Origin of the sequence: Streptomyces javensis (assembly GCF_039525925.1) — a bacterium.
Taxonomy (GTDB): domain Bacteria; phylum Actinomycetota; class Actinomycetes; order Streptomycetales; family Streptomycetaceae; genus Streptomyces; species Streptomyces asiaticus.
Genome location: NZ_BAAAIF010000002.1, coordinates 55,898 through 111,663 on the forward strand (window position 1 = coordinate 55,898; position 55,766 = coordinate 111,663).

Genomic DNA, 55,766 nt, shown 5'->3' on the forward strand with positions numbered 1-55,766 from the left:
GTTGGTGTAGCCCTCCGCCGTCACCCGCTCCGCGTGGACCTGGCACTGGACCCGCACCTGGCTGGGACCCTGAAGCGTGGTCACGTCCGGTGAGCCCTGTGCGGGGTCCCGGTGGACCCGTACGTCATCGCCCCAGGTGTTACGGAAGTCGACGTTGTCGCCGTAGCCCCGCCCGGGTTGGTGTCGCATTCGGGAACGCCCTCGAGCCAGGCGCCGCCCCGGAGGTAGATGTTGGACACCCACGCGTTGCGGTCCGGCGACGTTCACCACGGCGGCCACGGCCTCCTGATTGGCCTGGAGCAGCGGATCCTGCATCGCCTGCTTCATCAGATGGGCACCCATGGAGTACCCGAGCAGGATGAGGTTGGTGCCCTTGCCGCAATTGGTGTTGTACCAGCTCACCTCCTGGGCGAGTTTCTCCTTCCCCAGCCTCAGGGACTCGTTGCAGCCCGGCTCCCAGGGCCAGTACTGCAACGCGTTCGCGGGGTCATCGGGACGTTCGCGGCGATGAGTTGAGGGGCGCGGCGTCTCTCGGGTGTCTCCCGGCGAGTGTTTCCCGGCGGGATCATTCGGGCCGGGGCCGCGGGGCGTTCCAGAGGTGGTGCATGGCGTACGAGCGCCAGGGTCGCCAGCCCTCGGAGTCCTCCAGATGGGCCCCGGCGCCGCGGGCCCCGGCCCGTACGGCGACATCCGACTCCAGCAGCACATCGGGGTCGCTCAGCGCCCGCATCCTGATGTAACCGGCCGTCCAGGGGCCGATGCCGCGCAGCCCCAGCAGCTCCTTCTCGGTCCGGTCGCGGTCGGCGCCCGCGTCCAGCCGCACGGTGCCGTCCGCGAGCGCGGCGGCGAGCGTGCGCAGCGTGGCGCGCCGGCTCTCCACCATGCCGAGCTCGCCGAACGGCGCCTCGGCGAGATCCTCCGCGCGGGGGAAGAGATGGGTCAGCCCGCCGTCCGGCCGCTCCAGGGGTGTCCCGTACGCGGCGATCAGCGCATCGCCCAGCACCCGCCCGGCGGCCACCGAGACCTGCTGGCCGAGCACGGCGCGAAGGGCGAGCTCATGGGGGTCGGCGGTGCCCGGCGAACGCAGCCCCCGCCGCGCGGCCACCAGCGGCGCGAGGGCGGCATCGGCACCGAGGCGCTCGGCGACCGCGTACGGATCGGCGTCCAGGTCGAACAGGCGCCGGATCCGCTGGATGGCGGTGGTCAGATCGCGCAGCTCGGTCAGGCGCAGCCGGCACTCCAGCCAGCCGTCGCCGGGCCGTTCGTCGACCTCGACGATGGCGCAGGCGTGCGGCAGCCGCAGCGTGCGGCGATAGGTACGGGCGCCCGGCGCGCCCACCATCTCCTCCAGGCCCGCGAGGGCGCGCCGGGCGAGGTAGTCGAAGACCTGCGCGGTGTCGTACGGACCGCGGTAGGCGAGGCGCAGCGGCACCCCGGCCGTTCCGCCGTTCGTCCCACCGCTGGTCCCGCCGTTGGTCCCCAGCACCCCGCCGGGCGCCCCCGTGGGCCCGGACAGGGCGGACTTCCCCGGCCGGGCGGCGCGCAGCTCGGTGGGGGTGGCGGCGTAGATCTCGCGCAGGGTGTCATTGAACTGCCGGACGCTGGAGAACCCGGCCGCGAACGCGATCTCCGAGGCTCGCAGCGCGGTGGTCTGTAGCAGGATCCGCGCGGTGTGGGCGCGCTGGGCGCGGGCGAGCGCCACCGGCCCGGCACCGACCTCGGCGGTCAGCTGCCGCTGCACCTGCCGGGCGCTGTACCCGAGCCGCGAGGCGAGCCCGGACACCCCCTCCCGGTCCACCACCCCGTCCCCGATCATCCGCATGGCACGGCCGACGGCGTCCGCCCGCGCGTTCCAGTCGGCGGAACCGGGTACGGCGTCCGGCCGACAGCGGCGGCAGGCCCGGAACCCCGCGCCCTGCGCGGCGGCCGAGGTCGGGAAGAACCGGACGTTCTTGCGCCGGGGTGTGGTTGCGGGGCAGCTCGGCCGGCAGTAGATCCCCGTCGTGGCGACACCGAAGAAGAACTCGCCGTCGAACCGCGCGTCGCGGCTGCACACCGCCTCGTACCTGCTGTCGTCGCTCATCACACCTCCACTGTGCGCCCTGGGAGGGGAGGCGTGCTGGCGGAAATCGGACATGGCGCTCGCCGGGCGAAGGCGTCGGTCTCGCGAGCCTGCTCCGGCGCCCGGGGGCCGGGTGCCCCGGGGCCGGACTTCCGGACGCTGCTAGAGTCGGCGACGTGACTGCCGGGTCGGCCATGGGCCACGCACGAGTGAGGCGCCCGGCCTCGGCGTGAGCCCGAGGCGGGCCAGAGGCCCGCCGCTTCCTCCGTGTCGTTCCTCCTGGCGCCCGTCTGCGCGGCGCCTGTTCCAGCGGATTCCACGATGCGGAGACACCACCACAGATGTCACACCACGAGCGGCCCCAGCACGACTCAGAGCCCCCGGCCACCGCCGTTCAGCTGAATCACACCGCCGTCTATGCCCACGACCGGGCGCTGTCCGCCGAGTTCATCGCCGCGATTCTGGGGGTGGAGGTCGGAGCCCCGTTCGGCCCGTTCCTGCCCGTCGATCTCGGCAACGGCGTGACGCTCGACTACTACGAGAAGCGCGACGAGCCCATACAGCCGCAGCACTACGCGTTCCTCGTGCCCGATGAGCGGTTCGACGCCATGATCGCCCGCCTGGAAGCGGTCGGCGTCACCTACTACGCCGACCCCCACCACACCGACCCCGGCCGGATCAACCGTCTCTTCGGCGGCCGTGGCGCGTACTTCGACGATCCCAGTGGCCACAACATGGAGATCATCACCCGGCCCTACATCCGCCCTTAGCCACCGCCCTTAGCCACCGCCCTGGCCACCGGCTCCGGCCACCGGCCCTGGCCACGAGGGGCATCAGCCACAGGGGGCGTCCGAAAGGGCGTCCCCGCCGGGCTGTACACCCGCGCGGCGCCTGGGCCACCATGTGGCTGGGGGATGCGTAAGGGGGAGCGCATGAGGGGCGAGCCGATGGCGCGCAACGAGTTCTCGGGCACCGCGCACACGGTGATCCAGGCGCACACCATCCACGGCGGCATCCACTTCAACGACGGCCACCGTCCGTTCACCGGCCCCCGGCTCACCGGTCATCTGCTGCTCGCGGGCTGCTCGATGGCGGTGGGCGCGAGTCTGCTCCTCTGGACGCGGGACGGCGGCGACGCCCCCGCGCTGCCCGGTCCGACGCTCGGGGCGGTGGGCATCGTACTGGCCACGTTCGGCGCCTGGCTGGTGGTCCACGCCATCGTGCGCCACCGCCGCTCCAGGATCCTGTGGGGCGACCGTTCCGGCCCGGAGCTCAACGCGGCGGCCGAGCGGCTCGCAAGCGCCGTACGCGAGCAGTTGGGCCGTGAGGAGCGGCTGCGTCGGCTCCAGGACCCGGCGCCGATCCCGATCCGGTGGGACACCGCACCGCAGGACCTGATCGACCACTGGGAGAACGTCACCGCCGTCACCGCCGTCACCGCCGTCACCGGCGCTACGGGCGTCAGCGGCGGCGGCCCCATCGATCTCCGCGGCCGGTTCGAGGAGATCGCCGATGTGCTCGACCGGGTGCCCTCCGGCCGGCTCGTCGTACTCGGCCCGGCAGGTACGGGCAAGTCCGTGCTCATGGTCCGGCTCGCCCTCGACCGCCTCGCACGCCGCGCCCCCGGCGAGCGGATCCCGGTGATCCTGCCCCTCGCCACCTGGCGGCCCCAGGCCGAGCCCGACTTATGGGAGTGGGCGGCCGAGCTGCTCGGCACCCGCTACGCCTCACTGGCCACCAGCACCGCCTCCGCCCGCGACATCGCACGCGAACTGCTGCGCACCGGCCGCCTGTTGCCCGTCCTCGACGGCTTCGACGAACTGCCCGCGGCGGTCCGGCCGCAGGCCCTGCGGACCCTGAACGGAACGCTCGACCGGGCCGCGCGGATCGTCCTCACCAGCCGCGAGGACGAGTACCGCGCCGCGGCGCGAGAGGCACGCGTGCTCACCGGTGCCGCCGCCGTCAGCGTACGGCCGCTCACCGTCGCCGACCTCACGGCCTACCTCTCCCGCACCGCCCCGCCACCTCACGGCGCCGACGGGCGGCCCCAACGCCGCACCTCCTGGCGGCAGGTGCTCGACCCCCGGACGCCCGACCCCCGGACGCCCGACCCCCGGACGCCCGACCCCCGGACGCCCGACGCGGACCGCGCGGCCCGCGCGGCCCGCGCCCGGGTCCTGGGCGAGGCGCTGGCCACCCCGCTGATGGCGTCGCTGGCCCGCAAGGCGTACAGCGACACCGGCCGCGACCCGGCCGAACTGCTGGACTCCCACCGCTTCCCCGATCGCGCGGCCATCGAGGCGCATCTCCTCGACCAGTTCGTGCCCGCCACCTATGACACGTCTCTCGCCGCCGCGAGCCCGGGGCGACACTGGGCCGCCGGGGACGCGCACCGCTGGCTCAGCTTCCTCGCCCGCCACGCCCGGGCCCTGGGCTCCCCGGAGGTGACCTGGTGGAGCCTGCCACGCGCGCTGCCGTGGCCCGTCCGCTGCGCACCGGTGATCGCCGCCATGGCGATGGGGCTGGTGGCGCTGGCACCCGTCGGCTACGACCGGCCCGCGGAGGGTCCGCTGGGCATAGGGTCGTTGCCCCTGTTCGTCGTGGTGGCCCTGTTCGGCGTCGTCGCCGTCGTCGATGCCGCGTTGGACAGCCCCCGGCCCTGGACACTGACGGCCCGCGGGCGGCTGCCCCTCCTCCTGTGGAGAGCGGTCACCGTCGCCCCCGTCGCGCTCTTCGTGGTCCTGGCCGCCACGCTGGACCTGCGGGCTTCGCTGTACGCGGTGGTCCCGCTCATCCTGCTCGTGGGCGGTGCGGTCTGGCAGGGCACGGCCGATCACGCCCTGGCCCGCAGTCCACGAGCGCTGCTGCGCGCGGACCGCCGGACCGTATGGACGCTGCCCGGCACGCGTGCCGTCGCCGAACCCCGCCGTGCCGCCGCCGCGGTGGTGTGCCTCCTTCCGCCGCTGGCGCTGTTCCTGGGCGAACAGGTCAAGACCTACTACCCTCCGCGGGTGACGCCGCCCTCCCACGGCGAGGGGCTGGTCACCGGCCGGGACTGGTTGTCGGTGTCGCTGGGCAGCGCGGCGGCGCTGTTCCTGTACGGGTTCGCCGTGTCGGCATGGGGGAAGTTCACCATCGCCAGACTCTGGCTGGCCGTCACCGGCCGTCTGCCCTGGCGCCTGATGGAATTCCTGGACGACGCCTGTCAGCGGGGAGCCCTGCGCCAGTCCGGCGGTGTGCTGTCCTTCCGGCACCGCGCCCTCCAGGACCGGCTGGCCCCGCCCCCGCCGGGCCCACCGGCCGCCGCCCCACCGGCTGCCGCCCCGGTGGCCGATCCATCCGTGCCACGAGATGTGATCGTCTCGGCGCTGTCCCCGCTCGTGGTCTGTCTGATGCTGCCGGGGCTCGCCATCACCCTCATCACCCCGGACGACGAGCGCTACCGCTCCCTGCCCGAAGCCTGTGAGCTGCTGGACGAGCACATGGCCGCCCGTGCCATACCCCGACCGCACGTGTCGACCCGGGAACCCTTCAGCCATGGGGAGTCCCGCTGTTACTGGACCACCGACGGCGATATGTCGCCCAGAATCGACCTGGTGGTCACCATCGGGCAGGCGGAGGCGGCGCAGAGTGCCGTCCAGGAAGCCGTGGTGGCGTTCCGCAACGCGGACACCATCAGCGGAGAGCACGCCGGAGGCCGAAGGTCCACGCTCGACCTCGGGCAGGAGGCGGCCTGGTGGCGGTGGGACGGCGGCGGCCAGGTGCTGGTGCGCCAGGCCAATGTCGTCCTCAACATGGACATGCACGGACCCGGCGCCGACAAACGGCTGCCCGCCTTCGCCGAGGAGGTGCTGCACCGAGCACTGACAAGAGCCCGGCGCGGCGGTTGACCGCTCAGCGGTCCGCCCGTACGCCGGTCGGACCCGTCTGCCGCCGGGCGGCGTCCACGGTCTGTGCCAGCAGGACGGCGATGGTCATGGGCCCCACCCCGCCCGGCACCGGGGTGATCAACCGGGCACGCTCACACGCGGAATCGAAGTCGACATCGCCGACATTGCCGGGGTTGTACCCGGCATCGATCACCACGGCGCCCGGCTTGATGTCCTCGCCACGGATGAGCCGGGGCCGGCCCACCGCCGCCACGACGACATCCGCCTCCCGGAGCGCCGCGCCCAGGTCGGCGGTCCTGGAGTGGCAGTACGTCACCGTGGCGTCCCGGGCCAGCAGAAGCATTCCCACGGGCTTGCCCAGGATCGGACTACGGCCCACCACCACGGCGCGCCGCCCCGCGAGCTCGACGCGGTACTCGTCCAGGAGGCGCATGATGCCTCCCGGAGTGCACGACGCGAACCCCGGCAACCCGAAGCTCATCGCCCCGAACGAGCTCATGGTGACGCCGTCGACATCCTTCTCGGGAGCGATGGCCTCGAACGCCGCCCGCTCATCGATATGAGCCCCGACGGGATGCTGTAGCAGGATGCCGTGCACCTCGGGATCCTGGGACAGCGAGCCGAGGGTGTCGACCAGCTCCGAAGTCGTCGTGGCGGCGGGCAGGGCCACGAATCGTGAGGCGATCCCCGCCTTGGCGCAACGGGCGCGCTTCATACGGACATATGTGGCCGAGGCCGGATCCTCGCCCACCAGCACCGTCGCCAGACAGGGGGTGACTCCCGTGCGTTGGGTGATCTCCGAAGCGTGGCCCGCCGCTTCCGCCACGATGCGCCGGGCGAGACCGGCGCCATCCATGAGCTGGGCCGTCTGTGTCGAGGACAAGGTCGCCTCCCAGGCGTTACCGACTACTCGCCCAGGCGCACGGCATCGACCCGATCGTCAGGCCGCTCCCCGGTGGTGCTCCACCTCAGCGCCAGTCACGGCCCGACACCACTGTAGGGCACCCCCGGCGCCCTGCGACGGGCGTTTTTCTCCCCCTTTCCCGCCGCCATCCACCAGGCGTTTCCCCGCGGATGAGCGAATACCACCCCTGGCCGGGCCATGATCCGGTGCCCCCTAGACTGTCTCGCAATCCTCACGTTGATCGGAGCACGACATGCGTCGCCTTGCCCTCGCCCTCCTGGCATGTTCAGCCCTCACACTCGCCGGGTGCGCGCAGGACTTTGACCGGGGCCCTGACGGGACAGTCACCGACAAGGTCAAGGACGGGAAGAAGTTCTACCTGGTCGTGGATCCGGCCAAGGGCGGCGAGGAGAAGAAGTTCCGGGTCAGCAAGTACGACTACCACGACTGCAACCGTGGCTCGAAGTACCCCAAGTGCGTTGACGACTGAGGGTCCTTGAACCTGAGCGTACTCATCGTCGGCCCCGACCGTCCGCGGTCGGGGCCGACGGTGTTTCGGTTCACCCGTCGGCCGGGGCGGCCACGTCCGCGGCCGCCTGCCGCAGCGCGTGGCGGCAGGCCGCGATCGCGGGGTGGCGGCTGCGGCCCTGGCGTACGGCGGTGAAGACGCGGCGGGTGCGTTGGCCCCGGGGGAGCTGCCGCACCGTGACGGTCGGGGGCGCTCCGTTCCATACGAGGCTGGGGAGCAGGGCGGCGGCGTGGCCCTGCTCGACGAGGCGGAGATGGATCAGGAGGTCCGTGGTCTCGAACCGCACATCGGGCTCGAAACCGGCGTTCCGGCACAGGGTCATGGCCCAGTGGCGGGCGGCCGTGCCCTCGGGTTCCATGGCCCAGGGGTGACCGGCGAGCGAGCGCAACGACCCCGTGGGGCCGCCCTTGGGGCCGGGCCCGGTGTCGTTCCGCCCACCGGCCGGTGCGGGCAGCGCGAGGTGGAGCGGGTCATCGAGCAGATCCTCCTGCTCCAGACCGGGTGGCCGGGGGTTGGGGTTGCCCGGGTACTCCTCGGCGACGACCAGGTCGAAGTCGCGGGCCTGAAGCGCGGGGATCGCCGTCTCCGGTGGCATCTGCGTGATGTGCGCCCGCAGGCCGGGGTGGCGGTCGCGCAGCAGGCTCAGCATGCCGGGCACCAGGGCGAGAGTGGCCGTCTGGAACGAGGCGATGCGCAGGGTGCCGGTCAGATCGGTCAGGGAAGTGGCGATGTCCGCCTCGGCGTGCTCCAGCCGCTCCAGCACCGCTTCGGTATGGGCGACGAGGATCTCCGCCTGCTCGGTGAGCCGCACCCGCCGGCCCACCGGCTCCAGCAGCCGGACACCGACCTCCGCCTCCAGCTGGGACAGCTGCTGGGAGACGGACGAGGGGCTGTAGGAGAGGGCGGCGGCGACGGCCGCGAGGGTACCGCGGTGCTTGAGCTCGCGCAGCAGATGCAGTCGGTGCAGGTCGAACACGGGGTTACCTCTCTCCTTGCCGCGCAGGAGCTCGCCATTCGTCGGTTCTGACGATGCATATAGATGGAAAACATTCGCTGGACCGATGGGAGGTGCGGGCCGCACGCTGGCTGCGTGCCCGCATACGTCTCCTCCACCACCGAGCCGCCGTGGTTCGCCCGTCCCGCCGCCCGGGCCTGGACCTGCCCGCCCGCCCCCGCCGGGGTACGGGATTTCCACGCCTCCCTCTCCGGTTACGCCCCCACCCCACTGACCGAACTCCCGTCGCTGGCAGCCGAATTGGGGGTCGGGCGGGTCTTCGTCAAGGATGAGTCGTGCCGGCTGGGCCTGCCCGCCTTCAAGGCCCTGGGCGCGTCCTGGGCCGTGCACCGGGCCCTCGCCGCGCGGGCCGCACGCGGCGATGCCACAGGGCCCGTCACCCTGGTGAGCGCCACCGACGGCAACCATGGCCGCGCCGTGGCCCGGACGGCGCGCCTGCTCGGCCACCGTGCCCGGATCTTCGTGCCACGCGGTGTCCATCCGGAGGCCGTGGCGGCCATCGCCGCGGAGGGGGCGGAGGTCTGCCGGGTCACGGGCGCGTACGACGAGGCCGTGGGCCGGGCGGCCGCGGCGGCCGCCGAACCGGGCGCGTTCCTGGTCCAGGACACCGCCTGGCCCGGCTATGAACGGATACCGGGCTGGATCGTCGAGGGCTACTCCACCCTCTGCGCCGAAATCGACGAGCAACTCGCGGCCGCCGGAGCGGGGACGCCCGGCCTCATCGCCATCCCGATGGGCGTGGGTTCGCTGGCCCACGCCGTCGTCACCCACTACCGCAGCCGCCCGGCCCGGCCGCCCACCGCGCTGCTGTCGGTGGAACCCACGGCCGCCCCCTGCGTCATCGAGAGCCTCATATGTGGCGAACCGGTCAGCGTCACCACCGGCGAGACCATCATGGCCGGACTGAACTGCGGCACCCCCTCCAGCATCGCCTGGCCCCATCTGCGCGACGGTCTCGACGCGGCCATCGCCATCCCCGACGCCGCGCGCGCCCGCGCGGCGGGCGACCTCGCCCGGCTCGGCATCTCCAGCGGCCCCTGCGGCGCCGCCTCACTCGCCGGGCTGCGCGCCGCGCTCACCGGCGACGGCGCCGACGAGCGCCGCGCCGCGCTGGACCTCGGCCCCGCCTCCACCGTCGTGCTGCTGAGCACGGAGGGCGCCGCGGCCAACCCCGCCACCACCACCGCGGACATCTGACCCCATCCGCATCCGAATCCGCATCCGAACCACCCATGGGAGAACGAACATGACCGGCCCCATCCCCGACCCGATCACCGTCAACGGCCCCCGACTGTGGCAGTCGCTGATGGACCTCGCCGAGATCGGCGCGTACGACGACGAGCGCACCGGTCTGCGCGGGGTGAACCGTCTGGCCCTCACCGACGCCGACGCCGCCGGGCGGCGTCAGGTCATCGCGTGGATGGAGCAGGCCGGGCTGACGGTCCGGATCGACCGGATGGGCAACATCTACGGCCGCCGCGAAGGCACCGACCCCACGGCTGCCCCCGTGCTGACCGGGTCGCACATCGACAGCGTGGCCACCGCCGGTGCCTTCGACGGCTGTCTCGGAGTCCTAAGCGGCATCGAAGTCGTGCGGACGCTCGACGAGCGGGGCATCGGCACCCGCCGCCCCATCGAGATCGGTGTCTTCACGGAGGAAGAAGGTGTCCGCTTCGGCACCGACATGCTCGGCAGCGCGGTCGCCGCCGGGCGCCTCTCCCTGGAGTACGCCCACGCCCTGACCGATCGCGACGGCCGCACCCTCGGCGGCGAGCTGACCCGCACCGGCTTCCACGGCCCCGCCAATGTGCGTCTCGAACCGCCCTACGCCTACGTCGAGTGCCACATCGAACAGGGCCCCGTGCTCGCCGAGAACGATGTCCAGGTCGGCGTCGTCACCGGCGTTCAGGGCATCTCCTGGCAGGAGATCACCATCCACGGCCGCGCCGCCCACGCCGGTACCACCCCGACCCATCTGCGCGCCGACGCCGGCCTCGCCGCCGCCCGGATCGGCGTCCATCTGCGGTCCATGGTCGACTCCGGCGCCTACGGCGAGCTGCGCGCCACCGTCGGCCACCTGGCCGTCCAGCCGGACCTGATCAATATCGTCCCGGCGCGCGCCGAGCTCACCGTCGACCTGCGCAACCCCGACGACGCCCGGATGGCCCGCGCCGAGGAGGACCTCGCGGCCTTCCTGCGCACCCTGGAGGACGGCACGCCGGGGCTCACACTGACCACCCGGCGCATGGCCAGGACCGCGTACGTCCCCTTCGACGAGCGCGTTCAGAAGGTCATCGCCCAGGCCGCCGACGACCACGGCCTGGCCCACATCTCCCTGCTCTCCGGCGCCGGACACGACGCCCAGGAGATCGCCGCGCTCTGCCCCACGGCGATGGTCTTCGTGCGCGGTGAGTACGACGGGATCAGCCACAACCCCCGTGAGTACTCCACCCCGGAGGCGTGCGCCCACGGTGTCGACGTCCTCGCCACCACCCTCCTCCGGCTGGCCACGCAGGACCCGTCCTGATGGACGCGCCGGTCAGCTGAGCATCGCGGCGAAGCGCCGCGCGAAGAGATAGGCGTCGCCGGGCCAGCGGGCGGAGAGGTAGTTGCCGTCCCTTACGACGAAGGCCGGGGTGTCGTCCGTGGCAGTGCCACGGCGCCGCAGCTCGATGGGCCCGCGTTCGAACTGGGCGGGGTCGTCCAGGGCGGCGACCACCTCGTCCTGGACGTAGGCCGGGTAGGTGCGGTAGTAGCGGCCACGGCGCCAGGCCGTGAGGTAGTACGCGGTCCGCTCCATGTAGCCGGGCAGACAGGTGGTGCGCCGGTCGGCGAGGAGGCCGCGGCCGGTGTCCGGGTCGCGGGTGCGGGCCAGGACGAGGACGCCGTGGCAGATGGCGCCGACCGGGCGGTCCAGCCGCCAGAACTCCGCGATCTTCTCGCGCAGGACACCGGAGCCCAGGTACTGGCGCATCCCGGGTGCGTGGCCGCCGGGCAGGATCAGCCCGTCGTACGCCTCGGGCCGGAGGTCCGCCCACGCCACGGGGTGGCGGAAGGCGGCCTCGCCGGTCAGCCGCTCGTAGAACTCCTTGGGCTCGGGCTCCGCGCCGAGTTGCCCGAAGAGCACTCCGGTGAGCAGCAGCGGATCGGCCGCGGGCGGACCGTCGCCGTGTTCGGTGGCGAACACCACCTCATGGCCGAGGTCGGTCAGCAGCTTCCAGGGCACGGCCACCTCGGTGACGTCGAAGTCCCGGTCGGGCAGCGGCAGAAGGATACGCACGAGGACTGCCTACCACAGGAGCCACGGCCGTCCGCCGCCGGGTGGCGGCGGCGGACGGCCATCGGGACCGGTCGCGCGGATTACTTCCAGATGGAGTCGACCCACTCCGGGTGGTCGATGAACGGGTTGCGGTTGTGCTGGAAGCTGTCGTAGATGACCTCGTTGCGGTTCTTCTCGAAGTCGTCGGGCGGGTCCCCGGCGCTCCACTCCTTCAGTACGGAGAGACGGCCGATGTTGGGCGCGGAGCCGTTGTCGACCTTGTCGTTGGGCTCGAGGTCGGCGAAGCCGTCGTCTCCGTCGTAGCGGACGGCCATGTAGAGGATCATCCGGGCGATATCGCCCTTGACCTGGTCACGCGGTTCGAAGGAGTCGTCGTCGGTGCGGTTGCCCGGGGCGTCGGGCACCTCCTCGCCCCCGTTGTCGAAGTCCTTGTTGCCCCGGGCGCTGTTCACCTGCACATTGGCCGGGCGCAGATGGTGCAGATCGGTGCCGGGCCCGGTGGCCGTGCCGAAGTCGCCGTGCGACTTCGCCCAGACGTGCTCGCGGTTCCAGTCGTCGGGGTCACCGCCGTTGGCGTCCTTGGCCTGGGAGCGGCCGGAGTAGAGGAGGATGACGTTCGACGGGTTGTCCGGGTCCTCGTCCGTGGACTTCAGCGCGTCCCACACCTCGTCGTAGGACAGCTTGGTCTGCTCGCTGATGATCGTGTGCAGCGCCGCCTTCAGCTCCGGGCCGCTCTTGCCCGTCGCGTCCTGGTAGTAGTCGTCGGGCGCCTGCACGGCCGTGGGCCGGGTGGTGTCCGCCGTGGCCGGTGTGTCGGCGACGGCGACCGAAGGGGCGGCCACACCGGCCGCGGCCACGACGGCCAGCAGAGGAAGGCGCCGTGACCGGCGCGCGCGATGAGTGGACATGATGTGGGGGGTGTCCTCTCCGAGACGAGTACCCGGACCGCCAACTGGCGCCGCGAGTACGGATGTTCAAGGCACAAGCTCTCGGAGACTCGCATGCGTGACGCCCGAACGCGTGTACGCGATGTGCCCGTTCCGCGTGAATCCGGTGAACGCCATGAGCCGTGGAAAGGGCCGACCGACGGGTCTGCCGTCGGGTCTGCCGTCGGGCCGGATCGGCGGAGCTGGCAGTATCGGCGTATGGCTGAACAGATCATCGCCGCGTGTGACGGGGCATCGAAGGGAAACCCCGGGCCCGCGGCCTGGGCATGGGTCATCGCGGGCACGGACGGTGAGGTGGAGCGCTGGGAGGCCGGGCCGCTGGGCACCGCGACCAACAATGTCGCCGAGCTGACCGCGCTGCGAGAGCTGCTGGAGTCCACCGACGCGGGCGTGCCGCTGGAGGTGCGCATGGACTCCCAGTACGCGATGAAGGCGGTCACCACATGGCTGCCCGGGTGGCGGAGGAAGGGGTGGAAGACCGCCTCGGGGTCGCCGGTGGCCAACCGCGAGCTGGTGATGCGCATCGACGAACTGCTGGACGGCCGCACGGTGGCATTCGTCTACGTTCCGGCGCACCAGATCGACGGCGACCCGTTCAACGCGGCCGCCGACCGGGCGGCCAGCCACACGGCCCGCACCCAGCAGCCCGTGGGCACCTCGCTGGGCTCCGCCCTGCCCCCGCCCGAGGACCGGACGGCGGCACGCTCGGCCGGTCGTGGTGGCGCGGCCCGCCCGCGTACGGCGACGGGACAGGGGCGGGGGACCGCCGCGAAGAAGAGCACCGGCTCAAAGGGGTCCATCAAGGCGAAGTTCCCCGGCCGCTGCCGCTGCGGTACGCCCTACGCCAAGGGCGAGAGCATCAGCAAGAACCCCGACGGCTGGGGCCACCCGTCCTGCGCCACCTGAGCCACGCGGCGGATCAGGGCGGGGAGAAGAGCGCGGGGAAGCGGGGGGCGAGCCAGGGCTTGCGGCCCCAGGTGAGGACGCGGCCCCTGGCGACGGCGCCCCACGGTCCGAGGCGGCCCAGCGCCATGAGGAGGAAGGCCGCGGGCTCGGTGAGGATGGTGCAGTCCGGGCGGCTCGGCGGGCTGGGTGCGACGGTCATCGCGCCGTCGGTGAAGGCGGCGCCGAAGCAGGCGCCACCCCTCAGGCGGATGGCGTAGCGGGCGGTGAGCCCCGCGGCGGCCGTGGTGTCGAGCACCCGTGGCATGGCCGTGATCAGGAAGGGCAGGGTCAGCTCCACCCGGGCCCGGTTGAGCATGTGCGGGCGGCCCAGCGCGCGGGCGAGGTCATAGCCGTGGCCGAGCATATGGGTCAGCAGATACGACCCCAGTACGTCGAGGCTCATCGGGCCCATCGGCGTGACGAGTTCGCCGTGTGAGGCGTGCGCGGTGTCTGAAGGGTGTGAGGCGTGTGAGGCGTGTGACGTAGGTGACGCGTTTGACGCGGGCCGGCGGGCCGCCGACTCGAGGAAGGCTTCGGCCTGCTCCACGATCATGGCGGCCAGCGGCTCGGCCCGGCGCTCGGCGAACGCGGCGAGCGCGCGCTGGTTGGCCTCCGCGAGCCCCTGCGGGGTGCCGTCCCCGTAGCCGCGTTCCTCCCCGTCCGCGAGGTGTGCCATCAGCTCATTGGCCTGCGCCAGATGCGCCGCCGCCTCCCCGACCGTCCACCGCGATCCGGGCACCGGAGCCCCGGTGTCGGAGGCGCCGCGCAGCGTGGCGGCGATGTCGGCCGCGGTGGTGCGTATCGCCTCGTCCAGTCCCGTGGGCCACGTGCCGCCGTCGTCCTGCCCGTTCACCGATGCCACGCACTCTCCCTACACCTGGCCGGGAAGCTCCCTCGGGGTTACGGTGCCATGTGTCCCACGGTCGCCGGTATCGCATCGCGGGTCACGGTGTCAGTACGATCCTGCCGAACACCTCGCCGGTGTCCATCTTCCGGTGTGCTAGCACGGCCCGCTCCAACGGCAGCAGCTCATGCACCACCGTACGCAGTTCGCCGCGGCTCGCGGCGTCGAACTGCTCGGTCCGCACGGCACGTCGATCGGGCTCGGCCACGGTGGCGGCGCTGAAGGCGGCGAACGACATCGACTTCTGGAACGCCGCCATCATGGCCATACCGAAGTCCGCCGGTGGCATGCCTCCGACCGCGCCGACGGCCACCATGCGACCGTTCGGATTGAGCTTGTCGAAGAAGGACGGCATATCCGCACCGGCGATGATGTCGATGATGACGTCGTAGCCGGAGGGAGCGTCGTCGCCGCCCTCGCCCGAGCGGTCCAGCACATGGGTGGCGCCGAGCTCGCGCAGCCGATCGCCACGCTCGGCCGACGACGTGGTGACCGCCACGGCCCCCGCACCGCCACGCGCCGCGAGCTGGACCGTCATGATACCGAGGCTGCCGGCCGCGCCCCGCACCAGCACCGACTCGCCGGGAGCGAAGTGGCCATGGGACAGGCCGAAGTGGGCCACGATTCCGGAGCTCCCCAGCGTCACCGCGTCGACGGCGGAGAGGCCGGCGGGGAGGGGGAGGGTCTCCTCGACCGCGGCGATCGCCTGTTCGACATAGCCGCCGTTCACGCCGGTGAACGCCCACACGCGCCGACCGACCCATGACGTATCGACGCCGTCGCCGACCGCGGTCACGGTGCCCGCGACCTCGCTGCCGGGGATATGGCCTTCCTTGAAGCCGTAACCGGCGAGGGTTCCACGGCGGATCACGGCGTCGGAGCCACCGACACCGATCGCCTCATTGGCGATCAGCACCTGTCCGGCGGCGGGAGCCGGGACGGGGAGGTCGATCACTGTCAGACCTTCGGGAGGTCCGAACGCCTGGATCGCGACTGCCTTCAAGGTCGTCTCCTCGCACGGGATTGATCGGAACCGGCCCGAGGGACGCTAACGGACGCCCCCGTCCACTTCGGCTAAAGTGAGAGCGGTGACCGACCGTTTGCCTCACACCCTGCGCTCCGACGCCTCGGACAACCGGGAGCGCATCCTGGACGCGGCCCGCGCGCTCTTCGCCACCGAAGGGCTGAAGGTGCCGATGCGGGAGATCGCCCGGCACGCCGGGGTCGGCCCCGCCACGCTGTACCGCCGTTTCCCGACCAAGCAGACGCTGGCCACGGAGGCCTTCACGGACGAGATGCGCGCATGCCGCGCCATCGTCGACAAGGGGCGTGCCGAGCCGGATCCGTGGCGCGGCTTCTGCCTCGTGATCGAGAGGACCTGTGAGCTGCACGCCCGCAGCCGGGGCTTCACCGAAGCCTTCATGTCGACCTTCCCCGACGCGATGGACTTCGTCGCGGAGCGCGAATACGCGCTGCGGTCGATCGCCGAACTGGCTCGCCGCGCCAAGGACGCGGGCCATCTGCGCCCTGACTTCGTCCTGGACGACCTGGTCCTGATGCTGATGGCGAACAGGGGCATCCACACCTCGTCGGAGCCCACCCGGGTCGCGGCATCCCGGCGCTTCGCCGCGCTGGTGATCCAGGCGTTCCAAGCCTCGCCGCAGCACTCACCGCTGCCGCCGGTGGCACGCCTGGCACCCGCGGCGCCAGGCAGGATCACATGAAGACGCGGCTCAGGGCCGACCGGCCCGCGTAGTGTGCCGGCGGTCGGCCGCCGGAAGACCGAGGAATCTGGAGAGTCGGGCATGGGCCTGTGGGACAGGGCGCTGGATGGAGCGGGGATCGGCGATCCCGGGCTGCGGGAGGACTATACGCGGCAGCGGAGACTCGTCGCGGGCTACCGGCGCAGTTCCTACCTCGCCGCGCGCCTGCTGCTGCCCCCGCCGTTGCTGCCACATGTGATCGCCGCCACCGCCTTCATGCACCACACCGACACCCTCCTCGACAGCGGTCCCGTCGCGGAGCGCGCCGGGGCCTGCGCGGAGTGGGTGAAGGAGGTGCACGAGGGCCTGGCCGGTGGCGAAAGCGAGGATCCCGCCGTACGGCCGCTGCTGCACACCGTCTCCGCGCACCCCGGGATGCACGGCCGGGTGGCGGACTTCCTCGACGCGGCCGCCATGGAACTGGAGTTCACCGGATTCGCCACCGAAGCGGAGCGCGCCGGGGCCTGCGCGGAGTGGGTGAAGGAGGTGCACGAGGGCCTGGCCGGTGGCGAAAGCGAGGATCCCGCCGTACGGCCGCTGCTGCACACCGTCTCCGCGCACCCCGGGATGCACGGCCGGGTGGCGGACTTCCTCGACGCGGCCGCCATGGAACTGGAGTTCACCGGATTCGCCACCGAAGCGGACTACCAGCGCTACGTCGACGCCTATGCGCTCCCGGCGTTCATGCTGATCGCGGGCCTGATCGCCGGGGAGGATCCGGCAACGGACTACCGCGAGGCGTGCCGTATGTACATCGACGGCAGCCAGCGCCTGGACTTCGTCAACGACCTGGCCGAGGACCTCGCCGACGGACGCCTGAATCTGGTGCGGGAGACGCTCGACGCTCACGGTGTCACCCGCGACGACCTGGAGAAGGCCCGGGACACCACCGCGATCCGCGGCCTTCTGGGGCACCTGCTCGGCGAGGCCCGTGGGTGCCTGTCCACCAGCCGGAGCATGGTCGGCCTCGCACCACCCGAGGGCCGACCGCTCTTCCGCGCCATGATCGAGATCGAGCTCCTCACGACCGCGGCCGCCGCCACCAAGGGCCCCGGCCTCCTCCGCGCCCCCGCCCGTCCTCCGCTACCGGCCACCGCGCGGGTGCTGCTCCGGGAACGCCGCAGCGCCCGTCACCTGCGCTGAACCCCTCGTCGTCCGCCTCAGGAGGCCCGCGCCTCGCTGGGCTCGCCCGCATCGGCGGCCGCGTCCGTGGTGGCCGCCGAATAGAAGACCGACTTCTTCTGCTTGGTGCGGTGTGCTTGCCCCTTGGCGACAAGCGATTCGAGAGTGCCGCGCACGACCGTGGGCTTGATCTCACGCTCCGGAAGAGCCTTGCTCAGCGCGGCGGTCACCTCAGCCGCCGAACGGGGCTCACCATGCTGGGCGAGGTCATTGCTCACAAGCTCCCGAAGCGTGGGCACCCCCGTTTCCCGCACCCGCTGACGACGCGGACGACTTCCGCCCGACTCCGCCCCCTTCCGCTTGCCACCGGCCGCGTTGGCCTTCTTCCTCGCCTTGCGCGTGGCGGACAGCGCCGCGACCTCTCGTCGCGCGGAGGAACCATCCCCGGAGCCACTGACGCCACCGTTCTCCGTGGCGCCACCGGTGTCGTCGTCACCCAGGGTCTGCCGCATGCTGAGCAGCAGCGCCCGGTTCTCCTCCAGCACCGTCAACTGCTCTTGCAGCGCGGCGATTTCGGAGCTGAGACGTTCGTGCTCGGCGGAGTTGCGTTCCAGGTCGGCCGCGACCTGAGCCGCGTACTGGGACTTCAAGTTGGCGCTCTCGGCAGGAGTGTCCACTACGAGCTCCCTCATCTGGGCCATTGCACGTTGGTGCTGGATGGTACATCCGTGTGAATGCCACGTGGGGCTGATCCCACCGCTGAGCAGGGTCTGGGGCCTCTCGCCGAGCCCACTCCGACGTATCGTCGGCCGGACGCAACTGGGTGCCCGACATCTTCAACTCGGTATGTGTCGCGGCGGCCTCCGGTGCCGCGAACCTCATCCTCCGCCTCGTCCTCGCGATCCGCGCCGTCCCCTTGTGCCGGTAAGGTGACGCTCATAAGGTGACGCGTGTCAGGTTATCCAAGAGGCAGTGCAGGCCCGGAGCGGGGGAGTGGCATTGAGGTGCCGCCGGGGCCCACTTCTCAACTGAGGCGGGCCTCAACCCCTCAACCGAGGAAGGCGAGATGACGACCACCACCGCATCCGGGACCGCTTCCGCCGAGGAAGCACCGTTCTTCCCCGCCCCGCGTAGCTGTCCGTTCAGCGCGCCTGAGCAGCACACCGCCTTCCGGGAGGCGGGTGGGCTGCACAAGGTCACCATCTGGGACGGCTCCACGCATTGGCTGGCCACGCGGCACGCGGACATCCGGGCCGTCCTCTCCTCCCCGTCCTTCAGCGCCGACGTACGCAACCCGGACTTCCCGCTGGTTCACTCCAACCAGCCCGAACACGAGGGAGGTCTGTTTCTGCGGCTGGACGACCCCGAGCATGCCCGGCTTCGGCAGATGCTCACCAAGGAGTTCAGCGTCAGGCGCACCCAGGCGATGCGCGAGCGGCTGCTGCGGATCACGGATGAACTGATCGACGCCATGCTCGCCAAGGGCGGTCCGGTCGACTTCATCCAGGACTTCGCGCTGCCCCTGCCCTCCCGGGCCATCTGCCTCATCCTCGGGGTCCCTTACGAGGACCACGCCCTCTTCGAGCGCCACGCCAATGCCGGGACGGACCTGGACGTCAGCCACGAGGAGCGCGCCCGTACGCAGCGGGAGGCGTTCGCGTACTACGAGGCCCTCGTGGAGCGTAAGCGTCGTGAGCCCTCGGACGACATGATCAGCCGGTTGCTGGCGCATCACACCGGGCCGGACGGGTTCGCGCCCGAAATGTTGCCCGTCCTGGTCGGGATCCTGGTCGGCGCCGGGCATGAGACCACCGCCAATATGCTGGGCCTCGGCACGGTGGCGCTCCTGGTCAACCCCGAGCAGCGGGACCGGCTGCGGGACCGCCCCGAGTTGGCGCCGAGCGCCGCGGAGGAGATGCTGCGCTACTGGAGCATCGTCTCCACCGATCCGCGGCGGGTGGCCCTCGAGGACGTCGAGGTGGGCGGGCAGCTCGTCCGCGAGGGGGAGGGAGTCATCGTCTCGCTGATCGCGGGAAACCGGGACCCCCGCGCCTTCGGCGCCAATGAGGGTGAGAGCCTCGCGGACACGCTCGACATCGGACGCAACGCCCGCCGCCACGTGGCGTTCGGATTCGGCTCCCACCAGTGCCTGGGCCAGAACCTGGCGCGGGTGGAGATGCAGGTCGCCTGGCCACGGCTCTTCGAACGGATCCCCGGGCTGCGGCTCGCCATCGCCGAGGACGAGCTGCCCTTCAAGAGGAACTCCATCGTCTATGGCCTCACGTCCCTTCCGGTCACCTGGTGAGCGGCGTGCGGAAGCGCGCTGGATCACCGGCCCTCCGGGCCCGGACATCGGCGTACCGCAGAATGTGAGGCATGAACGAGGACACCGCCACCGACACCACACGTAGGCGCAATCCCCGTGGCCAGGGGGACCGGCTCCGTACGGAGATCCTGGCCGCCGTGGCGCGGCTCCTCGACCAGAAGCTCACCGAAAACCCGCTGCCGGTGTCCCTCCGGGAGGTGGCACGCGAGGTCGGCATCGCCGCACAGAGCATGTATCTGCACTTCGCCGACAAGGACCAGCTCGCCCGTGCCGTCGCCGAGGACGGCTACCAACGTGTCGTCGCGGCCATGCGCGACGCCGACGCCGAGGCGGCCGCCCGGGGAGCCGACGCCGGTGAACGGCTGCGCGCCCAGGCGAACGCCTTCTGCACCTTCGCCCGCACCGAGCGCGGTGTCATCCGGCTGATGTTCGGTCATAACTCGTCCAGCTTCGGCGAACCCGGCCAGAGCCACCCGGCCCGGCTGCTGTGGCGGCAGTGGGTCGACGCCATCCAGAACTGCGAAGCGGAAGGGCTGCGCCGGCCGGACGGTGCCGAACAGACCGCGATGCTCCTGTGGTCCGCCCTCTTCGGCCGTTTCGCGCTGTGGACCTCCAGCTTCGGGCGGCAGGACGCGCGGGAGCTCGCCACCTTCGCCGACCGCGTCGTCGACACGCTGCTGCGCGACGCGCGTCGCTGACCCGGTAGTTGGCGCGCGGGGCGTACGGCAGACTGCGTGCGGCATCATGATCACTCGCCGTTCCCGACCCCGCGCGGTGATCGGCGCGTCGCCAACCGGCCAAGCACGTGAAAGGAACCACGGATGACCTTGGACGCACAACCGATACGCACCGGCACGGACTCAACGGCAGGCGCGGCGGCGGACGACCTCCCCGCCACGATGCGCGCCGCGCGGTTCGACACGGCAGCGGGCACGTTGAAGGTCGAGGATGTGCCCGTGCCCCGGCCAGGAGCGGGCGAGGTCGTGGTCAAGGTGGCCGCGTGCGGCATCTGCCAGTCGGACCTGAGCCAGCTCGACGGCCATATCCCGCCCCGGCTGCCGGTGGTCACCCCCGGGCACGAGGCATCGGGCGTGGTGGCGGCGGTCGGCGACGGCGTCGGGCACTGGAAGGCGGGGGACCGGGTGGTCCTGGGCGCGGGGAAGGCGTGCGGTACGTGTCCCGCCTGCCGGTTCGGCGGTGGCACGAACACCTGCGAGAACCTCCAGGTGATGGCCTTCCACTACGACGGGGCCTGGGCCGAGTACGTCCTGACCGATGCCACCACGCTCATCGCCGTGCCCGACTCCGTACCCCTGGAACACGCCGCCGTGCTCGCCGACGCCGTCTCCACCCCGTACGGCGCCATCGACACCGCCCAGCTCCGGTCGGCCGAATCCGTGGGCATCTGGGGGCTGGGCGGTCTGGGCACCCACCTCGTGCAGCTCACCCGCGTCTGCGGAGCCTCCCCGATCGTCGCCCTCGACCCCCTCCCCGCCGCGCGCGAGCGCGCCCTCGCCCTCGGCGCCGACTTCGCGCTCGACCCGACGGACGGTGACACCAAGGCCAGGCTGAAGGAGATCACGGGCGGCAAGGGCCTGGACGTCGCCTTCGACTGCGTCGGCCGTACGCCCTCCTTCACCCAGGCGGAGCGTGCCCTCGGCCACCGGGGCCGCCTGGTGCTCGTCGGGATCTCGCCCGATCCGCTGGCCGTGGGCCCGGAGCTCCACTTCGTCCGCAACCGCCATACGGTGATCGGACACACCGGGTACCGCATGGAGCATCTGGAGGACCTGGTCGAGCTCACCGCCCGGGGCCGTCTGGACATCTCCGGGTCGGTCAGCGCGGTCCTGCCCCTGGAGCAGGTCGACGAGGGCATCCGCCGGCTGCGTGAGCGGGAGGGCAATCCGATCCGCATCCTGCTGCGACCCTGAGCGCGGGGCGCGGGCCCATGGCCGGGCTCCGCGGTGGCCGAAGGCCGCGGACTCCGCTCAGGCCCCGGCCGCCCGGGCGGTCTGATCGACCCGTTCGCGTACCCAGGCCAGGAAGGCCCGCACCTCCGCGGTGGGCAGCGGGAGCGCGGAGGAGCGAGGACGCTCGAAGCTGCGCACCGCGGCCTCGATGAGCGGCCGGAACTCCCCCTCGGCCAGGGCGACTTCCCGCGCCGCCACGCGCTTGGCCATCCAGCGGCCGGTACGGCAGAACACCACCGAGCGGCAGCCGTTGAGCACCCGGTTGTCCGCGAGGTGACCTTCGCCGTCGCTGTGCTCACGGACGGAAGCCCGGATCGCGGTGAGCAGATCCGGGCGGTCCGGTGCGGCGATCACCTCCCGGGCCGGGCGGCCGAAGAGCGTCAGCCCGGTCTGGTGGGCGACGGAGCGGTCGATGACGTACCAGAACGCCGGGGACCGCGCCGCGTCGAAGTCGGCCCGGTCCGGCAGCAGCGGGCCGGTGTTGAGGTCCAGGAGGTACCCGGCCGCACCGGAGGGACGGCCGACGAAATCCGTTCCGTAGACCACCAGTTCCAGCCCCGCCGCCGGGCAGGGCAGACGCGGGTGGGCGAGGGTCCCGGCCAGGTCGTGCGGGGCCGATCCGGGCAGCGACGGCTCGACGACCACCGTCACATCGACGTCGCTGCGCCCATGTCGGTAGTCCCCGAGCGCGAGGGAACCGACCGCGAGGACACTCACCAGATGGGGCCCGCACACCGTGCGGGTGCGACGGACGAGTTCTTCCAGATAGGGCCGCAGTTCGGTGGGGACGGACCGCGGATCCTCGCGCGCGTGGGCCATGTGCCCAGTATTCCTTGCCGTCCCGTGGATCATTCATCCCTTATTGTGCCTTTTGTTGTAGCCCTTCGTGAGCGGGATGGAGTCGGGACGTGGCCTTCGTGTCCGGCATGGGGTCCCTGGTGCCGCTGCTGGCCGTGTGTGCCGGGTACTTCATGGTCATCCTGGACGTCACGGTCATCAACGTGGCCGTGCCCGTGATCGGGCGGGAGCTGTCGGCCTCGCTCACCGGCATCCAGTGGATCACCGACGGATACACCCTGGTCTTCGCCGGGTTCCTGCTGAGCGGCGGTGCGCTGGGGGACAGGCTGGGAAACCGCCGGATCTTCTGCACCGGCGTGGTGGTGTTCACCGTGTCCTCGGCCGCGTGCGCCTTCGCGCCGAGTGCCCCCTTCCTCGTCGCCGCGCGGGTGGTGGAGGGCCTCGGCGCGGCGCTGATCGTGCCCGGCTCGCTGGCCCTGCTCCAGCAGGCGTATCCGGCTACGGCCGCCCGCTCGCGGGCCTTCGGGGTGTGGGGCTCCGTCGCGGGGATCGCGGCTTCGGCGGGACCGCTGCTGGGCGGGCTGCTGGTGTCCACCGTGGGCTGGCGGTGGGTGTTCCTCATCAATCTGCCCGTCGGCGTCGTCTGTCTGGTCCTGACGCTCCGTCGCGTGGCCCCCTCCGACCGGCTCACCACCCGGCCGCTCGACTGGCCGGCGCAGTGCGCGGTCATGGCGGCGGTGGCCCTGCTGACCGCCGCGCTCAACGAGGCGGGGCGGCGCGGATGGTCCGATCCGGCCGTCCTCGCCGGTGTGGGCCTGTCCGTACTGGCCGCCACGGCGTTCGTGTTACGCGAGCGACTGGCCCGCTTCCCCGCCCTGCCGACGAGCCTGCTGCGCTCCCGTGCGCTGGGCGGCGGAGCCGTCATCGGCCTGCTGTTCAATTTCGGCTTCTACGGCATGGTGTTCACCGCCAGCCTGGACTTCCAGCACCAGCGCGGCTACAGCGCCCTCGTCACCGGCCTCGCGCTCTTCCCCGCGGTCGCGATGACCATGTTCGCGTCCATCCTCTCCGGGCGGCTGGCCCGCACGACCGGCGACCGTCCGCTGGTGTGCACCGGCATGCTGCTGGCGGCCCTGGGGCTGGCGGGCTGGGTCGCGGCGGGAGCCGAGCCCGCCTATCCGCTGCTGGTGGTCCCGATGATGGCAGCGGGATTCGGCACCTCCTTCGCACTCACCGGCTCCGCCTCCACCGTCATGGGCGCCGCGCCCCCGGCGTACTCGGGAACCGCCTCCGCCCTGTTCAACACCACCCGCCAGCTCGGCAGCGCCACCGGCGTGGCGCTCGGCGGCACCCTGCTCGCCACGGCCACCGACTACGGCGAGGGGCTGCGCACCAGCATGGCCATCGGCGCCCTCGCCTATCTGACCGCCGCGGGTCTCGCGTGGTTCTGCGTACCGCCCAAGTCCCGGCGGCACGAGGCGCCTGATGCGGAGGCCCACACGGGCTGACCGAGGCGGCCACCGTAGGCCGTCACGGTAAGGTCTCTCTCCCCCCGCCTCACCGGCTCACTACTCGACTCACTACTCGGCTCCCCCGGCGAAGCCATAATGAAGCCCGCGGCCCGGGACCGGCAGCCCCGCGGGCAGCCGGAGACCGGAGAGTTCGGGCACGGCGACGGCGTTCCAGTCCACGCCACCGTCCGCGAGGTGCGGGCCGAGGTCGACCGAGCCCACCTCCGCGCCGTCCACATAGGCGGTCAGGGTGGGCTCGCCACCGATGCCACCCTCGGCCAGCGTGAACCACTTGTCGCTCGCCCAGCGGATCTCGGCGGCGTCGGACGCGACGATGGTCGCGCCGTGCCGCACGGAGCCGCTCCATGCCTCGTCCTCCATGACATAGAAGCTGTACGTGTCCTCCGCCGCGGGCTTGTCACCGATCCCGAGGAGCACGGCCAACTCGTCCAGCCCGGCGTCCGTGTGGCGGTCGGGGCCGGCCGCGCGTATCCGGGCGTACAGCTTCGCCGCCTCGATGTGCCGCCGCTCGACGGTGCTCTCGTCCTCCCCGTACCACTTCATCACGTCGGGGTTCATGTCCAGACACGCCTCCCAGTAGGAGATCTGCTGGGCAAGGCGCCCGGTCAGCAGGGTCAGAGCCGCGACATCACCGGGGTGTGCCGCCACGGCGGCGCGCAGCCAGGGCTCTTCGGGCCAGGTCGGTTCGCCGTCCCCGGGCTCGGCCGGGTCCGCTGCCGTCAGGCTCAGCAACCGCCCCAGCCGCAGCGCGGCTCGGGCATCGCCCGCGGCAGCCGTGCTCCGCAGCCGTATGAGCGTCTCGTCGGTGATCGTCACGGGACGACGCTACGCCCCCACCGCGCGGTGAACGGGCTGTGCCCAGAGAGTCAGACCATGGCCGGCAGTCCGGGCAACAGCTTCTCGATCGTGATGGGGAAGTCCCGCACCCGCACCCCCGTGGCATTGAACACCGCGTTGGCCACCGCCGCGCCGGATCCGCAGATGCCCACTTCACCGAGGCCCTTCGCACCGAGGTCATTGGCCTTGTCGTCGTACCCCTCGAGGACGACGGCGTCGATGTCGGCGGGGATGTCGCCGTGGACCGGCACCAGATACCCCGCGAAGTCCCGGTTGACGAAGGCGCCGGAGCGCGGATCGACGACGGCCTCTTCCTCGAGGGCCGCGCCGACGCCCCAGATCATGCCGCCGATCAGCTGCGAGCGGGCCGTCTTCGGGTTGAACACACGCCCCACCGAGAACACGCTGAGCATCCGCCGCAGACGGATCTCGGCGGTGTCCGCGTCGACGCCCACTTCGGCGAAATGGGCCCCGTAGGTGTTGATCGAGTAGTCGGAGTAGTTCGGATCGTCGCCCATGAAGCGGGTCTTGCCCTCCGCCTCCACACCGCCGGGATGGTGGCGCGCGACGATCTCGCGCAGCGCCTCGGACGCTCCGCCGATGGCCACGTTGCCGTCGGAGAACACGGCATCCGCCGGATCCTGGCCGTGCAGCGGGGAGCGTGTGTCGCCGCACGCCGCCTCCAGCAGCTTCGTACGCAGGGCCGCGCACGCCCGGTGCACCGCAGTGGACGAATTGGTGGCGCCCCACGAGCCGCCGGACCCCCAGCTGGAGGGATGATCCGAGCGTCCGAGGTCGATCCGCACCCGTTCCAGCGGGAGTCCGAGTCCCTCGGCCCCGACCTGGGTGAGGATGGTGTAGGTGCCCGTGCCGATGTCGGTCATGTCCGTCTGGATGACGGCGGTGCCGTCCGGCTCCAACCGCACCCGCACCGTCGTCGGCCCCTGGAAGTGTCCCCGGATGGCGGCCGACATGCCGTAGCCGATCAGCCACCGTCCCTCGCGCACACTCGCGGGCGTGGCCGGGCGGTTCTCCCAGCCGAACCGGCGCGCGCCCTCGCGCAGGCACTCCACCAGGTGCCGGTCGCTGTACGGCACGTTCCGTTCGGGATCGACGGTGGGTTCGTTGCGGATCCGCAGCTCGACCGGGTCCATCCCGAGCGCATCGGCCAGCTCGTCCATCGCCGACTCGACCGAGAGCATGCCCGGCGCCTCGCCCGGCGCGCGGACGTCCGTCCCACGCGGCAGGTCGAGCGCCGTCAGCCGGTGGCTGGTCAGCCGGTGGGGCGCGGCGTAGAGGCTGCGGACGGTGGCGGCGGTCTGCTCGGCGTACTCGACGTCGGGGTTGGTGTGCATGGTGACGTCGTGGGCGATCGCGGCCAGCTGTCCGTCGCGCCCCGCGCCCAGCCGGACCCGCTGGTTCGATGTGGGGCGCATGCCCACGAGCTGGAAGACCTGCTGCCGGGTCAGCGTGAGCTTGACCGGCCGGCCCAGCGTGCGGGCGGCGAGCGCCGCCAGGATCGTCTCGGAGTGGATGCCCAGCTTGGAACCGAAGCCGCCGCCGACGAAGGGGGTGACGATGTGCACCCGCTCCGGGTCCATCATCAGTGTGCTCGCGACCGAGTCCCGCGCCGCGTCGGTGATCTGGCAGCTGACGTAGACGACCAGGTCCTCGCCGCGCGGCGCCACCATGGAGGCGTTCGGTTCGATCGGCAGCGAGAACTCGTACGGCGTCGTGTACTGCTCGTCGACCTTGACCTCCGCACCGGCGAAACCGGCGTCGAAATCTCCGACCGCGGTGTCGGTGGGGAGACCGGCGTTGACCGTCTTCGGGATGTAGGTGTCGTCCTCGAACTCGCCGAAGTCGAACCGGCCCCGCCCGGCTCGGTATTCGACCTCGACCAGGTCGGCCGCGTCCCGGGCCTGTTCGAAGGTCTCGGCGACGACCAGTGCCACCGGCTCGCCGTAGAAGTGGACGTCCGGACCGGTCAGCACCGGCTGGGCGCGCCAGTATTCGAAGGGGATGGACTCGTCGCGGGGGCCCTGCGCCGGGGCGTTGAGGTAGGTCATCACCAGCTGGACACCGGGCGCGCCCTGCGCGTCCTCGGTGTCGATGCGGGTGATGCGGCCCTTGCCGATCGTCGCGCCGACGATGAAGCCGTAGAGCGGTTGACCGGCCTCCCAGTGTTCGTAGGCGTAGGTGGCCCGGCCGGTCGCCTTCAGCGGGCCGTCGACGCGGTCCACAGCTTGCCCGATCATCTCGCCTCCTCAGCTCGCCCCGGCCGCTTGCGCCAGCGTGCGGCAGAGCGTGCGCTTGGCCAGCTCGATCTTGAAGTCGTTGTCACCCCGCCCGACCGCGCCGCGCAGCGCCGCCTCGGCGGCGGCGCGATAGGTGTCCATCGTGGCCGGACGGTCGGTCAGCGTGTCCTCCGCCTCGACGGACCGCCACGGCTTGTGCGCCACACCACCGAACGCCACCCGGGCCTCGCGGATCGTTCCCCGGTCGACCGAGACGACGGCGGCCACCGAGACCAGCGCGAACTCGTACGACGCCCGGTCCCGCACCTTGCGGTAGACCTGCCGGCCCGGCAGGGGCGGCGGCAGCAGCACAGCCGTGATCATCTCGTCTTCACCCAGTACGTTCTCGATGTGCGGCGTATCGCCCGGCAGCCGGTAGAAGTCCGTGATGGCGACACCGCGCACCGATCCATCGGCCCGGAGCAGCTCGATCTCGGCGTCGAGCGCGGTCATCGCGACGGCCATGTCCGAGGGGTGGGTGGCGATGCAGGACTCGCTCGCACCGAGGATCGCGTGGATCCGGTTGAATCCGCCGATCGCCGCGCACCCCGATCCGGGGTCGCGCTTGTTGCAGTCCGCGGCCGTGTCGTAGAAGTAGGGACAGCGGGTGCGCTGCACCAGGTTTCCCCCGGTGGACGCCTTGTTGCGCAGCTGGCCCGAGGCGCCCGACACCAGCGCCTCGGACAGCACCGGATAGCGGGTGCGCACGTGGGGATCGGCCGCCACATCGGAGTTCCGCGCCTGGGCGCCGATACGCAGTCCACCGTCCGGCAGCTCCTCGATGTCCCGCAGCGGAAGCCGGCTGATGTCCACCAGGTGGCTGGGGTATTCGATGTCGAGCTTCATCAGGTCGAGCAGATTGGTGCCGCCGCTGATGAACTTCGCGCCCGGCCGGGCCGCCGCGGCGACGGCGGCCCGGGTGTCCGTCGCCCGCTCGTAGGTGAAGGACTTCATGTGGCGCCTCCCTCCGCGCTGTCGCGGATGGCCGCGACGATGTTCGGATAGGCGGCGCACCGGCAGATGTTGCCGCTCATCCGCTCGCGGATCTCGTCATCGGTCAACGCGACCCGGGGCGAGGACACATCGGTGGTGACATGGCTGGGCCAGCCCGCCTTCGCCTCGGCGAGCATGCCGACGGCCGAACAGATCTGGCCGGGGGTGCAGTAGCCGCACTGGAAGCCGTCGCACTCGACGAAGGCCCGTTGCACGGGGTGCAGATGGTCGGGATCGCCCAGGCCCTCGATCGTCATGATCTCGTCGTCCTCGTGCATCACGGCGAGTGTCAGGCAGGAGAGGACGCGCCGACCGTTGATCAGCACCGTACAGGCGCCGCACTGCCCGTGATCACATCCCTTCTTGGTTCCGCTCAGGCGCAGATGTTCACGCAGCGCGTCGAGCAGCGAGGTCCGCGGATCCACCTCGAGCTGCCGCTCCTGGTCGTTGATGTTCAGCTTGATCGCCGTGGGTGGGGCCGGTTCGACCTGGCCCCGCCTCATGGCGTGCGTATCCGAAGCGCTCATCACGGCCCGCCTTCCTCGCTAGGTGCAGGTGTCACCCCGGATGTCCGGATGTGCGGCGCGACTGCCGGGCACGCTCCCCGCCTACAGGCTCTCCCAAGAAGGCGGGCGCCGCACCGCGAGATTGCCGGTGACGGAGTGTTGCCCATCGATGACCGGCTGTATGTCGGTGGCGTCGGGTGCCGTGGCCAACCGCGTCCCGGCGACCGCGGCACCCGCGTCTCCGGGACCGTGGCACCCGCGTCTCCGGGACCGTGGCACCCGCGTCTCCGGGACCGCGGCACCCGCGTCCCCGCGACCGCAGGTGTAAGACGGGTGCCTCTCGGGCACCCGCGCCCGGAAAGGATCAAGCCTCTCAAGAGAGCGGGCCCGGTCCGGACACCTGGCCGGGACCGCGGAACGGAAGGCCATGAGCAGCGGTTTCATGGGTCCGGGGGACTTCGGTCCAGACCCGTTCGAGGAATTCATGGCGCGATTCCTCGGCGGCGGACCGCGCCCCGGCCTCCGCCATATCGACATCGGCCGCCTGATGAGCGACCCCGCCCGGCAACTCGTCGCCGACGCGGCCACCTACGCCGCCGAGCACGGCAGTGCCGACCTGGACACCAAGCATCTGCTGCGTGCGGCGCTGGCCACCGAGCCGACCCGGGGGCTGCTGGCGGGGGCGGGCGCCGACACCGACGCGCTGGCCGCGGAGATCGACCGGATGAGCGGCGAGGGGCCGCGGCGCACCCAGCTGTCCGTCACCCCCGCGGTCAAGCGCGCCCTGCTGGACGCACATGAACTGGCCCGTACGAACGGCGCCTCCTACATCGGCCCCGAGCATGTGCTCGGGGCGCTGGCCGCCAACCACGACTCCACGGCCGGCCGCATCCTCAACTCCCTGCCCTTCGACGCCGCCGCGGGCCGGGGCGGACCACAGAGCGCACCGGGCCAGCCGTCGGTCGGCAGGGCGGCCGGTCAGCAGCCGGGCCGACGGCAGAACACGCCCACCCTCGACAAGTTCAGCCGCGATCTGACCGACCTCGCCCACGCTGGGCGGATCGACCCGGTCATCGGCCGTGAGCAGGAGATCGAGCAGACCGTCGAGGTGCTGTCCCGCCGGGGCAAGAACAACCCCGTACTGATCGGCGACGCCGGTGTCGGCAAGACCGCCATCGTCGAAGGGCTCGCCCAGCGCGTGGCCGAGGGAGACGTCCCCGACATCCTCCTGGGCCGCCGGGTGGTCGCCCTGGACATGTCCGCGGTCGTCGCCGGTACCCGCTACCGCGGCGACTTCGAGGAGCGGCTGAGCGGCATCATCGACGAGGTCCGCGCCCACTCCGAGGAGCTGATCGTCTTCATCGACGAGTTGCACACCGTGGTCGGCGCGGGGTCGAGCGGCACCGAGGGTGGGTCCATGGACGCGGGCAACATGCTCAAGCCCGCCCTGGCCCGTGGCGAACTCCACGTCATCGGCGCCACCACACTGGAGGAGTACCGCCGCCACATCGAGAAGGACGCGGCGCTGGCCCGGCGCTTCCAGCCCGTCCTGGTCCCGGAGCCGTCCGCCGCCGACGCGGTGGAGATCCTGCGCGGCCTGCGCGACCGCTACGAGGCCCATCACCAGGTCCGCTTCACCGATGAGGCGCTGCTCGCCGCCGTGGAGCTCTCCGACCGCTACCTCACCGACCGGTTCCTGCCCGACAAGGCCATCGACCTGGTGGACCAGGCCGGCGCCCGGGTGCGGTTGCGCTCGCGTACCAAGGGCACCGACACCCGCGCCCTGGAGCGCGAGGTCGAGCAGCTGACCCGGGACAAGGACCAGGCGGTGGCCGCGGAGGAGTACGAGCGGGCCACCGAACTGCGCGACCGCATCGGCGAGTTGAACCGCCGGATCGAGGCCGACGGCGGCACCGAGCCCGACGACGGGCAGGGCCTGGAGGTCACCGCCGAGAACATCGCCGAGGTGGTCTCCCGCCAGACCGGGATCCCGGTCAGCAGCCTCACCCAGGAGGAGAAGGCCCGCCTGCTCGGCCTGGAGGAACACCTGTCCGAGCGGGTCATCGGGCAGGACGAGGCCGTGGGCGCCGTCGCCGAGGCGGTGCTGCGCTCCCGGGCCGGTCTGGCCGACCCCGGCCGTCCCATCGGCAGCTTCCTCTTCCTCGGCCCGACCGGCGTCGGCAAGACCGAACTCGCGCGGGCGCTGGCCGAGGCGCTGTTCGGCAGCGAGGACCTGATGGTCCGGCTGGACATGAGCGAGTACCAGGAGCGGCACACCGTCAGCCGGCTGGTCGGCGCCCCGCCCGGGTACGTCGGCCATGAGGAGGCCGGTCAGCTCACCGAGGCGGTGCGCCGCCGCCCCTACGCGCTGCTGCTGTTCGACGAGATCGAGAAGGCGCATCCGGACGTGTTCAACACCCTGCTCCAGGTGCTCGACGACGGCCGGCTCACCGACGCCCACGGCCGTACGGTGGACTTCCGCAACACGGTCGTCGTGATGACCAGCAACCTCGGCTCCGAGGCCATCGGCGGGCGTGGCGCCCTCGGCTTCGGGACCGCGGACGCCGAGTCGGACGAGCAGGCCCGGCGCGAGCGCGTCCTGCGACCGCTGCGCGAGCACTTCCGGCCCGAGTTCCTCAACCGCGTCGACGAGATCGTGGTCTTCCGGCAGCTCACGGACGAGCATCTGCGCCAGATCACCGAGCTGCTGCTGGAGGAGACCCGCCGTCGGCTGCACGCCCAGGACGTCACCGTGGAGTTCGCCCCGGAGGCCGTCGAGTGGATCGCGCGGCGCGGCCATGAACCGGCTTACGGCGCCCGGCCGCTGCGCCGCACCATCCAGCGGGAGGTGGACAACCGTCTGTCGCGACTGCTGCTGGACGGCGAGATCTCATCCGGCGAACGGGCCCGGGTCGAGGTCGCGGACGGACGGCTGGTGTTCCACACCGACACCGCCTCGAACGCCGGGCGACGGTGACGCTCACGGTGTGCCGCGAACGCCGGGCCGTGCCCGGTCGCTCTTCCGCCGTATGGTGGGAAGAGTCCACCGGGGACGGCGCCTCGAACGGGGTGGCGGACCGGGGGAGCCGGCGCGCCGCAGGCGGAAAGGAGCGCATCGGACATGGACCAGCAGAACCCACACCCGGACCGCACTCCCGGGCCTACCGGAAGTCCTGTGACTCCCGGAACTTCTGCGGCCCCCGGATCTCCCGGATCTCCCGGACTTCGGCCGAGCGTGGGCGTGCCCCCGGGCGAGACCCCACCGGCCGAGGGCGGCCTCTCGGAAGCGGGCCCCCGCGAGACGTACAACCCCACGAAGGGCTGGTCGAAGGGCCCCACGATCGTCATTTGGCTCTTTGTGGCGTTGTTCGTGACCTTCTGCGTCGCGTTCGCGATCGCAGTGCTGGGGTGACGTGAGGCTGGCTGGGGTGACCTGAGGCGAGCCGGGGCGAACGCCACCGGCCGCCCCCGTCACGGGCATGCCACGGCCCCCGAGGGTCAAGCCCTCGGGGGCCGTCGTAGATCTTTCCATCAGCGGATCAGCTGCCGAAGCGTGCCTTCAGGAGCTGCTTGCCCAGCTCGGCTCCCTTGCGGCTGTCCGCCTGGGCCTTGCGGAACAGCTCCGCGACCTCGGTGTCCTTGTCCCGCTCCGCGTCCTGGATGTAGGTCTCCATGCGCAGCGCGTTGCTCAGGCATGCCTCGACGTACCAGACGAGGTTGTAGTCCTTGTCCTTCGTGCCGGTGGCCTCGCCGGTCTCGGCGGTGTGGGTCATGGTGTCTCTCTCCTTTCCACTGACTGGGGGCCGAGTGCCCTAGACGGCCTGGGTGATGCATGGATCGGCCGCGCTCGCGCCGCTGATCGCGGGTGATGTTCGCTTGTCGGAGTGGCTGGGAACACGGGGGTGGACACGAAGGAGGCCACGCTGATGCACGACGACCACGAAGCGCGGAGAAACGGCGGTCCCGAGGCCCGGTCCGGCCGTGTGGAGACCCGCGAGGAGCGGGCCGACCGCAAGTGGGCCGAGCTGCTCCAAGAGGTGAGGGTGACGCAGACGGGCGTGCAGATTCTGTTCGCGTTCCTGCTCACGGTCGCCTTCACCCCGCGCTTCCACGACCTGGGCCAGGTGGACCGGGCCATCTACGTCGTGACCGTCCTTCTGGGGGCGGCGGCCACCGGCGCGTTGATCGCACCCGTCTCCTTGCACCGGATCGTGACCGGACGCCGGCTGAAGCCGGAAACGGTGGACTGGGCCGCCCGCTTCACCGTGGCCGGGTTGGTGCTGTTGCTGTGCACGGTGGCGTCGGCGCTGCTGCTGATCCTGCGTGTCGTCGTGGCCGATGTCACCGCGTTCTGGCTGGCCGCCGCGGCCCTGCTCTGGTTCGTGATCTGCTGGTTCGTACCCGCGGCGTGGCTTTTCCACCGCTCGCGCAGGGAGCGCTGAGCAACGGGTTTTCTCCGCAGGTGGAGGGGGACTCGTCCGCCATGGATCACACGCAGGCTCCGGTTCTGGAGGCCCTGGCCCGCTACCACGAACGTGAAGCCCTCCCGTTCACAAGCAGGGCAGGGGCGCCGACCCGGAGGTCGACAAGGTCCTGGGGGACGAGGTGTTCCGCGCCGACCTCCTGGCCTTCGGCGGCCTCGACGACCGGCTGGGGTCGGGCCGTGTGCTGGAGCGCGCGGAGGAGCTGATGGCGGACGCGGTGCGCGCCGAGCACACCTTCTTCTCGACCTGCGGCAGCTCGCTCTCCGTCAAGGCGGCGATGCTGGCGGTGGCCGGCCCGCACGAGACGCTGCTGGTGGGCCGGGACGCGCATAAATCGGTGGTGTCCGGCCTGATCATCTCCGGTGTCCGGCCGGTCTGGGTGGACCCCGAATGGGACGGTGCCCGCCATATAGCGCATCCGCCGTCGGCCGCGTCCTTCGAGCGGGCATTCGATGAGCACCCGGAGGCCAGGGGCGCCCTGGTGACCAGCCCCACTCCGTACGGATCCTGCGCCGACCTGGCGGGGATCGCCGAGGTCTGCCATCGCCGTGGCCGCCCGCTGATCGTCGACGAGGCGTGGGGAGCGCATCTGCCGTTCTGCTCCCAGCTGCCGAGCTGGGCCATGGACGCGGGTGCCGATGTCTGCGTGACCAGCATCCACAAGATGGGCAGCGGCCTGGAGCAGGGCTCGGTGTTCCATCTCCAGGGCGACCTGATCGAGCCGGCCGTCCTGAAGTCCCGGGCCGATCTGCTCGGCACCACGAGTCCGTCCGTACTCCTCTACGCGGGGATGGACGGGTGGCGTCGGCAGATGACGCTGCACGGCGAGAAGCTGCTCGGCGCGGCGCTGCGCCGGGCGCATGCGGTGCGCGACGAGATCGCGGCCATCGACGGACTGCATGTGGACGGGCCCGCGGACTACGTGGGCCCCGGCCTGGGCAGTGACTTCGATCCGTTTCCGGTCGTCATCGACCTCACCGGCCTCGGGGTGAGTGGCTACCGGGCGGCCGACTGGCTCCGGGACCAGCACGACGTCAACGCCCATCTGGCCGACCACCGGCGGATCAGCACCCAGCTCACCCACGCCGACGGCCCCTCGACGACCGGTGCGCTGCTGACGGCGCTGCGCGGGCTGGCCCACCACGCGGAGGATCTGCGGTCCGCCACCGAGGTGGCCGTACCGACGCCGGACGAGTTGCGGATGGAGCAGTCCTGCCTGCCGCGGGACGCCTACTTCGGCGCGGTGGAGGACGTGCCCGTGGCCCGTGCGTCCGGACGGGTGGCGGCCGAGATGATCACCCCCTACCCGCCGGGCATCCCGGCCGTGCTGCCCGGCGAGGTGCTGAAGCCGCCGGTCCTGGACTATCTGCGCTCAGGGCTGAGGGCAGGGATGAACCTCCCCGACCCGGCCGACCCCGGGCTGGACACCGTACGGGTCCTGGTCGAGGGGACCGGGGCCGACTGACGCCCGGGCGCCGACCGACGTAGCGGACCGATGTAACGGCAACCGATGTAACGGCTGTAAAGGCACGGGTCAGCTCGAGGCGGGGTCGACCAGGACGTAGTCGGAGGGGAGTGGCTGGTCCTCCAGGTGGGCGCGGAGGATCTCCTCGACACCGGCGGCGATGCGCCGCTGCGCCTCGATCGTCATGCCCGAGCAGTGGATGGTCATCGCATGCCGGGGCATGGTCCGCCACGGGTGGTCGGCCGGAGCGGGCTCGGGATACCACGTGTCGCCCGCGTACCCGGCCAGATGGCCGCTCTCGAGCGCCGCCACCAGGGCGTCGGTGTCCACGATGGCGCCTCGGGCGGTGTTCACCAGCCAGCTGCCGGGTTTCATGGCGTTCAGCCGCTCCCGGTCGAAGAGCGCCTTGCTGCCCGCCATCAGCGGCAGCGCCAGGCAGATCACATCGGACTCGGCGACGAGATCGTCCAGCCGCGCGTACTTGACGCCCAGTGTGGTCTCCTCGGCCGGGGAGCGCCGGTGGTTGGCGTAGTACAGCATCCGTACGTCGAACCCCTTGAGGCGCAGCGCGGTACGCGCGCCGATCGCGCCGAGCCCGACCAGCCCGACGGTCTTGCCCTCCAGGTCGTGTGCGTCCCGGGAGACCTCCGCCACGTCCCAGCGGCCCGCCACGGCCTGCTGGTACCCGGGGATCAGATTGCGCACCAGCGCGAGGATCTGCATCACGTTGTGCTCGGCGACGCTGACCACGTTGCTGTCGGTCACCTCGGTGACCCGGATGCCGCGCCGCCCGGCCGCCTCCATGTCGATGTGGTCGGAACCGACACCGGCGGTGATGACCAGCTTGAGCTTCCTGGCCCGCTCCATGCGCTTCTCATCGAGGTAGAGCGGCCAGAAGGGTGTGGTGATGAGCACCTCGGCGTCGGCGAGCTGGGCGTCCGCCTCCTCGCCGGTGTCGGAGGTACCGACGATCTCGTGCCCCCGTTCCGCCAGGAAGGGGCGCAGGCCCAGGACGTTCTCCGCCGTGGCGAGCACCTCCGGGTGTTCCTCCTCCGCCCGTTCTCCCGGGTACAGCACTGCGAGGATCTTCATCAGCGACGGCCTCCGCATAGTGGGCGCACGCTCACCGGACACCTTCCCCCGGGGGCCGGCGACGTCAATGGATCAGTGCGGAGTAGCGGAGTACCCGTGAAATCCCATGGCAACCGGATCCACGACCACGGAACACCCGTCGAGGCGAGGCGCGGACCGAGCGGGCGGCATGGTCCGGTGACGTCGTACACGCCGCGATTGCGGCAGGTGGTAGGGGGAACCCGGCCCCCGAAGGCGAAACCGAGGCCCACCACGACAGCGGCGGACGGAGCGGAACGAACGGTGAGCGAAACGCATCCCGCGGCGACGACCCTGCCGATGCCCCTGCCCACGGCACGGGGCGAGGTGTCCGCCGCGCTCCTCGACGCCCTCGTACGCGAGCCCGGCGGGGCGACACTGCCCGGCGACAGGTCGCTCCGGGAGGCCGATCCGTACGGCGACGATTCACAGCTCGCGCTCTATGTGTGCTACGAACTCCACTACCAGGGCTTCTCCGGTGTGGACGACGCATGGGAGTGGGACCCCGGGCTGCTCCGGATGCGGCAGGCGCTGGAGCGGCGCTTCCTGGACGCGCTGCGCTCCGACGCCACCACGCACGACGACCCGGACGCCGCCGTGTCCGCGCTGCTGGTGGAGCCCGCCGATGGGACGGGCGTGTCGCACTTTCTCCGGGACGAGGGTGAGCTGTGGCAGATGCGTGAGTACATCGCGCATCGGTCGCTCTACCAGCTCAAGGAGGCCGACCCGCATGTGTGGGTCCTGCCACGGCTGCGGGGCCGGGCCAAGGCGGCGATGGCGGCCGTGGAGTACGACGAGTTCGGGGCCGGACACGGGGACCGGGTGCACGCGGAGCTGTTCGCCGCCCTGATGGCCGACCTGGGTCTGGACCCGGCGTACAACCACTATCTGGACGCCACGTCGGCGCGGATGCTGGCGGTGGTCAACATGATGTCGCTGCTGGGCCTGCACAGAGCGCTCCGCGGCGCCCTGGTGGGCCACTTCGCCACCGTCGAGATCACCTCCTCACCCGCCTCCGACCGGCTGGCCCAGGCACTGCGCCGGCTGGGCGCGGGCGAGGCGGCGGTGTTCTTCTACACCGAGCACGTGGAGGCCGACGCCGTACACGAGCAGGTCGTACGCCATGGCGTGATCGACGACCTCCTGAAGCGCGAACCCGCGCTCGCCGCGGATGTGGCGTTCGGCGTCGATGCCACCGTGTTCCTGGAAGACCGCTTCGCCGACGAGGTTCTGGACACCTGGCGGAAGGGCCGCTCCTCACTCCGCGCCCCGTTGTGACCCCGGCTGCGCCACCTCCACGGACTCCGGCCCGGGTGATGCCACCGTCCGGGCGGTGCGCCCCGGCAGAACGAGCAGTGCCACGGCCGCGCCGATCAGGGCGGCCGCCACGCCGACGCTCATCGTGACGGACTGGGCGTCGGTGAAGGCCGAGCGGGCCGCCTCGGCCAGTGCCCCGCCGTCCCCGCCGTCCCCGCCGTCCGCTCGGTCCCGGGCGTGGTCCAGTGTGGCGCCGAGCGAGGACATCGCGTCCTCGGGCAGACCGTCCGGCAGCCCGCTCCGGTAGACGGTGGCGAGCAGGCTGCCCAGCCCGGCCACACCCAGCGCGATGCCGAGTTGCTGGTGGGTGTCGTTGAGCGCGGAGCCCATACCGGCCCGTTCCGGCGGCACCGCCCCCAGCACCGTGCTGGTCGCCGAGGGCCCCGCGATACCGGATCCGAGGCCCGCCAGCCCCAACCCGATGGACACCGCGGCGGAGCCGCCGCTCTCGGAGAGCGAGGCCAGCACCGCGAACCCGGCCGCGGTAACGGTGAATCCGGCGACGATGCAGGCCCGCGCCCCGAATCCGGCCGGAGCCCGGCCGCCCACCACCGAGCCCGCGACGACCCCCGCCGCCAGCGGCACCGCGGCGAGCCCGGTCTCGAACGCGCTGTAGCCGAGCACCAGTTGCAGATACTGGCTCAGTACGAAGAGGGTGCTGCCGGTGGCGAGCGTCATCACCGCCACCGCGAAGCCCGCCCCGGAGAACCTCCGGTCGCGGTAGAGCCGCAGATCGACCATCGGCGTCGCGGAGCGGCGCTGCCGTACGCCGAAGCCGACCAGTGCCAACACCGCCACCGCCGCTCCGGCCACCACCGCGGGCGCGGTGCACCCGTACGCCGGGGCCTCGATCAGGGCCCACACCAGACCGGTCATGCCCGCGGTGACCAGGACGGTGCCGTACGGATCCAGTCCACGGGCGTCGGCCGCCCGGGTCTCGGGCACCAGCCGTACGACCCCGAACAGGGCCACCGCCACCACGGGGACGTTGATCAGGAAGACCCCCGCCCAACTCCACGCGTCCACCAGGGCGCCGCCGAGCAGGGGCCCCGCAGCCATGCCGACGGAGGCGACCGCGCTCCACACCGCGAAGGCCCGCGGGCGCTCCCGCTCGGGGAAGACCACGACGAGCACCGCGAGCGTCGCGGGCATCACCAGCGCCGCGCCCACCCCCATGAGCGCCCGCGTCGCGATCAGCCACCACACCGACGGGGCCGCCGCTGCCAGCGCCGACGCCGCCCCGAAGACCAGCAGCCCCACGACGAGGGCGCGCCGCCTGCCGTAGCGGTCGGAGAGCACCCCCGCGGTGATGAGGAGCCCGGCGAAGACCACGACATAGGCGTCGATCACCGCCTGGAGCTGGTCCGTCGAGGCGTCGAAGGTATCGCCGATGGCCGGCACCGCGACGTGGAGGACGGTGTTGTCGATGACGATCACGAGCAGGGCGGCACACAGCGCCACCAGGATCGCCCACCGGCGTGGATGGCCTTCTCCGTCGCTCATGGCTCTCCTCGCTCTCCTACAGTGTTGGGTTCCATCCAACACTGTAGGAGTGGTGGAGCGGTGACCGCAACGAGGTAGGCTGCGGGCTCGTGAGCGCGAAGCCGGACGGGAACACGGGAACGGACGCGGACCAGGGGAAGAAGGCGCTGGACAACGCACCGGGAGCGGTGTGGTTCCGCGCCGGGAAGACCTCCCGCCCACGGCCTCAGCTGTCACATGAGCGAATCATCGCCACCGCTGTCGAGCTGCTGGACCGCGACGGTGTGCAGAAGCTGAGCATGCGCAGGCTCGCCGAGCGGCTCGGCGCCCACGCGACCAGCCTGTACTGGCACGTGGCCACCAAGGACGATGTCCTGGACCTCGCTCTCGACGCGGTCTTCGCCGAACTCGACCTCCCCGAGCGGCACAGCGCCGCATGGCAGGAGGACGTCGAGGCGTTCATGACCGGCCTGCGCTCGGTCCTGCTGCGCCACCCATGGGCCGCGCCCCTGGCCAACTCCCGCCCCCTCATGGGGCCCAACGCCCTGCGCTGCTCGGAGTTCGCCTACACCGCGCTCACCACCGGCGGCTTCGAAGGGGTCCACCTGTCGTCCGCCGCGGCCACCATCACCCACTATGTGATCGGCTCCGTTTCCTCCGAAGCGGTATGGCAACAGCGCTCCGACGAGGCGGCGACCCGCTCGGCCGTGGACGCCCACATCCGTGCCCACATCGACGAATACCCCACCCTCGCCGGCCACTTCCCGCTGCTGGAGGAGGACGACTGGGACTCCCACTTCCACCGCGGCATGCGCCTGCTGCTGGCCGGTCTGGCGTCCCCCGACGCTCGGGAGCGGTCATGACCGCCCCGGCCCCCACGCTGGTCGAGGCGGCCCGGCGCCTCGCCCATGAGGTGCTGGCGCCCGGCGCCGAGATCGCCGACCGCGAGGGTGTCTCTCCGGCCGCGATCGGCGAGGTGAAGAGGTCCGGGGTGCTCGGGGTGGGTGGCCCGGTGGCGTACGGCGGGGCGCAGGAGCCGGACGCGGTGGCCCGTGAGATCGCCGAGATCCTCGCCGGGGCGTGCTGCTCCACCTACTTCGTCCAGGCCCAGCACCACAGCCCGGTCAGGATGCTCGCCACCGCCGACTCCCCGGCGCGCGAGCGGCTGCTGCGGCCGCTGTGCGACGGCACGCTGCTGTCCGGCATCGCCTTCTCCCATCTGCGGGCCTTCCCCCGCACACCGGTGCGGGTCACCCGGGTCCCGGGTGGCAGGCGCTTCGACGGCCGGGTGCCGTGGTACACCGGCTGGGGCCTGAACGATGTGATGCTGCTCGCCGGGGTCACCGACGACGGCGAGGCGCTGTTCGCCTTCGCGGACGCCCGTGAGCAGCCCGGTCTGCGGCCCACGCCGCCGCTCGAGCTCGCGGCGCTGACCGGCACCCGTACGGTCGGCCTGGAGCTGGACGGCCTGGTGGTGCCCGAGGAGGCGGTGGTCCGGAGCCGTCCCTACGAGGAGTGGGCGGTCACGGACCGTCCGAAGAACACCAACCCCAACCCGGCCGTGTTCGGCGTGGCCGGCGCCGCCCTGGACCTGCTGGAGGCCGCCGGGGACGCGGAGGCGAAGGAGACGGCGCGGGTGCTGGGCGAGCGGTTGCGCGAGGTGCGCCGGGAGGCGTACACGCTGGTGGACGAGGTTCCCCCGGGTGAGCGCCTGGCGGACCGGCTCGCGGTGAAGACCCGGGCCTACGACGTGCTGCGCGCCGCCACCACCGCGGCGATCGTGGCGGGCGGCGGCCGGGCCTTCGGCCTGGGCAGCCCCGCCCAGCGGCTGGCCCGCGAGGGCCTGTTCCTGGTGGTGCAGGGCCAGACCGCGGACGTCCGCAGCGCACATCTGCGGGCGCTGCGCGGCTGACCCGCCCGTCTGCTCCGCGCCGTACCGCTACGTACTCGCCTCGAGGTGGCGGCGGCCGGGCCCGGGTGGCGATCCACCGGGGCCAGGCCGCCGACTCGCACGCCGCGAGCTCCTTGCGGATGCGGTTCAGCATGAAGGCGGAGGACTCCCGCGCCCGCTCCTCCCAGGCGAAGCATTCCAGGTCGGCGGTGATCGCGCGCTCGCCGAGGTACTGCTCGACCACCCCCACGTCCAGGTGCTCACCGACGAGATCTACGACGAGATCTGGTACCGGCCGGGCCACGTCCCCAGCATGGCGGGCGTCGAACCGCGCCTGACCGACCGGGTCTTCCTCACCAACGGCGTCTCCAAGACCTACGTGATGACCGCCGCCACCGCCGCGCTCACCGGCGACCAGAGCTTTGTCCGCGACTGCGTGTCCGTCTACCGCGGGCGCCGCGACGAGGTGGTCAAACGGATCAATGACACCCCCGGCCTCTCCTGCACCCCGCCCAGCGGTGGCTTCTACGCCTTCGTCAACTGCGCCGGAGTCATCGGCAGGCGCACCCCGTCCGGCGACGAGATCCGCGACGACGAGGACTTCGCCGCCCATCTGCTGGAGTCACGGCGGGTGGCGGTGATCCACGGCGCCGCGTACGGCGCACCGGGGTACTTCCGTATCTCCTTCGCGACCTCCCACGACATCCTCACCGCGGCCTGCGAAGGCATCGCCCGCGCCTGTGCGGACCTTTCCTGAACTCCTGAAGGAGCCATATGCTGCGCGTCACCACCCGGTTCGACCGGCCCGACCCGGCCCTCGTCGACCAGCTGAGCGGGTGCTCCGCCGCCACCGTCCACGAGGCCCAGGGCCGCCTCGGGGCACTGGACTCCACCATCAAGCCGATCGATCCCGCCATGTCGGCCTGCGGGCCCGCCTTCACGGTGCGCTGCGCCCCACGGGACAACACGCGTGTGTGGCCAAGGGCCTCGGCTGCCTCGTCACCGACATCGGTGTCCGCGACACACAGGAGCTCCGGAGGCTGGGCTTCCCGGATGTTCTCGTACAGCGTCCCTGCTCGAACGGATCGTGCGGGCTACAGCTTCTCGAAGGGATCGTGGTTCGCGAGCAGCTTCTCCACCCGCGCCTGGTCGACCCGGCTCACGATCTGCCCGGCCTCCTGCCGGTCCCGGATCACCTTGGCCAGGGTGAAGGCGGAGGTCACCAGGTAGAGCACGGAGATGGCGAGGAAGCCGCGCACCCAGGCGTTGGCGCTCAGCTGGAAGATGCCGATCGCGGTGGCGGCCATGGCGACGGCGAAGGAGGCGATCGCCTGACCGTAGAACGCGGCCGTGCTCTGCTGCTTGACCGGTGTCTCACTCATGCGGACAAGAATGGGCGGATGCGGTCGGCTCCGCATCCGTCCGGATACTCAGGTGCGTACTCAGAAATACCTACGGGAAATCGGCGCCGTCAGCGCGGTTGGCGCAGTCCCGCGATGAGGAGCGCGACCAGCCGGCGTGCGTCATAGCCGGGGTCGTGCTCGGCGCCGATGCAGAGGTTCCCGACGCCGCGCATGAGCTCGTACGCCTTGAGGTCGGGCCGGATCTCACCGGCGTCGGCCGCCGCGTCGAGCAGCTCGGTGCACACGGGGAGGAGGCGGTCGATGAAGTACGAGTGCAGCGTGTCGAAGCTCGTGTTGTCGGACCGCAGCACGGCGGCGAGCCCGTGCTTGGTGACCAGGAAGTCGACAAAGAGATTGATCCACTGGCCCAGCGCGGCATGCGGCGTCTCGCTGCTCGCCAGCAGGGCCGGACCGGCCTCGGCGCAGGCCTCGACCTGGTGCCGGTAGACGGCGATGATCAGGTCCGCCCGCGTCGGGAAGTGGCGGTAGATGGTGCCCACCCCGACACCGGCCTCGGCCGCGATGTCGCGCACCGGCGCCTCCACGCCCGAGGCGACGAAGACCGAGGCGGCCGCGTCGAGCAGGGTCTCCTGATTGCGCCGGGCGTCCGCCCGCCTGGACCGGGCCGAGGGCCCCGTGCCCTTGTCGCCGCCGTTCACCGCGCCGCTCCCTCCACTGCCGAGCTGGCCAAACGGAACGACGTCCCGTATATTTACCGGAGCCAGGTTCCGTTTGCTTATGATGCCAGAGCAGGGGCCGGGCAACCAAACCGCGCTCGCCGTCGCGCAATGCCGGCACGCATCCCCGCATGGGGAACACGGTCATGCGGTACCGCACCTTGGGCCGCACCGGTGTGCAGGTCAGCTCCCTCGCGCTCGGATTCGTGACCGCTCACCCCGCCGTGACCAGTGCGCTCATCGGCCCCCGCCCACTGGACCATCTGCATACGCAGCTCACCGCCGCCGACACCGTGCTCTCCGCCGATGTGCTGGACGCGATCGACTCGATCGTGGCCCCCGGCACCGACCTCGCCGCGCACGAGAAGCACGACACTCCGACCGCGCTGCTCGACCCGTCACTGCGGCGCCGCTGACGGGTCCGGCGCCGCCGCTGCCCGGGCGCGGGTGAGCGCGGCGACCGCTTCCCGGGGGTCGTCCGCGTGGAACCGGAGCGTACGGGCGACGCCTCGGCGCCCGAGGGGGCGTACGAAGGTCACCGGCTCCGTCAGCGCCACCGTCACCGTGGTCTGGCTGCCCACCGCGAGGTCGAGCACCCCGTCCGGGCCCAGCCGCACCAGCCGTGCGTCCGGATAGCGCCGGTCGACCCGGGCGGTGGCGATGGTGGCGGCCGGAACCCGCAGGTCGAACAGTGCGCCGTAGCGGATGCGCAGCGAGCCGTCGGACCCCACGACATGCGGGCGGACCACACAGGCCGCGTGCAGGGCGAGGACCAGCACCACCCCGTACACATCGATGACGAGCAGGATCGCGTGCACCACCGGCCAGGGGACCACCAGGGCCAGCCCCACCGTCTCGATGACCGACACGAAGATCATCCCGTACATCATGGCCGTCTGGGGCCCGGTGTAGGCCACGGCCAGCGCCCCCTCCGGGACCTGGTGGCGGCGGCGCAGCACCCACAGCCCGAGGCTGTGCAGGGCGCGGGCCTCGTGGCTGAGGAGGCGGCGCGCGACCGGCGGGATCAGGGTCTCCGCCACGCCTTTCGCCCACACCGCGGCCCGTGCGAACGGCCGGCTCATGACGCCCTCCTGCCCAGTCGGCCGGTCAGCTTCTCCATCACCCGGCGCACCACCTCGGCCTGGGCGGGTGAGTAGTCGTCGAGCAGCGCCTGCCCGAAGCCGGTCGCCGTCGGGCCGCCGTCCGGGATGGCCGCCAGCACCTCGTCCGGTACGGCGGCGGACAGTTGCTCGGCCAGCGGCGCGATCCGTGGGTCGTCCGCCGCGGCCCCTCCAGTTCGTCCAGCCGCTCGTACAGCGGGAGCACGGCGGGGTCCTCGGCCAGCGGCCGCAGCGCCGTGTACACCGTGTCCCCGCCGATCATCCCCTCCAGCAGCATCAGGTGCTCGCGGTCCTTGGCGGCGGTCGGCGAGGAGGTGGCGGGCGCCACCTTCAGGAGCTCGACGAGCGCGGGGGAGAGCGGCGCGTCCGGTGTGAGCGGGCCGTCCAGCAGCGCCGCCAGCACCTTGCGGCGCTGCTGGATCTCGTGTTCCTGACGGGCGAGATCGGCGTCCAGCTCGCCCAGCACCTCGGCCAGCTCACGCCCGGCGTCGTCCGCGAGGACGTCCCGCACCTCGTCCAGGGAGAGCCCGAGCTCCGTCAGCCGCCGGATCCGGGCCAGCAGAACGGCGTCCCGGAGGGTGTAGACCCGGTATCCGTTGGCGCGCCGCCGGGGCTCGGGCAGCAGACCGATGTGGTGGTAGTGCCGCACGGTCCGGGAGGTGACTCCGACGAGCGCGGCGATTTCTCCGATGCGCATATGGCCAGTAGAAACCCTGCCGTTGCGACAAGGTCAAGCGCGGCCGCCCGGCGGCCCCTCGACGGCGCCGATGTCGGGACGGCCGAGGTAGAGCGGGGCGCCACGGTAGTCACGGCCGCCGTTGTCCGGGACGACGGTGCCGTTGCCGATCAGCGGTGAGCCCGGCCGGGGAGCGAAGCCCAGTGCGGTGTCCAGCCGCGGTCCGCTGTCGGCCGTGCCGTACGGCCCGGACACCTCCGGGTTCACCAGCAGCGGGTCGCCCGTGCGCGCGGTGGGGTCGGTGGCGGGTACGGGCAGCGGGGCACCGCCGTAGAAGTTGTTGGTGTAAGCGATGGTCGGGCTGGTGGTCAGGCTCGCGTCGGCGACCGCCGAGGAGAAGGCGTTGTCGTGCAGGTCGTAGCGCGCGTTCAGGGACGAGCCGTAGCCGTAGACCACGTACCGGCTCGCCCGGTTGTGCACCGTGTTGTTGTAGACCTCGGCCGAAGCGGCCCGGTCGGAGTGCAGATACAGCGGATACCGGGAATTCCCGCTGAGGACGTTGTAGCGCACCACGACATCGCCGAAGGAGAACTGGCACAGCAGGATGCCATCGCCGTTGTTGTGCACGAAGTTGTACTGGATCCGCACCCGCGTGGTGCCCTTGTCGGCGTCGATGCCGTTGGAGTCGGCGCCCCCGGCCTTCTGCTCCGTCCGGTACACCTCATTGCGCTGGATCACCACATCGTCCGCGTAGTACGCCTCGATGCCGGACGTCCCCGCCTGGTCCACCACATTGTGGTCCACCACCGCGCCGCGCACATTGGTCAGATACATCGCGTTGCAGCCGTAGCGCGTCCCGCCCTGGGAGATGAAGTTGTCCCGGATCGTGATGTCCGTATGCGGGGTGAAGGCGGTGTCATCGGGCGAGGTCCGGGTGCCCCAGCCGGTCGGTACCGCGACGGGGGCGCCGTTCGTGTCCTTCGCGTCGCCGGTGTACTGCTTGACGACGATGCCCGCGAACGAGGTGTCGCGCACCGTGGAGTTCCGCACCTGGATGTCGTGGAGCACGGTGGCGGCGGACGGCGGTGCGGTGATGTCGGGGACGGTCGTGTCGAACACGATGCCCCCGGTGCGCTTCGAGCGGTCCCATCCGGTCTTGAAGCGCACCCCCGGGGCGTTGCCGGAGACATCGCCGCCGATCCAGTTGACCTCGCCGGTCACGTCATGGACGTCGACGCCGTCGACGAGGAAGTGGTCCAGCCGCCGCGCGTTGTCGCCCGAGACATGGATACCGCGCAGATCCCGCAGGTTCGCGCCCGGAGTCCCGGTCGCGGGCGCCTCGTTGCTGACATCTAGGTCGCGGATCTCCCAGTACTCCTGGTTGAACAGCCGTACCGCGTCATCGACGGCGCCCTCCCCGCGGATGCGCGGCTTGGGCCCCGTGCCATAGCCGCCGATGACGATCGGACGGTTCGGCTCGCCCGAGCCCTTCGGCCACAGTTGGCCCTTCCAGGAGCCACCGGCCTTCAGCAGGATCCGGTCCCCGGCCCGGAAGGTGGTCCGGCCGACGCGGTCGAGGCTGCGCCAGGCCCGGGCGGCGCTGGTGCCCGGGGCCCCGTCGTGGCCCGAGCGGGAGTCGACGTAGTAGGTGGTGCCCTTGGCCGCCGCGGCGGTCCGCATGGTGTGCGCGGTGTGTGCGGCGGCGGGGTGCGCGACCAGCGTGGCCGCGCCGAGGGCGGCGGCCATGAGAAGGCCGAGCGGCCGTCGGCCGCGTCTGACGGATCGTCGTCCGGATGTCATTCGTCGAATAGAAAGCGCTGTCACACGGGGTGTCAAGAGTCCGTCGCTCCCGTCGCGACCGTCCGGCGGCGACCCGTGTAGGGGGCAACGGGACGGTAGCGTAAGGAGGTCCACATACGGTCAGACGCGGTGAGAGCGCAGATCCGGGAACAGTGAGGGAGCCCTATGCGGCACGAGATCAGCCCCGAGCCCATTCTTGAGGTCGGGCTCGGCTTCATGGCGTCGAAGGCGCTGCTCACCGCGGTGGAACTGGATCTCTTCTCCCGGCTCGCCGAAGGTCCCCGCACCGGTGGCGACCTGGCCGAGGCGCTCGGACTGCATCCGCGCGGCGCCGCCGACTTCCTCGACGCGCTGGTGGCCCTCGGATTCCTGGAGCGCTCCGAGGGCGTGTACCGCAACAGCCCGTCCGCCGACACCTTTCTCGACCGTGGGAAGGCCACCTACGCGGGCGGCATCCTGGAGATGGCCAACAGCCGGCTGTATCCCTTCTGGGGGTCGCTCACCGAGGCGCTGCACACCGGGAAACCGCAGAACGAGCACAAGCACGGCGGCGACGTCTTCGACGCCATCTACCACGACCAGGAGGGCCTCGAGCGATTCCTGCACGGCATGACCGGGCTCAGCATGGGCAAGGCGATGGTGATAGCCGAGCGGTTCCCCTGGGCCGACTACCGGACCGTGCTGGACGTCGGCGGAGCGGTGGGCTGCGTTCCGGTGGCGGTGGCCCAGCGCCACCCCCATATGAGCGGCGGTGTCTTCGAGCTGCCCCGGGTGCGGCCCGTCTTCGAGAAGTACGTGGCGTCCTTCGGCCTGGAGGACCGGCTCACCTTCCACGGTGGCGACTTCTTCACCGATGACCTACCCCGCGCCGATGTCATCGTGCTGGGCCAGATCCTGCACGGCTGGGGCCTGGAGGAGAAGCGGCTGCTGCTGAAGAAGGCGTATGACGCGCTGCCCGACGGGGGAGCGGTCCTCGTCTACGAGGCCATCATCGACGACGACCGCAAGGAGAACACCTTCGGCCTGCTGGCCAGCCTGAACATGCTCATCGAGACCCGCTCCGGCTTCGAGTACACGGCCGCCGACGGCCGCGCCTGGCTGGCGGACACGGGCTTCAGCGGCAGCCGGATCGAGCCGCTGACGGACGGCTACTCCATGCTGGTGGGCATCAAATAGCGGTCATCCGGCAGCTCGGCCCGGCGCCGGGACCAAACCGGCGCCGGGCCGGAGCCACTAGAAGCGGTAGCGCAGGATCCGGCCCACATCCCGGAAACCGGGCAGACGCGCCATCACCCGCATGCTCATCCGGCCGGAGGCCGGCATCTTCTCCACCCCCGGCATGTCCACGCTGCGCACCGCGTCGAGGCAGGTCAGCCCCGGGTGCCAGGTCTCGACCTCATGGGGGTCGTCCAGGCCCCAGTGGAGGGTGGCGCCCGCGTTGCGCACCGCGGGGACCATCTTCTGGAGCCGGATGCCGAGCGGCCCGTAGACATCGAAGAGCAGCTGGCCACTGGGGAACCGCTCGGTGATCCGCTGGATCAGCCGCTTGCCCTCCTCCTTGCGCAGATACATCGTCAGCCCCTCGGCGACGACCACGGTGGGCCGGTCGTCCGGCACCTCGCGCAGCCATGCCTCATCGGTCACCGAGGCGCCGACCATCTCGTAGTTCCCCGACGGCTGGGGAAGCAGCCGCCGGCGCAGATCGATCACCTCGGGGTAGTCGACGTCGAGCCAGCGCACCGACGGCGGCGGGTCGAGGCGCTGCGCCCGGGTGTCGAGACCGCACGCGAGATGGAGCACGGTCGCCTTCTGGTGCTCGGCCAGGAACTCCATGGCCCAGTCGTCGAGCTGTTTCGCCCGCAGGGCGATGCCGACCGCCGTCGTGTCCGTCATCCCCGTTTTGTCGAAGTCGTAGGCCACGCGCTCCACGGCCTCCCGGGCCGCGTGGTCGTGCAGGATGGAGTCGGGTGAACGGCTGTCCACCGCCCTGCCGTACAGAGTGGCGAGCAAGGTCTCCTGAGCGCCGCTGAGAGTGATCTTTTCGCGATCCATGGTTCCTCGTCGATGTGGGGGTACCCGGACGGACCATTCCGTACGGTTGCGTACGGAACGGGCAGAACCCGTGTCCGTACGGTCCCACGTTCCCCCCGGCAAAAGCGACCGGCCCCTGGGCCATTCGAGTTCTTCCGGCCAACATCGGGCGGACGGGCGCCGGTGCGCGTCAGTCGCCCTCGCCGTCGTCCCGCGTCAGCCACAGGTCGGGTCCGAAGACCTCGTAGTGGATCGCGGAGGGGTGCACCCCGCGCTCCAGCAGCTGGGTCCGCACCGACCGCATGAAGGGCATCGGCCCGCACAGATACGCCTGCACCCCGTCCGGGATCTCGATGCCGGACAGGTCGACACGGCCGGTGCGCTCGGCCGGCCAGTCGCCCTCGGGCCGCTCGTACCACGTATGGGCGGTGCCCCGTGCCAGCTTGGTGACCAGCCGCTCCTGGTCGGCGCGCAGGGCGTGGTCGGCGGGGGAGCGGTCGGCGTGGACGGCGATGACCGGGGCCTGGTGTCCACCGGCCGTCAGCTCCTCCAGCATGGCCACCATCGGAGTGCAGCCGATCCCGGCGGAGGCGAGCAGCAGCGGTGTGTCCGTGCCGTCGAGCACGACATCGCCGTAGGGCGCGGAGACGGTGAGCTCGTCGCCCTCGTGGACGTGGTCGTGGAGATGGCCGGAGACCTCACCTGCCGGGCCCTCGCCCGCGCGCTCGCGCTTGACGGAGATGGAGCGCACCGTGGCACCGGGGGCGTTGGTCAGGCTGTACTGGCGGATCTGCCGTGCCCCGTCGGCCAGTTCCACCTGCACCGAGACATACTGGCCCGCCTTGAACGCCGGGGCGGGACGGCCGTCCGCCGGACGGATCCGGAAGGTGGCCACATCCGCGGTCTCCCGGACCCGCTCGACCACCTCCCACTGCCGCCAGGTCCCGCCGACCAGCACGCCCTGCTCGGCATACAGCCGCCGCTCGATCTCGATCAGGGCGTTGGCCATCAGCCAGTACACCTCGTCCCAGGCCGCGGTCACCTCGTCGGTGGCCGCGTCGCCGAGCACCTCCGCGATGGCCGCGGACAGATGACGGTGCACCACCGGATACTGCGCGGCGCTCACCCCGAGCGAGGCGTGCTTGTGGGCGATCCGGCTCAGCAGGGCGTCGGGGCGGGTGCCCGGCCGCTCCACCAGGGCGGTGGCGAACGCGGCGATCGCGCCCGCGAGGGCCTGCCGTTGGGTGCCCGCGGCCTGGTTGGCCCGGTTGAACATGTTGCTCAGCAGTTCGGGGTGGGCCGTGAAGAGCTTCCGGTAGAACAGCTCGGTGATGGTGCCGATGGCCTCACCGACGGCGGGAAGCGTGGCGCGGACGGTCTCGGCGGACTTCTGGGAGAGCATGGGCGGGCCTAAATGGTATCTCAGATTCGTATTCAACGGCATGGGTGAACCGGGCATGGTGACCTCCGTGTCAGCACGGCTCGGCGGAACGGGATCCGGGGTGCGTAACCCGGACGGCGGCCTCATGGGGACAGCCCGGGCGCTCGTCCGACCAGCCCCAGCAGCACCGGGCCGGTCGGGGACGCCACCAGATCGTCGACCGTGAGGGGGTCGAGCGAGGTGAGGAACGCCTCCTGCGCCCGGCGCAGCGCCATCCGCAGCCGGCAGCCCTGCCGCAGCGGACACGGCACATCCCCCTCGCAGTCGACGACATCGCCGACCCCCTCGAGCTCCCGGACCAGCTGGCCGACCGAGGCGGTCCGCCCGGTCGTGGTGAGCGTCAGCCCGCCGCCCCGTCCGCGCCGTGTCTCGATCAGCCCCAGGTGCTGTAGCCGGGCCGCCACCTTGGCCAGGTGGCTGTACGGCACCTGCATCTCCCCGGCGATCTGCCGGGCGGTGCAGGGCTCGGTTCCGGTGACCGCCAGCCGCATGATCGTGCGGAGCGCCAGGTCCGTTGACTTCGTCAGCCGCATGGCGGCAGATTACGATAATGCGAATCTTAGATGCAATTTATAGAGATGTATTCCGGTCTCCGGCGTACGGCTGCTCCGGTCGCGGCGCCGGTCAGGCCTCGCCGGGCGGCCGCCCGCGCAGCGCCCGCGTCACCGACCAGGCGACGGACACCATGGGCACGGCCACCACCGCCCCGACCACCCCCGCCACGATGCTGCCGGCGATGACCGAAATCGCCACCACCACCGGATGGAGCCGCACCGCCCAGCTCATCACCAGCGGATGCAGCACATGGCCCTCGAACTGACCGACCGCCACGATCAGCAACAGCACCACGGCCGCGATGGCCGGACCCCGCCCGGCCAGAGCAACCACCGTGGCCACCGCCAGCGCGATCGGCGAACCGATCAGCGGGACGAACGTCGCGAAGAAGACGAGCAGCGTCAGCGGCAGGGCCAGTGGCACCCGCAGCAGGAACAGGGCGATGCCGACCAGGGTCGCGTTGGAGGCCGCCACGACGATGATGCCCCGGGTGTATCCGGCGAAGGTGGTCCACGCCGCCCGTGCCGCACGGTCCCACGGGGGCCGGGCGCGCTCGGGGAGCTGGCCCCGGAACCACTGCCACATCCGGTCGCCGGAATGGATGAAGAAGATCGAACAGAACAGGGCCAGGAACACCGCCGTGCCCGCCTCCACGACTCGCCCGGCGCTGCTGAGCGCCCTGCTGATCAGCGTCGCGCGATGCCGTGACACAAAGGCGGTGATCTTGTCGTGCGCTCCCGACAGCACCCCGTGCCGCACATGGAACGGCGGCCCCTCCAGCCACCGCTCGATCCGGCCGATCCCGCCGCGCAGCTCACCCACCAGCCGGCCCGCCTCCGCGGCCGCCGCGTTCCCCACCAGCGCCAGCAGCCCCAACACCGCGAACAGCGTGCCGAACACCGCCAGCGCCACCGCCAGCGGCCTGGGACACACCCGCGCCAGCAGATCGGCCAGCGGGCGCAGCAAGGCGGTGGCCACCAGCGCGAGGAACACCGCGATCGCGACGAGCTCGAACCGCCCCAGCACCCTGAACGCCAGATAGACGGCCACCCCGATGACCACCAGACGCCATGCGTACGCGGCGGCCAGCCACAGCCCGGGATGGACCCGTCCGTCCTCGTCCCCCGCCCGGCGCACCGCCGCCGTCAGGGCCGCGGAGCCGGAGCGGCGGGCCCGCGCCACCGCCCGCGAGGCCCGCCCCGCCGGTCCGCCGGCCACACCACGCCGAGGGCTAACGCCCCGGCCTCCCGCTCGCTCGGGCGGGGGAGGAGAGTCGCTGCTCACGTCGGCGCCACCGCCTTCTGCGTCCGGTCCTGCGCGGCGGAAGAGGATGGTGAATCATCCCGCTACGTACAGATTCAATCAGGGTGGCCGTCCGGGCGCCGGACACTTCTTCCCGGCGCGGCGGCCCGTCCTCTTCCCGGCGCGGCGGCCGTCCTGTCCCCGGCGCGGCGGCCCGTCCTGCCCCGGCGCGGCCGCCGTCCTCGCCCCCTGCCGTTCCCCACCCGGGCCTGCCTAAGATCGCCCTGGTCACCCGCTCGCCAAGGCACTCTGCAAGGAGCCGTTCGTGACATACGACATCACCGCCATCCGCGCACAGTTCCCCGCGCTGAAGGCCGGGTCGGCCCACTTCGACGGCCCGGGAGGCACCCAGACCCCGCTCCCCGTCATCGAGGCCGTCTCCGAAGCGCTGGCCAACCCCCTGGCCAACCGCGGCCACCTCACCGCGGGGGAGCGCAACGCCGAGGCCCTGGTCCGGTCGGCCCGGCAGGCCATGGCCGATCTGCTCGGCGCCGACCCTGCCGGGATCGTCTTCGGGCGCAGCGCCACCGCCCTCATCTACGACTTCTCCCGCACCCTCGCCAAGACCTGGTCGCCGGGCGACGAGGTGGTGGTGTCCCGGCTGGACCACGACTCCAACATCCGCCCCTGGGTCCAGGCCGCCGAGGCCGCCGGGGCCACCGTGCGCTGGGCCGACTTCGACCCCGCCACCGGCGAGCTGACCCCCGATGACATCAGCGCCCAGCTCGGCGACCGCACCCGGCTGGTCGCGGTCACCGCAGCCTCGAACCTGATCGGCACCCGCCCGGACATCCCGGAGATCTCCCGGCGGGTGCACGCGGCCGGGGCGCTCCTCCACGTCGACGGCGTGCACTACGCCGCCCACGCCCATGTCGACATCCGGCGGCTCGGAGCGGACTTCTTCGTCTGCTCCCCCTACAAGTTCCTCGGCCCCCACCTCGGTGTGCTGGCAGCCGGTCCCGAGCTCCTGGAGACCCTGGCCCCGGACAAGCTGCTCCCGTCGACGAACGCCGTTCCCGAGCGCTTCGAATTCGGCACCCTGCCCTATGAATTCCTCGCCGGGACCCGCGCCGCCGTCGACTTCCTCGCCACCCTGGACCCCGGCGCGGAAGGCAGCCGCAGGAAGCGGCTGGCGTCGTCGTTCGCGGCCCTCGAGGAGCACGAGGCGATGCTGCGCGGGCGCATCGACGAGGGGCTGGCCGCTCTCGAGCCGCTGACCATCCACTCGCGGGCCGTGGACCGCACCCCGACCGTGTTGCTGACCATCGACGGCCACGACACCACCGACGCCTACCGCTACCTCGCCGGCCGTGGTGTCGACGCCCCCTCCGGTTCGTTCTACGCGGTGGAGGCATCCCGCAGGCTGGGCCTGGGTGACACCGGTGGGCTGCGTATCGGTCTGGCCCCCTACACCAGCAACGAGGACGTGGACCGGCTGCTGGAGGCGCTCTCGGACTTCCTGCGCGCTCCGGTCCCGCGCGGCTGACTCATCCGGCGCTCACCGGCCGGTCTCATGTCCCGGCGGCGGCGTTCCCCTCGAGGAGCCCCGCCACGAGTCCGCGGGCATGCGCGGCGTCGAGCCCGGCGGGGCGGAAGAGGATGCGGTACATCAGCGGCGCCACGATGTGGTCGACGACCGTCTCGACGCCGGGGGTGTCCTCCCCGCGCTCGGCCGCGCGGGTCAGTATCACATCGACCTGGTCGGCGGCGTAGGCCGAGCACTGGCCGGCGTTGCTGCCGTCCGGGTCGCCGAGCAGGGCGTCGCGGATGTAGGCACGGCCGGCAGGGGAGGCCATCTCGTCCAGGAACTGCTCGGCCCAGGCCGTCAGATCGGACTCCAGACCGCCGTGGTCCTGGGGCGTGGTGTCGGGCCGCAGACGCTCGACCGCCACATCCGACAGCAGTTGGCTGAGGTCTCCCCAGCGGCGGTAGATCGTGGAGGGGGTGACCCCCGCACGCTGGGCGATCAGCGGCACCGTGAGACCGTCGCGGCCCACCTCCGCCTCCAGTTCGCGCACGGCGGTGTGCACCGATGCCTGGACCCGGGCGCTGCGCCCCCCGGGGCGCACCATCTGCCTGCTCATTCATCCCACCTTAAAGCAAATCTGTTGCTTCTGGGGAAGCGGTGCGCCCCGCGCTCACCCGGTGGCCGCGTCAGGCCGCCGATGCCAGCTCGCGGGCGGGCCGGGTCCGCTCGTAGGCGTGGCCGACCCGCAGCAGCACGCTCTCCCCGAGCGGCCGCCCGAGCAGCTGCATGCCGATCGGCAGGCCGGCCGTGTCGTGGCCCACCGGGACGGAGAGCGACGGCAGCCCGGTGAGGTTGGCGGGGGCCGAGAGGCGCACATAGGCGTCGGAGACGGCTTCGACGGTGCCGTCCGGCCAGGTGATCGTCTCCTGGCCGGCCGCCACCGCGGTGGCCGGGACCGTGGGGGCGGCGATCACATCGACGCCCTCCAGTACGCGCGCCCACTCCCGCCGCATCAGGGTCCGGGAGCGCTGGGCGCGCAGATAGTCCCCGGCGGGCATCAGCTCGCCCGCCTCCAGCAGGATGCGCACGTCCGCCTGGTACAGCTCCGGCGCCGTGCGCAGGGTGCGCTCGTGGTACGCGGTGGCCTCCGGCACCATCAGGCCCCACTGCGTGGCCTGGATGTAGCGGGTCATGGGGATCTCGACCTCGACGAGGCGGGCGCCCAGGGCCTCGAGCCGGTCGACGGCCCGCCGGACCGCGGCCTCCACCTCCGCGTCGACGTGCTCGAAGTAGTAGTTGCGCGGCACGCCGACGCGCAGTCCCGTCAGGTCCTCGGCCGCGCCCGGCCGGCAGTCCCGCGCGGGCACGTCCAGGGAGGCGGGGTCGCGGGGGTCGTGCCCGGCCAGGACCGCCAGGACCAGGGCCTGGTCCTCGACGGTACGGGTGAGCGGGCCGACGTGGTCCAGCGACCACGACAGGGAGGTGACGCCGTGGCGGGGGACGAGGCCGTACGTCGGCTTGAGGCCGACGACCCCGTTGAGCGCGGCGGGGACGCGGATGGATCCGCCGGTGTCGGTGCCCAGGGCGAAGGCCGCGGTGCCCGCGGCGACGGCCACGGCGGATCCGCCGCTGGAGCCGCCCGCGACCCGGCCGGTGTCCCAGGCGTTGTGGGTCTGCGGGGTGGTGAGCCCATAGGCGAACTCATGGGTGTGGGTCTTGCCGACCAGGACCGCGCCGGACGCACTCAACCGGGCGGCGACCGTGCTGTCCGCCTGGGCGCGGTGGTCGGCGCGGACCCGGGAGCTCGCGGTGGTGGCCACGCCCGCGACGTCGATCAGGTCCTTCAGGCCCATCGGGATGCCGTGCAGCGGGCCGCGGAGGCGGCCGGCCGCGGCTTCGTCCGCGGCCTCGCGCGCGGCCCGGCGCGCCCGCTCGGCCGTCACCGTGGCGTAGGCGTTCAGCCGCGGTTCCAGTCGCTCGACGCGGTCCAGGACGGAGTCCACCAGCTCGACGGGGGACAGCCGCCGGGTCCGGATCGCCTCGGCGGCCGCGGTGAGGGACAGCTCATACGGCCGCATCGTGCTGCTCCTCTCCCGCGCGGTAGGCGGGGGCGGGCGGGGTGTCGCCGAAGTCCAGCTCGCGCAGGACGGCGACGACGGCGTGGATGTGGTTGGCGGTGGCCGCCGCGGCGGCGTGGCGCTCGGCCGGCAGCGGAAGGCCGGCGCGGGCGGCCCAGCGGGCCGCCTCCGGTGGGGTGAGTTCAGCGGCGGACAAGGTGTCTCCCTCAGTGAGGTCTCATCGAGGCAAAAGCTAACCGTTTGCGTTAGCCGACTGTAAGGCCTACGGTGACTTAAGGCAAACGGATTGCTTTTAGGGAGAGTGGGTCATGCGTACACCCCAAGCCATCGACATCCCCTTCTGGACCGTGGGCGACATCGCCGTCCACCGCGTCGACGAGGTGCTCCTGCCGCCCCAGACCGGGCCATGGCTGCTGCCCGACGCCACCACCGACGTGGTCTCGCGGCAGGACTGGCTGCGCCCCGACTTCGCCGACCAGGACGGCACCCTGCGCATCGCCAGCCACAGCTTCGCCTTCGAGGTGGGCGGGGCGCGGGTCCTGGTCGACACCGGCATCGGCAACGGCAAGACGCGGGCCAACCCGGCCTGGCACGATCTGCGGACCGACTACCTGGAGCGCCTGGCAGCCGCCGGGTTCCCCCGGGAATCCATCGACCTGGTGATCCTCACCCATCTGCACACCGACCACGTCGGCTGGAACACCCATGAGGTGGACGGCGCATGGGTGCCCACCTTTCCGCACGCGCGCTACCTCACCTCCCGCGCCGAACGGGAGTTCTGGGCGGCCTACGACATGGACGAGCCGCGCGCCCAGATGTTCCTCGACTCCGTGATTCCGGTCGAG

The 55,766-nt window shown here is 71.7% G+C and carries 51 protein-coding genes, 2 pseudogenes and 1 riboswitch (2 of these 54 running past the window's edge); of the genes and pseudogenes, 24 read left to right on the top strand and 29 right to left on the bottom strand.

All coding sequences use genetic code 11. The annotated features are described in order from the left end of the window. Together ABD329_RS02875 and ABD329_RS02880 are read right to left on the bottom strand one after the other, a co-directional pair. Positions 1–474 carry the 5' portion of a cutinase family protein gene (locus ABD329_RS02875; protein WP_198278980.1) on the bottom strand. The gene continues 120 nt to the left of window position 1, outside the view, so only the first 474 of its 594 coding nucleotides appear in the window; its start codon is at positions 472–474; its stop codon lies beyond the left edge, outside the window. A 91-nt stretch (positions 475–565) separates the two neighbouring features. Then, positions 566–2,083 (bottom strand): AlkA N-terminal domain-containing protein, encoded by a 1,518-nt coding sequence (locus ABD329_RS02880; RefSeq protein ID WP_198278981.1) that lies wholly within the window; start codon positions 2,081–2,083, stop codon positions 566–568. A gap of 320 nt (positions 2,084–2,403) precedes the next feature. On the opposite strand from ABD329_RS02880, the gene ABD329_RS02885 reads away from it, so the two are divergent. Further along, a complete protein-coding gene (locus ABD329_RS02885; RefSeq protein WP_198278982.1) occupies positions 2,404–2,832 on the top strand; it encodes a VOC family protein in 429 nt (142 codons plus the stop codon). A 162-nt stretch (positions 2,833–2,994) separates the two neighbouring features. Then, the gene (locus tag ABD329_RS02890; RefSeq protein ID WP_344315870.1) at positions 2,995–5,952 is read left to right on the top strand and encodes an NACHT domain-containing protein; all 2,958 of its coding nucleotides are present in this window, start codon (positions 2,995–2,997) and stop codon (positions 5,950–5,952) included. Positions 5,953–5,956: 4 nt separating this feature from the next. On the opposite strand, the gene ABD329_RS02895 is transcribed toward ABD329_RS02890, so the two are convergent. Continuing rightward, positions 5,957–6,835 carry a bifunctional 5,10-methylenetetrahydrofolate dehydrogenase/5,10-methenyltetrahydrofolate cyclohydrolase gene (locus ABD329_RS02895; RefSeq protein WP_344315871.1) on the bottom strand — a complete coding sequence of 293 codons (879 nt, stop codon included), beginning with the start codon at positions 6,833–6,835 and terminating at the stop codon, positions 5,957–5,959. A gap of 22 nt (positions 6,836–6,857) precedes the next feature. Then, positions 6,858–6,944, bottom strand: a riboswitch (ZMP/ZTP riboswitch). Between the two features lie 165 nt (positions 6,945–7,109). On the opposite strand from ABD329_RS02895, the gene ABD329_RS02900 reads away from it, so the two are divergent. Beyond that, positions 7,110–7,346 carry a hypothetical protein gene (locus tag ABD329_RS02900; protein WP_086885525.1) on the top strand — a complete coding sequence of 79 codons (237 nt, stop codon included), beginning with the start codon at positions 7,110–7,112 and terminating at the stop codon, positions 7,344–7,346. Positions 7,347–7,416: 70 nt separating this feature from the next. Here ABD329_RS02900 and ABD329_RS02905 read toward each other — a convergent pair whose 3' ends face one another. Next, positions 7,417–8,361 carry a LysR family transcriptional regulator gene (locus tag ABD329_RS02905; RefSeq protein WP_344315872.1) on the bottom strand — a complete coding sequence of 315 codons (945 nt, stop codon included), beginning with the start codon at positions 8,359–8,361 and terminating at the stop codon, positions 7,417–7,419. 114 nt (positions 8,362–8,475) lie between these two features. On the opposite strand from ABD329_RS02905, the gene ABD329_RS02910 reads away from it, so the two are divergent. Beyond that, positions 8,476–9,597: a diaminopropionate ammonia-lyase gene (locus ABD329_RS02910; protein ID WP_344315873.1), complete on the top strand. Its 1,122-nt coding sequence runs from the start codon at positions 8,476–8,478 to the stop codon at positions 9,595–9,597. 49 nt (positions 9,598–9,646) lie between these two features. Continuing rightward, complete coding sequence (locus ABD329_RS02915) at positions 9,647–10,927, top strand: M20 family metallo-hydrolase (protein ID WP_344315874.1); 1,281 nt, start codon at positions 9,647–9,649, stop codon at positions 10,925–10,927. 12 nt (positions 10,928–10,939) lie between these two features. Here the strand turns inward: ABD329_RS02915 and ABD329_RS02920 are convergent, their stop codons facing one another. Together ABD329_RS02920 and ABD329_RS02925 are read right to left on the bottom strand one after the other, a co-directional pair. Continuing rightward, positions 10,940–11,680: a type 1 glutamine amidotransferase domain-containing protein gene (locus ABD329_RS02920; RefSeq protein WP_344315875.1), complete on the bottom strand. Its 741-nt coding sequence runs from the start codon at positions 11,678–11,680 to the stop codon at positions 10,940–10,942. An 80-nt stretch (positions 11,681–11,760) separates the two neighbouring features. After that, positions 11,761–12,588 carry an endonuclease I family protein gene (locus tag ABD329_RS02925; RefSeq protein WP_344315876.1) on the bottom strand — a complete coding sequence of 276 codons (828 nt, stop codon included), beginning with the start codon at positions 12,586–12,588 and terminating at the stop codon, positions 11,761–11,763. 237 nt (positions 12,589–12,825) lie between these two features. Between ABD329_RS02925 and ABD329_RS02930 the strand changes: the two genes are divergently transcribed. After that, positions 12,826–13,533, top strand: a complete 708-nt coding sequence (locus tag ABD329_RS02930; RefSeq protein ID WP_344315877.1) for a ribonuclease H family protein — start codon at positions 12,826–12,828, stop codon at positions 13,531–13,533. Between the two features lie 13 nt (positions 13,534–13,546). Here the strand turns inward: ABD329_RS02930 and ABD329_RS02935 are convergent, their stop codons facing one another. Both ABD329_RS02935 and ABD329_RS02940 read right to left on the bottom strand, forming a co-directional pair. Then, complete coding sequence (locus tag ABD329_RS02935) at positions 13,547–14,434, bottom strand: maleylpyruvate isomerase family mycothiol-dependent enzyme (protein WP_344315878.1); 888 nt, start codon at positions 14,432–14,434, stop codon at positions 13,547–13,549. A gap of 82 nt (positions 14,435–14,516) precedes the next feature. Further along, the gene (locus ABD329_RS02940; protein ID WP_344315879.1) at positions 14,517–15,479 is read right to left on the bottom strand and encodes a zinc-dependent alcohol dehydrogenase family protein; all 963 of its coding nucleotides are present in this window, start codon (positions 15,477–15,479) and stop codon (positions 14,517–14,519) included. A gap of 85 nt (positions 15,480–15,564) precedes the next feature. Here ABD329_RS02940 and ABD329_RS02945 point away from each other — a divergent pair, with 85 nt between their 5' ends. Both ABD329_RS02945 and ABD329_RS02950 read left to right on the top strand, forming a co-directional pair. Then, positions 15,565–16,200: a TetR/AcrR family transcriptional regulator gene (locus ABD329_RS02945; RefSeq protein ID WP_344315880.1), complete on the top strand. Its 636-nt coding sequence runs from the start codon at positions 15,565–15,567 to the stop codon at positions 16,198–16,200. Positions 16,201–16,281: 81 nt separating this feature from the next. After that, positions 16,282–17,382, top strand: a complete 1,101-nt coding sequence (locus ABD329_RS02950; protein WP_344315881.1) for a squalene/phytoene synthase family protein — start codon at positions 16,282–16,284, stop codon at positions 17,380–17,382. A 17-nt stretch (positions 17,383–17,399) separates the two neighbouring features. Here ABD329_RS02950 and ABD329_RS02955 read toward each other — a convergent pair whose 3' ends face one another. Continuing rightward, complete coding sequence (locus ABD329_RS02955; protein ID WP_344315883.1) at positions 17,400–18,053, bottom strand: hypothetical protein; 654 nt, start codon at positions 18,051–18,053, stop codon at positions 17,400–17,402. Between the two features lie 374 nt (positions 18,054–18,427). On the opposite strand from ABD329_RS02955, the gene ABD329_RS02960 reads away from it, so the two are divergent. From ABD329_RS02960 to ABD329_RS02970, 3 genes are all read left to right on the top strand, one after another. Next, positions 18,428–19,666, top strand: a complete 1,239-nt coding sequence (locus tag ABD329_RS02960) for a cytochrome P450 (protein ID WP_344315884.1) — start codon at positions 18,428–18,430, stop codon at positions 19,664–19,666. Positions 19,667–19,737: 71 nt separating this feature from the next. Further along, the gene (locus ABD329_RS02965) at positions 19,738–20,385 is read left to right on the top strand and encodes a TetR/AcrR family transcriptional regulator (protein ID WP_344315885.1); all 648 of its coding nucleotides are present in this window, start codon (positions 19,738–19,740) and stop codon (positions 20,383–20,385) included. 123 nt (positions 20,386–20,508) lie between these two features. Next, positions 20,509–21,618 carry a zinc-binding dehydrogenase gene (locus ABD329_RS02970; protein ID WP_344315886.1) on the top strand — a complete coding sequence of 370 codons (1,110 nt, stop codon included), beginning with the start codon at positions 20,509–20,511 and terminating at the stop codon, positions 21,616–21,618. A gap of 57 nt (positions 21,619–21,675) precedes the next feature. Here ABD329_RS02970 and ABD329_RS02975 read toward each other — a convergent pair whose 3' ends face one another. Next, on the bottom strand, positions 21,676–22,476 hold the full coding sequence (locus tag ABD329_RS02975; RefSeq protein ID WP_344315887.1) for an aminoglycoside adenylyltransferase domain-containing protein: 801 nt from the start codon (positions 22,474–22,476) through the stop codon (positions 21,676–21,678). 107 nt (positions 22,477–22,583) lie between these two features. Between ABD329_RS02975 and ABD329_RS02980 the strand changes: the two genes are divergently transcribed. After that, a complete protein-coding gene (locus tag ABD329_RS02980; protein ID WP_344315956.1) occupies positions 22,584–23,963 on the top strand; it encodes an MFS transporter in 1,380 nt (459 codons plus the stop codon). Positions 23,964–24,035: 72 nt separating this feature from the next. Here the strand turns inward: ABD329_RS02980 and ABD329_RS02985 are convergent, their stop codons facing one another. The 4 genes from ABD329_RS02985 to ABD329_RS03000 are packed head-to-tail and all read right to left on the bottom strand — an operon-like array spanning position 24,036 to position 28,641. Next, on the bottom strand, positions 24,036–24,803 hold the full coding sequence (locus ABD329_RS02985) for a hypothetical protein (RefSeq protein WP_344315888.1): 768 nt from the start codon (positions 24,801–24,803) through the stop codon (positions 24,036–24,038). A gap of 50 nt (positions 24,804–24,853) precedes the next feature. Then, the gene (locus tag ABD329_RS02990) at positions 24,854–27,082 is read right to left on the bottom strand and encodes a molybdopterin cofactor-binding domain-containing protein (RefSeq protein ID WP_344315889.1); all 2,229 of its coding nucleotides are present in this window, start codon (positions 27,080–27,082) and stop codon (positions 24,854–24,856) included. A 9-nt stretch (positions 27,083–27,091) separates the two neighbouring features. Further along, positions 27,092–28,075, bottom strand: a complete 984-nt coding sequence (locus ABD329_RS02995) for an FAD binding domain-containing protein (protein WP_344315890.1) — start codon at positions 28,073–28,075, stop codon at positions 27,092–27,094. Next, complete coding sequence (locus tag ABD329_RS03000; protein ID WP_344315891.1) at positions 28,072–28,641, bottom strand: 2Fe-2S iron-sulfur cluster-binding protein; 570 nt, start codon at positions 28,639–28,641, stop codon at positions 28,072–28,074. The genes ABD329_RS02995 and ABD329_RS03000 overlap by 4 nt, the downstream gene beginning before the upstream one ends. 406 nt (positions 28,642–29,047) lie before the next feature. On the opposite strand from ABD329_RS03000, the gene ABD329_RS03005 reads away from it, so the two are divergent. Both ABD329_RS03005 and ABD329_RS48140 read left to right on the top strand, forming a co-directional pair. Beyond that, entirely contained in the window at positions 29,048–31,597 is a 2,550-nt protein-coding gene (locus tag ABD329_RS03005; RefSeq protein ID WP_344315892.1) for an ATP-dependent Clp protease ATP-binding subunit, read from the top strand. Positions 31,598–31,855: 258 nt separating this feature from the next. After that, a complete protein-coding gene (locus ABD329_RS48140) occupies positions 31,856–32,032 on the top strand; it encodes a DUF6480 family protein (RefSeq protein WP_425574275.1) in 177 nt (58 codons plus the stop codon). A gap of 127 nt (positions 32,033–32,159) precedes the next feature. Here the strand turns inward: ABD329_RS48140 and ABD329_RS03015 are convergent, their stop codons facing one another. Further along, entirely contained in the window at positions 32,160–32,393 is a 234-nt protein-coding gene (locus ABD329_RS03015; protein WP_344315895.1) for a hypothetical protein, read from the bottom strand. A 153-nt stretch (positions 32,394–32,546) separates the two neighbouring features. On the opposite strand from ABD329_RS03015, the gene ABD329_RS03020 reads away from it, so the two are divergent. Both ABD329_RS03020 and ABD329_RS03025 read left to right on the top strand, forming a co-directional pair. Continuing rightward, positions 32,547–33,062, top strand: a complete 516-nt coding sequence (locus ABD329_RS03020; RefSeq protein ID WP_344315957.1) for a DUF6328 family protein — start codon at positions 32,547–32,549, stop codon at positions 33,060–33,062. Positions 33,063–33,103: 41 nt separating this feature from the next. Further along, positions 33,104–34,569, top strand: a pseudogene (locus ABD329_RS03025) (aminotransferase class I/II-fold pyridoxal phosphate-dependent enzyme). 69 nt (positions 34,570–34,638) lie between these two features. Here ABD329_RS03025 and ABD329_RS03030 read toward each other — a convergent pair. Beyond that, the gene (locus ABD329_RS03030) at positions 34,639–35,661 is read right to left on the bottom strand and encodes an NAD-dependent formate dehydrogenase (protein ID WP_344315896.1); all 1,023 of its coding nucleotides are present in this window, start codon (positions 35,659–35,661) and stop codon (positions 34,639–34,641) included. 318 nt (positions 35,662–35,979) lie between these two features. Between ABD329_RS03030 and ABD329_RS03035 the strand changes: the two genes are divergently transcribed. Then, the gene (locus ABD329_RS03035) at positions 35,980–36,957 is read left to right on the top strand and encodes an iron-containing redox enzyme family protein (protein ID WP_344315958.1); all 978 of its coding nucleotides are present in this window, start codon (positions 35,980–35,982) and stop codon (positions 36,955–36,957) included. Here ABD329_RS03035 and ABD329_RS03040 read toward each other — a convergent pair. Further along, positions 36,937–38,499: an MFS transporter gene (locus ABD329_RS03040; protein ID WP_344315897.1), complete on the bottom strand. Its 1,563-nt coding sequence runs from the start codon at positions 38,497–38,499 to the stop codon at positions 36,937–36,939. The two genes, ABD329_RS03035 and ABD329_RS03040, sit on opposite strands and share 21 nt — an antisense overlap. Before the next feature lie 89 nt (positions 38,500–38,588). Here ABD329_RS03040 and ABD329_RS03045 point away from each other — a divergent pair, with 89 nt between their 5' ends. The 3 genes from ABD329_RS03045 to ABD329_RS03055 all read left to right on the top strand — a co-directional run bounded on the left by ABD329_RS03045 (position 38,589) and on the right by ABD329_RS03055 (position 41,126). Then, on the top strand, positions 38,589–39,341 hold the full coding sequence (locus tag ABD329_RS03045) for a TetR/AcrR family transcriptional regulator (RefSeq protein WP_344315898.1): 753 nt from the start codon (positions 38,589–38,591) through the stop codon (positions 39,339–39,341). Further along, positions 39,338–40,390 (top strand): acyl-CoA dehydrogenase family protein, encoded by a 1,053-nt coding sequence (locus ABD329_RS03050; RefSeq protein WP_344315899.1) that lies wholly within the window; start codon positions 39,338–39,340, stop codon positions 40,388–40,390. The genes ABD329_RS03045 and ABD329_RS03050 overlap by 4 nt, the downstream gene beginning before the upstream one ends. A gap of 235 nt (positions 40,391–40,625) precedes the next feature. Then, entirely contained in the window at positions 40,626–41,126 is a 501-nt protein-coding gene (locus ABD329_RS03055; protein ID WP_344315900.1) for an aminotransferase class I/II-fold pyridoxal phosphate-dependent enzyme, read from the top strand. Positions 41,127–41,463: 337 nt separating this feature from the next. Here ABD329_RS03055 and ABD329_RS03060 read toward each other — a convergent pair whose 3' ends face one another. Both ABD329_RS03060 and ABD329_RS03065 read right to left on the bottom strand, forming a co-directional pair. Then, the gene (locus ABD329_RS03060; RefSeq protein ID WP_037957710.1) at positions 41,464–41,751 is read right to left on the bottom strand and encodes a YiaA/YiaB family inner membrane protein; all 288 of its coding nucleotides are present in this window, start codon (positions 41,749–41,751) and stop codon (positions 41,464–41,466) included. Positions 41,752–41,840: 89 nt separating this feature from the next. Continuing rightward, the gene (locus ABD329_RS03065) at positions 41,841–42,431 is read right to left on the bottom strand and encodes a TetR/AcrR family transcriptional regulator (protein WP_344315901.1); all 591 of its coding nucleotides are present in this window, start codon (positions 42,429–42,431) and stop codon (positions 41,841–41,843) included. Between the two features lie 149 nt (positions 42,432–42,580). Here ABD329_RS03065 and ABD329_RS03070 point away from each other — a divergent pair, with 149 nt between their 5' ends. Further along, on the top strand, positions 42,581–42,865 hold the full coding sequence (locus ABD329_RS03070) for an aldo/keto reductase (RefSeq protein WP_486388695.1): 285 nt from the start codon (positions 42,581–42,583) through the stop codon (positions 42,863–42,865). Here the strand turns inward: ABD329_RS03070 and ABD329_RS03075 are convergent. From ABD329_RS03075 to ABD329_RS03085, 3 genes and pseudogenes are all read right to left on the bottom strand, one after another. Next, positions 42,848–43,531, bottom strand: coding sequence for a hypothetical protein (locus ABD329_RS03075; protein WP_344315902.1), 684 nt, complete (start codon positions 43,529–43,531; stop codon positions 42,848–42,850). The genes ABD329_RS03070 and ABD329_RS03075 overlap by 18 nt on opposite strands. Beyond that, a pseudogene (locus ABD329_RS03080) lies at positions 43,528–44,267 on the bottom strand (MerR family transcriptional regulator). Before ABD329_RS03080 ends, ABD329_RS03075 begins: the two are co-directional and overlap by 4 nt. Before the next feature lie 33 nt (positions 44,268–44,300). After that, a complete protein-coding gene (locus ABD329_RS03085; RefSeq protein WP_344315903.1) occupies positions 44,301–45,992 on the bottom strand; it encodes a right-handed parallel beta-helix repeat-containing protein in 1,692 nt (563 codons plus the stop codon). Positions 45,993–46,211: 219 nt separating this feature from the next. Between ABD329_RS03085 and ABD329_RS03090 the strand changes: the two genes are divergently transcribed. Continuing rightward, positions 46,212–47,222, top strand: coding sequence for a methyltransferase (locus ABD329_RS03090; protein ID WP_344315904.1), 1,011 nt, complete (start codon positions 46,212–46,214; stop codon positions 47,220–47,222). A 57-nt stretch (positions 47,223–47,279) separates the two neighbouring features. Here the strand turns inward: ABD329_RS03090 and ABD329_RS03095 are convergent, their stop codons facing one another. The 4 genes from ABD329_RS03095 to ABD329_RS03110 all read right to left on the bottom strand — a co-directional run bounded on the left by ABD329_RS03095 (position 47,280) and on the right by ABD329_RS03110 (position 51,291). Further along, the gene (locus ABD329_RS03095) at positions 47,280–48,098 is read right to left on the bottom strand and encodes a class I SAM-dependent methyltransferase (RefSeq protein ID WP_344315905.1); all 819 of its coding nucleotides are present in this window, start codon (positions 48,096–48,098) and stop codon (positions 47,280–47,282) included. A gap of 169 nt (positions 48,099–48,267) precedes the next feature. Continuing rightward, positions 48,268–49,479: a globin domain-containing protein gene (locus tag ABD329_RS03100; protein WP_344315906.1), complete on the bottom strand. Its 1,212-nt coding sequence runs from the start codon at positions 49,477–49,479 to the stop codon at positions 48,268–48,270. A 122-nt stretch (positions 49,480–49,601) separates the two neighbouring features. Beyond that, positions 49,602–50,051, bottom strand: a complete 450-nt coding sequence (locus ABD329_RS03105; protein WP_344315908.1) for an Rrf2 family transcriptional regulator — start codon at positions 50,049–50,051, stop codon at positions 49,602–49,604. Between the two features lie 91 nt (positions 50,052–50,142). Next, positions 50,143–51,291 (bottom strand): AI-2E family transporter, encoded by a 1,149-nt coding sequence (locus tag ABD329_RS03110; RefSeq protein ID WP_425574276.1) that lies wholly within the window; start codon positions 51,289–51,291, stop codon positions 50,143–50,145. A 349-nt stretch (positions 51,292–51,640) separates the two neighbouring features. Here ABD329_RS03110 and ABD329_RS03115 point away from each other — a divergent pair, with 349 nt between their 5' ends. Then, on the top strand, positions 51,641–52,861 hold the full coding sequence (locus ABD329_RS03115) for a cysteine desulfurase-like protein (RefSeq protein ID WP_344315909.1): 1,221 nt from the start codon (positions 51,641–51,643) through the stop codon (positions 52,859–52,861). Between the two features lie 25 nt (positions 52,862–52,886). On the opposite strand, the gene ABD329_RS03120 is transcribed toward ABD329_RS03115, so the two are convergent. From ABD329_RS03120 to ABD329_RS03130, 3 genes are all read right to left on the bottom strand, one after another. Next, entirely contained in the window at positions 52,887–53,459 is a 573-nt protein-coding gene (locus ABD329_RS03120; RefSeq protein WP_344315911.1) for a TetR/AcrR family transcriptional regulator, read from the bottom strand. 70 nt (positions 53,460–53,529) lie between these two features. Then, a complete protein-coding gene (locus tag ABD329_RS03125) occupies positions 53,530–54,921 on the bottom strand; it encodes an amidase (RefSeq protein ID WP_344315912.1) in 1,392 nt (463 codons plus the stop codon). After that, complete coding sequence (locus ABD329_RS03130; RefSeq protein ID WP_344315913.1) at positions 54,908–55,117, bottom strand: hypothetical protein; 210 nt, start codon at positions 55,115–55,117, stop codon at positions 54,908–54,910. Before ABD329_RS03130 ends, ABD329_RS03125 begins: the two co-directional genes overlap by 14 nt. Positions 55,118–55,229: 112 nt before the next feature. Between ABD329_RS03130 and ABD329_RS03135 the strand changes: the two genes are divergently transcribed. Then, positions 55,230–55,766, top strand: partial view of an MBL fold metallo-hydrolase gene (locus tag ABD329_RS03135; protein ID WP_344315914.1) — the 5' portion only. The gene runs 369 nt beyond the window's last position; only the first 537 of its 906 coding nucleotides appear in the window; it begins with the start codon at positions 55,230–55,232; the stop codon falls past the right edge of the window.

Coding starts and splice junctions, on each gene's coding strand:
- ABD329_RS02890 (WP_344315870.1), top strand. CDS start 2,995: ATGAGGGGCGAGCCGATGGCGCGCAACGAGTTCTCGGGCACCGCGCAC.
- ABD329_RS03050 (WP_344315899.1), top strand. CDS start 39,338: ATGACCGCCCCGGCCCCCACGCTGGTCGAGGCGGCCCGGCGCCTCGCC.
- ABD329_RS02955 (WP_344315883.1), bottom strand. CDS start 18,053: ATGAGGGAGCTCGTAGTGGACACTCCTGCCGAGAGCGCCAACTTGAAG.
- ABD329_RS02900 (WP_086885525.1), top strand. CDS start 7,110: ATGCGTCGCCTTGCCCTCGCCCTCCTGGCATGTTCAGCCCTCACACTC.
- ABD329_RS03120 (WP_344315911.1), bottom strand. CDS start 53,459: ATGAGCAGGCAGATGGTGCGCCCCGGGGGGCGCAGCGCCCGGGTCCAG.
- ABD329_RS03095 (WP_344315905.1), bottom strand. CDS start 48,098: ATGGATCGCGAAAAGATCACTCTCAGCGGCGCTCAGGAGACCTTGCTC.
- ABD329_RS03125 (WP_344315912.1), bottom strand. CDS start 54,921: ATGCGGCCGTATGAGCTGTCCCTCACCGCGGCCGCCGAGGCGATCCGG.
- ABD329_RS02970 (WP_344315886.1), top strand. CDS start 20,509: ATGACCTTGGACGCACAACCGATACGCACCGGCACGGACTCAACGGCA.
- ABD329_RS03030 (WP_344315896.1), bottom strand. CDS start 35,661: ATGAAGATCCTCGCAGTGCTGTACCCGGGAGAACGGGCGGAGGAGGAA.
- ABD329_RS03000 (WP_344315891.1), bottom strand. CDS start 28,641: ATGAGCGCTTCGGATACGCACGCCATGAGGCGGGGCCAGGTCGAACCG.
- ABD329_RS03060 (WP_037957710.1), bottom strand. CDS start 41,751: ATGAGTGAGACACCGGTCAAGCAGCAGAGCACGGCCGCGTTCTACGGT.
- ABD329_RS02925 (WP_344315876.1), bottom strand. CDS start 12,588: ATGTCCACTCATCGCGCGCGCCGGTCACGGCGCCTTCCTCTGCTGGCC.
- ABD329_RS02990 (WP_344315889.1), bottom strand. CDS start 27,082: ATGATCGGGCAAGCTGTGGACCGCGTCGACGGCCCGCTGAAGGCGACC.
- ABD329_RS02975 (WP_344315887.1), bottom strand. CDS start 22,476: ATGGCCCACGCGCGCGAGGATCCGCGGTCCGTCCCCACCGAACTGCGG.
- ABD329_RS03075 (WP_344315902.1), bottom strand. CDS start 43,531: ATGAGCCGGCCGTTCGCACGGGCCGCGGTGTGGGCGAAAGGCGTGGCG.
- ABD329_RS03040 (WP_344315897.1), bottom strand. CDS start 38,499: ATGAGCGACGGAGAAGGCCATCCACGCCGGTGGGCGATCCTGGTGGCG.
- ABD329_RS03020 (WP_344315957.1), top strand. CDS start 32,547: ATGCACGACGACCACGAAGCGCGGAGAAACGGCGGTCCCGAGGCCCGG.
- ABD329_RS03105 (WP_344315908.1), bottom strand. CDS start 50,051: ATGCGGCTGACGAAGTCAACGGACCTGGCGCTCCGCACGATCATGCGG.
- ABD329_RS03005 (WP_344315892.1), top strand. CDS start 29,048: ATGAGCAGCGGTTTCATGGGTCCGGGGGACTTCGGTCCAGACCCGTTC.
- ABD329_RS03035 (WP_344315958.1), top strand. CDS start 35,980: ATGCCCCTGCCCACGGCACGGGGCGAGGTGTCCGCCGCGCTCCTCGAC.
- ABD329_RS02880 (WP_198278981.1), bottom strand. CDS start 2,083: ATGAGCGACGACAGCAGGTACGAGGCGGTGTGCAGCCGCGACGCGCGG.
- ABD329_RS02930 (WP_344315877.1), top strand. CDS start 12,826: ATGGCTGAACAGATCATCGCCGCGTGTGACGGGGCATCGAAGGGAAAC.
- ABD329_RS02995 (WP_344315890.1), bottom strand. CDS start 28,075: ATGAAGTCCTTCACCTACGAGCGGGCGACGGACACCCGGGCCGCCGTC.
- ABD329_RS03070 (WP_486388695.1), top strand. CDS start 42,581: ATGGGGAACACGGTCATGCGGTACCGCACCTTGGGCCGCACCGGTGTG.
- ABD329_RS03085 (WP_344315903.1), bottom strand. CDS start 45,992: ATGGCCGCCGCCCTCGGCGCGGCCACGCTGGTCGCGCACCCCGCCGCC.
- ABD329_RS02960 (WP_344315884.1), top strand. CDS start 18,428: ATGACGACCACCACCGCATCCGGGACCGCTTCCGCCGAGGAAGCACCG.
- ABD329_RS03015 (WP_344315895.1), bottom strand. CDS start 32,393: ATGACCCACACCGCCGAGACCGGCGAGGCCACCGGCACGAAGGACAAG.
- ABD329_RS02885 (WP_198278982.1), top strand. CDS start 2,404: ATGTCACACCACGAGCGGCCCCAGCACGACTCAGAGCCCCCGGCCACC.
- ABD329_RS02980 (WP_344315956.1), top strand. CDS start 22,584: ATGGGGTCCCTGGTGCCGCTGCTGGCCGTGTGTGCCGGGTACTTCATG.
- ABD329_RS02950 (WP_344315881.1), top strand. CDS start 16,282: ATGGGCCTGTGGGACAGGGCGCTGGATGGAGCGGGGATCGGCGATCCC.
- ABD329_RS02915 (WP_344315874.1), top strand. CDS start 9,647: ATGACCGGCCCCATCCCCGACCCGATCACCGTCAACGGCCCCCGACTG.
- ABD329_RS03100 (WP_344315906.1), bottom strand. CDS start 49,479: ATGCTCTCCCAGAAGTCCGCCGAGACCGTCCGCGCCACGCTTCCCGCC.
- ABD329_RS02965 (WP_344315885.1), top strand. CDS start 19,738: ATGAACGAGGACACCGCCACCGACACCACACGTAGGCGCAATCCCCGT.
- ABD329_RS03090 (WP_344315904.1), top strand. CDS start 46,212: ATGCGGCACGAGATCAGCCCCGAGCCCATTCTTGAGGTCGGGCTCGGC.